General features: G+C 64.7%; 53 protein-coding genes, 1 tRNA gene and 2 pseudogenes (1 of these 56 only partly in view). 34 read left to right on the forward strand and 22 right to left on the reverse strand.

From position 1 onward, the window contains the following. Positions 1-333: 333 nt before the first annotated feature. Complete coding sequence (locus AB4Y31_RS00280) at positions 334-1,104, forward strand: hypothetical protein (protein WP_368672208.1); 771 nt, start codon at positions 334-336, stop codon at positions 1,102-1,104. A gap of 187 nt (positions 1,105-1,291) precedes the next feature. On the opposite strand, the gene AB4Y31_RS00285 is transcribed toward AB4Y31_RS00280, so the two are convergent. From AB4Y31_RS00285 to AB4Y31_RS00295, 3 genes are all read right to left on the reverse strand, one after another. Then, complete coding sequence (locus AB4Y31_RS00285; RefSeq protein ID WP_368672209.1) at positions 1,292-3,097, reverse strand: tyrosine-type recombinase/integrase; 1,806 nt, start codon at positions 3,095-3,097, stop codon at positions 1,292-1,294. 25 nt (positions 3,098-3,122) lie between these two features. Further along, positions 3,123-3,199, reverse strand: a tRNA-Pro gene (locus tag AB4Y31_RS00290). 148 nt (positions 3,200-3,347) lie between these two features. Then, entirely contained in the window at positions 3,348-4,340 is a 993-nt protein-coding gene (locus AB4Y31_RS00295) for a polyprenyl synthetase family protein (protein WP_368672210.1), read from the reverse strand. A 421-nt stretch (positions 4,341-4,761) separates the two neighbouring features. On the opposite strand from AB4Y31_RS00295, the gene rplU reads away from it, so the two are divergent. The 4 genes from rplU to proB all read left to right on the forward strand — a co-directional run bounded on the left by rplU (position 4,762) and on the right by proB (position 7,918). Beyond that, complete coding sequence (rplU, locus tag AB4Y31_RS00300) at positions 4,762-5,073, forward strand: 50S ribosomal protein L21 (RefSeq protein WP_018443583.1); 312 nt, start codon at positions 4,762-4,764, stop codon at positions 5,071-5,073. 24 nt (positions 5,074-5,097) lie between these two features. Continuing rightward, a complete protein-coding gene (gene rpmA / locus AB4Y31_RS00305; RefSeq protein ID WP_368672211.1) occupies positions 5,098-5,361 on the forward strand; it encodes a 50S ribosomal protein L27 in 264 nt (87 codons plus the stop codon). Between the two features lie 190 nt (positions 5,362-5,551). Then, complete coding sequence (gene cgtA, locus AB4Y31_RS00310) at positions 5,552-6,667, forward strand: Obg family GTPase CgtA (RefSeq protein WP_368672212.1); 1,116 nt, start codon at positions 5,552-5,554, stop codon at positions 6,665-6,667. A 132-nt stretch (positions 6,668-6,799) separates the two neighbouring features. Continuing rightward, positions 6,800-7,918 carry a glutamate 5-kinase gene (gene proB, locus AB4Y31_RS00315; protein WP_368672213.1) on the forward strand — a complete coding sequence of 373 codons (1,119 nt, stop codon included), beginning with the start codon at positions 6,800-6,802 and terminating at the stop codon, positions 7,916-7,918. 33 nt (positions 7,919-7,951) lie between these two features. Here proB and AB4Y31_RS00320 read toward each other — a convergent pair whose 3' ends face one another. After that, on the reverse strand, positions 7,952-8,530 hold the full coding sequence (locus AB4Y31_RS00320; RefSeq protein WP_368672214.1) for a CNP1-like family protein: 579 nt from the start codon (positions 8,528-8,530) through the stop codon (positions 7,952-7,954). Positions 8,531-8,615: 85 nt separating this feature from the next. Beyond that, positions 8,616-9,302: an RNA pyrophosphohydrolase gene (locus tag AB4Y31_RS00325; RefSeq protein WP_018439841.1), complete on the reverse strand. Its 687-nt coding sequence runs from the start codon at positions 9,300-9,302 to the stop codon at positions 8,616-8,618. Between the two features lie 258 nt (positions 9,303-9,560). Here AB4Y31_RS00325 and AB4Y31_RS00330 point away from each other — a divergent pair, with 258 nt between their 5' ends. Next, entirely contained in the window at positions 9,561-11,327 is a 1,767-nt protein-coding gene (locus tag AB4Y31_RS00330; RefSeq protein ID WP_368672215.1) for a proline--tRNA ligase, read from the forward strand. A 46-nt stretch (positions 11,328-11,373) separates the two neighbouring features. On the opposite strand, the gene AB4Y31_RS00335 is transcribed toward AB4Y31_RS00330, so the two are convergent. Further along, on the reverse strand, positions 11,374-11,925 hold the full coding sequence (locus tag AB4Y31_RS00335) for a hypoxanthine-guanine phosphoribosyltransferase (RefSeq protein WP_368672216.1): 552 nt from the start codon (positions 11,923-11,925) through the stop codon (positions 11,374-11,376). Positions 11,926-12,032: 107 nt separating this feature from the next. After that, positions 12,033-13,400: a signal recognition particle protein gene (gene ffh, locus AB4Y31_RS00340; RefSeq protein WP_368672217.1), complete on the reverse strand. Its 1,368-nt coding sequence runs from the start codon at positions 13,398-13,400 to the stop codon at positions 12,033-12,035. 85 nt (positions 13,401-13,485) lie between these two features. On the opposite strand from ffh, the gene AB4Y31_RS00345 reads away from it, so the two are divergent. From AB4Y31_RS00345 to AB4Y31_RS00375, 7 genes and pseudogenes are all read left to right on the forward strand, one after another. Next, positions 13,486-14,412 carry an inner membrane protein YpjD gene (locus tag AB4Y31_RS00345; RefSeq protein WP_368672218.1) on the forward strand — a complete coding sequence of 309 codons (927 nt, stop codon included), beginning with the start codon at positions 13,486-13,488 and terminating at the stop codon, positions 14,410-14,412. Between the two features lie 29 nt (positions 14,413-14,441). Then, entirely contained in the window at positions 14,442-14,750 is a 309-nt protein-coding gene (locus AB4Y31_RS00350) for a PP0621 family protein (RefSeq protein WP_368672219.1), read from the forward strand. Then, on the forward strand, positions 14,750-15,364 hold the full coding sequence (gene ampD / locus AB4Y31_RS00355; RefSeq protein WP_368672220.1) for a 1,6-anhydro-N-acetylmuramyl-L-alanine amidase AmpD: 615 nt from the start codon (positions 14,750-14,752) through the stop codon (positions 15,362-15,364). Before AB4Y31_RS00350 ends, ampD begins: the two co-directional genes overlap by 1 nt. Before the next feature lie 478 nt (positions 15,365-15,842). Next, a complete protein-coding gene (locus tag AB4Y31_RS00360; protein WP_368672221.1) occupies positions 15,843-18,836 on the forward strand; it encodes a ribonucleoside-diphosphate reductase subunit alpha in 2,994 nt (997 codons plus the stop codon). Positions 18,837-19,122: 286 nt separating this feature from the next. After that, positions 19,123-20,355, forward strand: a complete 1,233-nt coding sequence (locus AB4Y31_RS00365; RefSeq protein WP_368672222.1) for a ribonucleotide-diphosphate reductase subunit beta — start codon at positions 19,123-19,125, stop codon at positions 20,353-20,355. Positions 20,356-20,437: 82 nt separating this feature from the next. Continuing rightward, positions 20,438-20,774, forward strand: a pseudogene (locus AB4Y31_RS00370) (hypothetical protein). A 25-nt stretch (positions 20,775-20,799) separates the two neighbouring features. Then, complete coding sequence (locus tag AB4Y31_RS00375) at positions 20,800-21,378, forward strand: histone H1-like DNA-binding protein (RefSeq protein ID WP_083925552.1); 579 nt, start codon at positions 20,800-20,802, stop codon at positions 21,376-21,378. A 104-nt stretch (positions 21,379-21,482) separates the two neighbouring features. On the opposite strand, the gene AB4Y31_RS00380 is transcribed toward AB4Y31_RS00375, so the two are convergent. From AB4Y31_RS00380 to AB4Y31_RS00425, 10 genes are all read right to left on the reverse strand, one after another. After that, positions 21,483-21,959 (reverse strand): glycine zipper 2TM domain-containing protein, encoded by a 477-nt coding sequence (locus tag AB4Y31_RS00380; RefSeq protein ID WP_368672223.1) that lies wholly within the window; start codon positions 21,957-21,959, stop codon positions 21,483-21,485. Positions 21,960-21,998: 39 nt separating this feature from the next. After that, positions 21,999-22,937: a carbohydrate kinase family protein gene (locus AB4Y31_RS00385; RefSeq protein WP_368672224.1), complete on the reverse strand. Its 939-nt coding sequence runs from the start codon at positions 22,935-22,937 to the stop codon at positions 21,999-22,001. 88 nt (positions 22,938-23,025) lie between these two features. Next, the gene (tpx, locus tag AB4Y31_RS00390) at positions 23,026-23,526 is read right to left on the reverse strand and encodes a thiol peroxidase (RefSeq protein WP_368672225.1); all 501 of its coding nucleotides are present in this window, start codon (positions 23,524-23,526) and stop codon (positions 23,026-23,028) included. 85 nt (positions 23,527-23,611) lie between these two features. Further along, positions 23,612-25,024 (reverse strand): DUF3426 domain-containing protein, encoded by a 1,413-nt coding sequence (locus AB4Y31_RS00395; RefSeq protein ID WP_368672226.1) that lies wholly within the window; start codon positions 25,022-25,024, stop codon positions 23,612-23,614. A gap of 101 nt (positions 25,025-25,125) precedes the next feature. After that, on the reverse strand, positions 25,126-26,046 hold the full coding sequence (gene prmA, locus AB4Y31_RS00400; protein ID WP_368672227.1) for a 50S ribosomal protein L11 methyltransferase: 921 nt from the start codon (positions 26,044-26,046) through the stop codon (positions 25,126-25,128). A gap of 42 nt (positions 26,047-26,088) precedes the next feature. After that, the gene (accC, locus tag AB4Y31_RS00405) at positions 26,089-27,456 is read right to left on the reverse strand and encodes an acetyl-CoA carboxylase biotin carboxylase subunit (RefSeq protein WP_368672228.1); all 1,368 of its coding nucleotides are present in this window, start codon (positions 27,454-27,456) and stop codon (positions 26,089-26,091) included. A 123-nt stretch (positions 27,457-27,579) separates the two neighbouring features. Further along, the gene (accB, locus tag AB4Y31_RS00410) at positions 27,580-28,053 is read right to left on the reverse strand and encodes an acetyl-CoA carboxylase biotin carboxyl carrier protein (protein ID WP_368672229.1); all 474 of its coding nucleotides are present in this window, start codon (positions 28,051-28,053) and stop codon (positions 27,580-27,582) included. A 64-nt stretch (positions 28,054-28,117) separates the two neighbouring features. Further along, the gene (aroQ, locus tag AB4Y31_RS00415) at positions 28,118-28,570 is read right to left on the reverse strand and encodes a type II 3-dehydroquinate dehydratase (protein ID WP_368672230.1); all 453 of its coding nucleotides are present in this window, start codon (positions 28,568-28,570) and stop codon (positions 28,118-28,120) included. A 192-nt stretch (positions 28,571-28,762) separates the two neighbouring features. Beyond that, a complete protein-coding gene (locus AB4Y31_RS00420; RefSeq protein WP_368672231.1) occupies positions 28,763-29,365 on the reverse strand; it encodes a TlpA family protein disulfide reductase in 603 nt (200 codons plus the stop codon). 10 nt (positions 29,366-29,375) lie between these two features. Further along, entirely contained in the window at positions 29,376-30,029 is a 654-nt protein-coding gene (locus tag AB4Y31_RS00425; RefSeq protein ID WP_368672232.1) for a UDP-N-acetylmuramate--alanine ligase, read from the reverse strand. An 86-nt stretch (positions 30,030-30,115) separates the two neighbouring features. On the opposite strand from AB4Y31_RS00425, the gene mpl reads away from it, so the two are divergent. From mpl to mtgA, 5 genes are all read left to right on the forward strand, one after another. Next, positions 30,116-31,588 (forward strand): UDP-N-acetylmuramate:L-alanyl-gamma-D-glutamyl-meso-diaminopimelate ligase, encoded by a 1,473-nt coding sequence (mpl, locus tag AB4Y31_RS00430; protein ID WP_368672233.1) that lies wholly within the window; start codon positions 30,116-30,118, stop codon positions 31,586-31,588. After that, positions 31,585-32,229, forward strand: coding sequence for a YqiA/YcfP family alpha/beta fold hydrolase (locus AB4Y31_RS00435; protein WP_368672234.1), 645 nt, complete (start codon positions 31,585-31,587; stop codon positions 32,227-32,229). The genes mpl and AB4Y31_RS00435 overlap by 4 nt, the downstream gene beginning before the upstream one ends. Positions 32,230-32,314: 85 nt before the next feature. After that, entirely contained in the window at positions 32,315-34,492 is a 2,178-nt protein-coding gene (locus AB4Y31_RS00440; RefSeq protein ID WP_368672235.1) for a ribonuclease catalytic domain-containing protein, read from the forward strand. Positions 34,493-34,495: 3 nt separating this feature from the next. Then, positions 34,496-35,392 carry a shikimate dehydrogenase gene (gene aroE / locus AB4Y31_RS00445; protein ID WP_368672236.1) on the forward strand — a complete coding sequence of 299 codons (897 nt, stop codon included), beginning with the start codon at positions 34,496-34,498 and terminating at the stop codon, positions 35,390-35,392. Beyond that, positions 35,389-36,111, forward strand: a complete 723-nt coding sequence (gene mtgA, locus AB4Y31_RS00450) for a monofunctional biosynthetic peptidoglycan transglycosylase (RefSeq protein ID WP_368672237.1) — start codon at positions 35,389-35,391, stop codon at positions 36,109-36,111. The genes aroE and mtgA overlap by 4 nt, the downstream gene beginning before the upstream one ends. 72 nt (positions 36,112-36,183) lie before the next feature. Here the strand turns inward: mtgA and AB4Y31_RS00455 are convergent, their stop codons facing one another. Then, the gene (locus AB4Y31_RS00455; RefSeq protein WP_368672238.1) at positions 36,184-36,702 is read right to left on the reverse strand and encodes a cupin domain-containing protein; all 519 of its coding nucleotides are present in this window, start codon (positions 36,700-36,702) and stop codon (positions 36,184-36,186) included. 423 nt (positions 36,703-37,125) lie between these two features. Between AB4Y31_RS00455 and AB4Y31_RS00460 the strand changes: the two genes are divergently transcribed. The 11 genes from AB4Y31_RS00460 to pyrF all read left to right on the forward strand — a co-directional run bounded on the left by AB4Y31_RS00460 (position 37,126) and on the right by pyrF (position 48,357). Next, positions 37,126-38,052 carry an IclR family transcriptional regulator gene (locus AB4Y31_RS00460; RefSeq protein ID WP_368672239.1) on the forward strand — a complete coding sequence of 309 codons (927 nt, stop codon included), beginning with the start codon at positions 37,126-37,128 and terminating at the stop codon, positions 38,050-38,052. Further along, positions 38,049-39,044: a 2-dehydro-3-deoxygalactonokinase gene (locus AB4Y31_RS00465; protein ID WP_368672240.1), complete on the forward strand. Its 996-nt coding sequence runs from the start codon at positions 38,049-38,051 to the stop codon at positions 39,042-39,044. Before AB4Y31_RS00460 ends, AB4Y31_RS00465 begins: the two co-directional genes overlap by 4 nt. A gap of 54 nt (positions 39,045-39,098) precedes the next feature. After that, positions 39,099-39,791 (forward strand): 2-dehydro-3-deoxy-6-phosphogalactonate aldolase, encoded by a 693-nt coding sequence (locus AB4Y31_RS00470; protein WP_368672241.1) that lies wholly within the window; start codon positions 39,099-39,101, stop codon positions 39,789-39,791. Then, positions 39,791-40,570: an SDR family oxidoreductase gene (locus AB4Y31_RS00475; protein WP_368672242.1), complete on the forward strand. Its 780-nt coding sequence runs from the start codon at positions 39,791-39,793 to the stop codon at positions 40,568-40,570. The genes AB4Y31_RS00470 and AB4Y31_RS00475 overlap by 1 nt, the downstream gene beginning before the upstream one ends. A gap of 175 nt (positions 40,571-40,745) precedes the next feature. Continuing rightward, positions 40,746-41,747 (forward strand): arabinose ABC transporter substrate-binding protein, encoded by a 1,002-nt coding sequence (locus tag AB4Y31_RS00480; RefSeq protein WP_107150259.1) that lies wholly within the window; start codon positions 40,746-40,748, stop codon positions 41,745-41,747. Between the two features lie 103 nt (positions 41,748-41,850). Beyond that, positions 41,851-43,380: an L-arabinose ABC transporter ATP-binding protein AraG gene (araG, locus tag AB4Y31_RS00485; protein WP_368672243.1), complete on the forward strand. Its 1,530-nt coding sequence runs from the start codon at positions 41,851-41,853 to the stop codon at positions 43,378-43,380. Between the two features lie 99 nt (positions 43,381-43,479). Beyond that, the gene (gene araH, locus AB4Y31_RS00490) at positions 43,480-44,496 is read left to right on the forward strand and encodes an L-arabinose ABC transporter permease AraH (protein WP_018439878.1); all 1,017 of its coding nucleotides are present in this window, start codon (positions 43,480-43,482) and stop codon (positions 44,494-44,496) included. A 42-nt stretch (positions 44,497-44,538) separates the two neighbouring features. After that, positions 44,539-45,327, forward strand: a complete 789-nt coding sequence (locus AB4Y31_RS00495) for an SDR family NAD(P)-dependent oxidoreductase (protein ID WP_368672244.1) — start codon at positions 44,539-44,541, stop codon at positions 45,325-45,327. After that, positions 45,324-46,247 (forward strand): SMP-30/gluconolactonase/LRE family protein, encoded by a 924-nt coding sequence (locus AB4Y31_RS00500; protein ID WP_368672245.1) that lies wholly within the window; start codon positions 45,324-45,326, stop codon positions 46,245-46,247. Before AB4Y31_RS00495 ends, AB4Y31_RS00500 begins: the two co-directional genes overlap by 4 nt. 165 nt (positions 46,248-46,412) lie before the next feature. Then, the gene (locus AB4Y31_RS00505) at positions 46,413-47,486 is read left to right on the forward strand and encodes an aldose 1-epimerase (protein ID WP_368672246.1); all 1,074 of its coding nucleotides are present in this window, start codon (positions 46,413-46,415) and stop codon (positions 47,484-47,486) included. A gap of 46 nt (positions 47,487-47,532) precedes the next feature. After that, complete coding sequence (gene pyrF / locus AB4Y31_RS00510) at positions 47,533-48,357, forward strand: orotidine-5'-phosphate decarboxylase (RefSeq protein ID WP_368672247.1); 825 nt, start codon at positions 47,533-47,535, stop codon at positions 48,355-48,357. A gap of 38 nt (positions 48,358-48,395) precedes the next feature. On the opposite strand, the gene AB4Y31_RS00515 is transcribed toward pyrF, so the two are convergent. The 3 genes from AB4Y31_RS00515 to thiL form a co-directional block, all read right to left on the reverse strand. Next, positions 48,396-48,896, reverse strand: a complete 501-nt coding sequence (locus AB4Y31_RS00515) for a CinA family protein (RefSeq protein WP_368672248.1) — start codon at positions 48,894-48,896, stop codon at positions 48,396-48,398. 64 nt (positions 48,897-48,960) lie between these two features. Continuing rightward, positions 48,961-49,500 (reverse strand): phosphatidylglycerophosphatase A, encoded by a 540-nt coding sequence (locus AB4Y31_RS00520; protein ID WP_368672249.1) that lies wholly within the window; start codon positions 49,498-49,500, stop codon positions 48,961-48,963. Next, the gene (gene thiL / locus AB4Y31_RS00525; protein WP_368672250.1) at positions 49,490-50,524 is read right to left on the reverse strand and encodes a thiamine-phosphate kinase; all 1,035 of its coding nucleotides are present in this window, start codon (positions 50,522-50,524) and stop codon (positions 49,490-49,492) included. Before thiL ends, AB4Y31_RS00520 begins: the two co-directional genes overlap by 11 nt. Before the next feature lie 177 nt (positions 50,525-50,701). On the opposite strand from thiL, the gene AB4Y31_RS00530 reads away from it, so the two are divergent. The 5 genes and pseudogenes from AB4Y31_RS00530 (at position 50,702) to AB4Y31_RS00550 (ending at position 55,708) form a co-directional block, all read left to right on the forward strand. Continuing rightward, on the forward strand, positions 50,702-52,999 hold the full coding sequence (locus AB4Y31_RS00530) for an NADP-dependent malic enzyme (RefSeq protein WP_368672251.1): 2,298 nt from the start codon (positions 50,702-50,704) through the stop codon (positions 52,997-52,999). A 628-nt stretch (positions 53,000-53,627) separates the two neighbouring features. Next, positions 53,628-53,897 (forward strand): annotated as a pseudogene (locus tag AB4Y31_RS00535) (ribonuclease); the annotation flags it as partial. A 16-nt stretch (positions 53,898-53,913) separates the two neighbouring features. After that, complete coding sequence (locus AB4Y31_RS00540) at positions 53,914-54,474, forward strand: barstar family protein (RefSeq protein WP_368672252.1); 561 nt, start codon at positions 53,914-53,916, stop codon at positions 54,472-54,474. A 207-nt stretch (positions 54,475-54,681) separates the two neighbouring features. Further along, the gene (locus AB4Y31_RS00545) at positions 54,682-55,272 is read left to right on the forward strand and encodes a nucleotidyltransferase domain-containing protein (protein ID WP_368672253.1); all 591 of its coding nucleotides are present in this window, start codon (positions 54,682-54,684) and stop codon (positions 55,270-55,272) included. Beyond that, positions 55,166-55,708 carry a hypothetical protein gene (locus AB4Y31_RS00550; RefSeq protein WP_368673476.1) on the forward strand — a complete coding sequence of 181 codons (543 nt, stop codon included), beginning with the start codon at positions 55,166-55,168 and terminating at the stop codon, positions 55,706-55,708. Before AB4Y31_RS00545 ends, AB4Y31_RS00550 begins: the two co-directional genes overlap by 107 nt. A 12-nt stretch (positions 55,709-55,720) precedes the next feature. Here the strand turns inward: AB4Y31_RS00550 and AB4Y31_RS00555 are convergent, their stop codons facing one another. Beyond that, a protein-coding gene (locus AB4Y31_RS00555) for a 16S rRNA (uracil(1498)-N(3))-methyltransferase (protein WP_368672254.1) crosses the window boundary here: on the reverse strand, positions 55,721-55,859 show its 3' end. It continues 602 nt past the right edge of the window; only the last 139 of its 741 coding nucleotides appear in the window; its start codon lies beyond the right edge, outside the window; its stop codon occupies positions 55,721-55,723.

The raw sequence follows: 55,859 nt of genomic DNA on the forward strand, positions 1-55,859 counted from the left end.
ACTTGCCACAGACATCGACTGATCTGGACGGTGTCCCCAGGCGTCGCCGTGCCGCCGATTGACACGCTACGAATATCGTAGCAATCTATCCCGATAAGAGCTACAAATAACGCAATTTTCCGATGGGAATTTGCACCGGAAGAACAAAACAGCACCTCGGGGCTAAAGAAATTGAGAAGTCAAAGTCGAAATACCTCGCCGTGACGCACTGCTCACGCGCCTGACCCTGAATCGCGCGTCAGGCTCAAGCTCCCCATCCATTTGTTGTCATCCATGCCACGGGACAGGATGCTGTCCGCCGCTGCGCATCGTTTTTTATTTCGGGGATCAACAATGAAGAAGCTTCTGCTTGCCGCGTCGCTCACGGGCGTCATTGCGCTGTCGGGCTGCGCAGTCAATACGACACCTCTCACTCGGGAACAAGTCACCGCGAAGGTGGCGGTCAAGACGGGGTATCCCGGCTGCAACGGCTGCAACATGGTTCGGACGTATGCGGCACCACAGTTTTACCGACAGCAGTTCATCAATGATCCGGATTTCCACGGCTGGCTCGATCTGAATCTGCAATTGGCCTCGACGAACTACAACACGGCCGGGCATGCACAGGCGTACCGGATCGTCGCTGGCGTGATCGTGAACGGTGGTTTCGTGAATGCATGGCGCACGAACCATCCGGAAGAGCGCTGCCCGACCGACAACGAGGTCGAGCACGGCTATCACGGCTTCCATGCGGGCCAGGGCATTGAGTTCTGGCTGGTGACGGACGATGGCACCTACGAGTCGCTAGACCACGTGTCCGACATGAACGGTGAAACGATCAAAAACCTAGAATGCTTCACCAGCACCGGTAGCGGGGCCTCGTGGACCCAGATGATTGCGTTGCCCGTTCAGGAGGTCGAGGCAGCCTATAGCCAGAATCGCCCGATCCGGATTTTCGCGGGCCGTGCGCTGACGAAATACGAACCGACGAGCGACGGCTACAAGCCGGTGACGGTCGCGCACGAGGTCCGCAAGGGTTTGATATTCGAATTCAGCCAGGATTACGTGGGCGGTTTCGTCGACGGCCTGAAGCGCCTTGGCGCCGACACGGCTGTCGCTCGTTAAGACGGATTCGTCCGGTTTTTACAACCATTAAATGATGCCGGGTTCGGCCAACGCAGCGTGGCCGAACCATTTTTTCAAGGACGGCGATGCGAGCCGGCGTGTTGAGTGGCGCCGTATCGGCCGGGGCTGATGCACTGACACACGCCGACGCGGGCGCTTACGTGGTAAAGGGGTGCTCAGGCATGGGTTAAGGTCGAGGTGTTGCCGTGATCCTAGGCCATTCAAGACTGTCTAGTGCCTCGCGCATGGTCTTGGGGCTTGCTGCCTTGGTGTAGTCCACTCGACCGCTAGAGCCGTGCGCGGCGTGGCCCGTGATTGAGTCAGCCGTTTCGGTGCCGATTCCCTTGTCGGCCAGCGCCCCGCGTATCCAATGACGGAATTTGTGCGATCCGTGAAGGCGACCAGTCGGCAACCCGAGGGAGCGCCTAAGCTCCAGGAACCATCTACCCAAGGTGTCGCCCGGTGCGGTTGCTCGGCCCCTCAATGACGGGAACGCACCGCCCGTACTACCCGCGATCCTCTCATGCCACGCGGAGAACCATGGGTCCGCCAGCAGGTGAGAAGCTAGCGCGACGATACGCTCCGATTCGTCGGTCTTGACAGTCCCGGCCTCAGCGGTGATACGAACGGTTTTGATGCTGTGGCGAGTTTGGAAGTCCTCGCGACGTAATTGCGCTATCTCACCTATGCGAGCCCCGGTATGCAGAAGCAGCAGCACGGCTGCTCGACCATCTTCGGGGGTTACGTTTTCCCAGTGGTGTACCTGCTCCATTCGGTCGGAGAACAGGGGTGCCCCGAACAATACCTCCAGTTCGTTATCGGTCCATCCTTCGCGTTTCTTCGCGCCCTTGGTCTTATCGAACGAGACCGTGAACTGGTTGCGGTCGAGGATGCCGTCCTTTACCGCGGTGTTCACTAAAGCATTTACGGACGTGTAGTGATTGTGAGCGGTCTTGGCCCCGAAGCCCCGCGCCTTGCTGTCCAACAGGAACTTGACGAAGGCTGCTCCGGTCGCTCGCGTCAGATCGCTCAAGGGGACTGTGCCGCACGCTTCCTCGAATAACTCTAGCGCCTTCCGGGTGCGCTTTACAGGGTTGTCTGTCTCGGCATACCCGTTCCACTGCTGCCAGGATGGCACCATGTCCCGAACGGTTTTGGGTGCTTCCCGAGTCTTCTTTGCGGGTTCGTCGTCGGGAGTGAGTCCCTTGGGGATGACGGGGGCAGGCGGCGTATCTACGGGTTCACCATGGCTTCTTTGTGCCACTGCATCCATGGCCCTAACCAGAGTTCGCGTGATGCGCTGAAGTGCCAGCCGACCCTCGGGCGTGTCCCATTCCACGCGAATAGACAGGGGATCACAAACGAAGTCTACGTACTCACGGGTGGCCGAGAAGTCTCCCCGAGCTAATGCTGCCTTCCAAGCCCGGGCCTGTTCTTGGTCAAACCGTTGCGCTGCTACGGCCTGCTCCTGGGTCAGGAAATCCCCCGTTTGATCCCATGTCTCCACAGCGGTATTGGAGCGTTGGCCTCTGTAGGCGCCAACCAATAGCGGAGTGACACGGGTTTGTTCATCCAGCGCCAAGACCAGGTTTTGTACGGCCTGGGCGATGTAAGCCTCTAGCTCTTCTGACAGCGGGACGAATGGCGCGGGACGCGTACTGTCCTCCAGCGCCTGAAATCGGACTCGGTGTTCGGCTATCAGCCGGTGTGCGATGGTGATCGCTTCAGCGCGGTTGCGGGTCTTGAGGCTGGCTCTATAAGCATCGGTCGCCAGCTTGCCGCTACGCGTGCGAGGAAACAGGTGCCGAAGGTGCTTGGGGATGCCGATACGGAGTTGATAGATACCGCTTTGGGGATGCGGTTCCAGTCCTGGGGGCAGTGTCGGCATGTCGTCCATCCGCATATTTTGACACGCGAATTGACAAGGTAGATTGACGATGCCGGAAAAGACAAAGGCCCGTAAGTCATTGACTGATTTGGTTTCCCAATTCAATCAGCTACTTACGAGCCTTAAATTCTGGTCGGGGTGAGAGGATTCGAACCTCCGGCCTCTACGTCCCGAACGTAGCGCTCTACCAGGCTAAGCTACACCCCGAAATTTGACGCTCGAAGCGAACGTTCGGCGACAATGGAAGCCGCATATTCGTCGAGCAAGACCGCTATTCTAACAGCGTTTCCGCGTGAAGGGAATGACCGTATCGAGAAATCGCTGACGGCGGGCAAACCGGCACCGCTTCGCCAGCCTACGATTGCCGTGCCGTCGAATACGCGCACAGCTCCAGCAGGCTTTCCTTGTAGACGGATTCGGGGAACGAGACGATCGCCGCCGCAGCGGCCTGCGCCTCGCGTCGCGCGCACTCGAGCGTGTGATCGAGCGCGCCCGAGCGCGTAATTGCCTCGTAGATCGTTTCGAACCGATCCGTGCCGCCCTGCTCGATCGCTTGCCGGGCAAGCGCCGACTGCTCGGACGTGCCGCGCTCGATCAAATAGATGAGCGGCAGCGTCGGTTTGCCTTCGCGCAGGTCGTCGCCGGCGTTCTTCCCCATCGATTCGGCCGTGCCCGTGTAATCGAGCCAGTCGTCCATGATCTGGAACGCCGTGCCGATGCGTCGGCCGAACTCGGCCGCCGCCGCCTCCGTGGTCGCATCCGCGCCCGCCAGCACCGCGCCGAGCTGCGCCGCCGCCTCGAAGAGCTTCGCCGTCTTGTAGCGGATCACCTGCATATAGCGGCCTTCGTCCACATCGGCATCGTGCATGTTGAGCAGCTGGAGCACCTCCCCTTCGGAGATGATGTTCGTCGCCTCCGACAGAATCTCCATGATGCGCATCTTGCCGACGCTCACCATCATCTGGAACGAGCGCGAGTAGAGAAAATCGCCGACGAGCACGCTCGCCGCGTTGCCGAAGAGCGCGTTGGCCGTCTTGCGGCCGCGCCGCAGGTCCGACTCGTCGACGACATCGTCGTGCAGCAGCGTGGCCGTATGAATGAACTCGACGACGGCCGCGAGCTCGTGCCGATGGGCCGTGGTATCGCCGAGCGCGCGCGCCACGAGCAGAAGCAGCGCCGGCCGCAGCCGCTTGCCGCCCGCTCCGATGATGTATTCGGAGATCTGATTGATCAGCATCACCTCCGAGGCCAAACGTTGCCGAATGACGCGATTGACCTGCTCCATGTCCTCCGTGATGGGGGCGAGCAGGTTGGCGGCGCTGGGAGAAGAGGTGGCAGTCGACGACATGATGAAGAAATAGGGTAGTGCCGCGGATTATAAAGGCTTCTCACCGGGTCCGAGGGATCGCCGGATGATGCTGGCGCCGTGAAACCGGTGCCGGCCGAACTGCTCGCATTGGCTTCGGCACGAAGTCCATGCGGACAGCGCGGGGGCGAAACGGTGTGAAGAATCGCCGCGACGGAACATTGCTTCGAAATTCGGGGGCGTATCGACACTCGCCGCGTAGTCGACGGATAGCCAGCAAGTTTTTGACCGAGCAGCTAAGCCTATGTATAATCACGCGTTTCCCATGCACGGTGCATGGGGCGCCGCCCGTCGGGTGCAGCATCGTCTTCCGATCGGAGCATCAGGCTGCGGAGTCTGGAAGCGGATTCGCGAAGCTCGAGGAAGCGAAGATGCGGCGGCAGACAACAGAGTGAGGTTCTCAATGTACGCGGTCATAAAAACCGGTGGCAAGCAATACAAGGTTGCCGTCGGCGAAAAATTGAAAGTAGAACAGATACCGGCAGACATTGACGCTGAAATCACGCTCGACCAGGTTCTCGCAGTGGGCGAAGGCGAATCGATTCAATTCGGTACGCCGCTGGTCAGTGGGGCTTCCGTCAAAGCTACCGTCGTATCCCACGGTCGGCATCCCAAAGTGACGATCTTCAAGATGCGTCGCCGGAAGCACTACCAGAAGCACGCTGGCCACCGCCAGAACTACACCGAACTGCGCATCGACGCGATCAACGCGTAAGCGCACGGGTCAAGGAGCAATCAGATGGCACACAAAAAGGCAGGCGGGTCTTCCCGCAACGGCCGCGACTCCGAGTCGAAACGCCTCGGCGTGAAGGTCTACGGCGGCCAGGCGATCAACGCGGGCGGCATCATCGTGCGTCAGCGCGGCACGCGCATGCACGCCGGCGAGAACGTCGGCATGGGCAAGGACCATACGCTGTTCGCGCTCGTCGACGGTCACGTCAAGTTCACGACGAAAGGCGTCGACAAGAAGCACACGGTCGTAGTCATCCCCGCCGCGGCCTGAAGTCCGATTCGGCACGGGTGCGACAACCGAAAGAAGGGCCCCGCGTAGTTGGCGGGGCCTTTTTCATTGCCGGGGCCGCTGTGCTTTGCGCCGTGCGAAAGCGTACGCGGAAGCACGCGCGCCGAGGGCGTATCGTGGCGGTCATGCGCCGGGCGCGGCAAAATAGCGGAAATATGGGACGGAGCGACACATGAAGTTCATTGACGAAGCGCGGATCGAAGTAATCGCCGGCGACGGCGGCGACGGCAGCGCGTCGATGCGCCGCGAAAAGTTCGTTCCGTTCGGTGGGCCGGACGGCGGCGACGGCGGCCGTGGCGGCAGCGTCTATGCCGTTGCGGATCGCAACATCAATACGCTGATCGACTACCGCTATGCGAAAAAGCATCAGGCCCGCAACGGCGAAAACGGCCGCGGTTCCGATTGCTACGGCAAGGGCGGCGACGATATCGTCCTGCGCATGCCCGTCGGCACGGTGATCGCGGATCTCGACACGGGCGAACTGATCGCCGATCTGACGGAGCATGAGCAGACCGTGCTGCTCGCAAAGGGCGGCGCGGGTGGCCTTGGCAACCTGCATTTCAAATCGAGCACGAACCGCGCGCCGCGCCAGAAGACGGACGGCAAGCCCGGCGAGCGTCGCATGCTGCGTCTCGAATTGAAGGTGCTGGCCGATGTGGGCTTGCTCGGCATGCCGAACGCCGGCAAATCGACGTTCATTTCGTCGGTCTCGAATGCGAAGCCGAAAATCGCCGACTATCCGTTCACGACCCTCGCGCCGAACCTCGGCGTCGTGCGCGTCGGCCCCAGTAAAAGCTTCGTCATAGCCGATATTCCGGGCCTGATCGAAGGGGCGGCCGAAGGTGCCGGACTCGGGCATCAGTTCCTGCGGCACTTGCAGCGCACGGGCCTGCTGCTGCATCTCGTCGACCTTGCTCCGTTCGACGAGAGTGTCGATCCTGTCGCCGAAGCAAAGGCGATTGTCGGCGAGCTGCGCAAGTACGACGAGGCGCTTTACCGCAAGCCGCGCTGGCTCGTGCTGAACAAGCTCGACATGGTGTCTGAGGACGAGCGCGAGGCGCGCGTGGCCGACTTCGTCAAGCGCTTCGAATGGCACGGGCCCGTTTTCGAGATCTCGGCGCTGACTGGCCTTGGCTGCGAGAATCTTTGCTACGCCGTCTATGACTATCTTGCCGAGCATTCGGACGCGCATCGCGCCGAACAGGCGGAGGACCTGGCCGCCGACGTGCGCTTTCGCGAAGCCGCGGCGCCAGGTTCGCCAAGCGACGCGCCGCCGCCGCGGGCGTGATACGCCCTGCGCGGTCTCGCCTGCCGGAAGCGGCCGGCAAGAAAGCGGTCAGTTGCTACGTTGTCTTGCGCTCGCCGTTACAGCGCGGGGCGGCTCAAGCGCCAAAGGGTCAATCAAGGAGACTTTTGCACGATGCGCTCTGTCATCGCGGATTCGAAACGCCTGGTCGTGAAAGTGGGGTCCAGTCTCGTGACGAACGACGGCCGCGGGCTGGATCAAGCCGCGATCGGCCGCTGGGCGCTCCAGATCGCGAAGCTACGCGATGAGGGAAAGGAGGTCGTGCTCGTGAGCTCGGGCGCGATCGCCGAGGGAATGCAGCGGCTCGGCTGGGTCAAGCGTCCGCGCGAAATCGACGAGCTGCAAGCCGCGGCCGCCGTCGGGCAGATGGGGCTCGCGCAAGTCTATGAAAGCCGCTTCGCCGAGCATGGCATCCGCACCGCCCAGATCCTGCTCACGCATGCGGATCTGGCCGACCGCGAGCGCTATCTCAACGCTCGCTCGACGCTGCTGACTCTGCTGTCGCTGGGCGTGGTGCCGATCATCAACGAAAACGACACCGTCGTCACCGACGAAATCAAGTTCGGCGACAACGACACCCTCGGCGCGCTCGTCGCGAACCTCATCGAAGGCGACGCGCTCATCATTCTCACCGATCAGCAGGGGCTTTTTACGGGCGATCCGCGCAAGCATCCGGGCGCGGAACTCGTCCGGGAGGCCGATGCGGGTGCGCCCGAGCTCGAGGCGATGGCGGGCGGCGCAGGCACGAGCATCGGCCGCGGCGGCATGCTCACGAAGATCCTCGCGGCCAAGCGCGCGGCCGGCAGCGGCGCCAATACGGTGATCGCAAGCGGACGCGCGCCCGATGTGCTCGTGCGGCTCGCGGCGGGCGAGGCAATCGGCACGCAGCTCATCGCGCGTACGGCGCGGCTCGCGGCGCGCAAGCAGTGGATGGCCGATCATCTGCAGGTGCGCGGCCATGTCGTCATCGACGATGGCGCCGTGGAAAAGCTCACCGCCGGCGGCAAGAGCTTGCTGCCGATCGGCGTCGTCGATGTCCACGGGCAGTTCGCGCGCGGCGAGGTCATCGCCTGCCTGAGCGTCGCCGGCCGCGAGGTGGCCCGCGGGCTCACGAACTACAGCAGCGCCGAAGCGAAGCTGATTCATCGTAAGCCGAGCGGCGAGATCGAAGCGGTCCTCGGCTACATGCTCGAACCCGAGCTGATTCACCGCGACAATCTCGTCCTCGTCTGACGGGCGCCGCCGCGAGCGCGGCGGCAAGCCCGCTCAGTGAATCGCCGACGACAGCGTGCGGCCGAGGCGAAGGTTGTTGACGATCGTCTTGGTCGGCGCGGCCGGCATCTTGTTGTCGCAGAAATAATCTTGGTAAAGCGCGGCCTGATAGGCATTCAGGTTGCCGTTCTCGATCCGCGTCCAGCTCGTCGCGACGTCGCGATCCCAGCCGTCGTGATCGGCGTTCAGTCCGGCGTATTGCCGCCATTCGTAGGTATCGCAGCGGATGCCCTGGTAATTGACGTTGCGCGCGCCCGACGGGCTCGTCACGACGACCGTGTACCGCACGACGCCGTCCGAGCCGACATCGACCGATTTCGCATCGACGGCGAACTTGAGCGGCGTGTTCTGCGAGACGTCGAATGGGAGCAGATTCGATTGCTGCGGCAGCGGTGGCAGTTGATCGACCTTGTTTTCGGTCCAGTTGCCCTGGCGATCGAGCAGATAGGTGAAGACGCTGTCGTCCTTGTTCGCGTTCGGCGTGGGGTTGGCGGGCGTATGCGAGCAGCCGGCGAGGAGCGCGCCAGCGGCTGCGCAAACGAGGCTTGCCGCCGCGAGAGTCGTTGCTTTCAATTGATGTCCTCGAGAAACGGGCGCGATATTCGGAGAACCGAATGATAGCGTCCGTTCGCGGCGTTCAGTGATGATCGGCCCTTCGTCACTCGGGCAAGATGAGAATCGTCGACGTTTCCGAGCAGGGTGCCTCGGGCGGGCTGGCCCCTTCTTCCGCGACCGGGACGATCGTGCCCGCGGCCGATGCATGCTCCTCGCGCTCCGCCTCGGGCGGGCACGGTGCGCAGGGAGACCGACGGCCGTAACGCGAGCCGACGCCTTCACGGTGCCCGTGCCCGTTCTGTCCGTGGCGCGGCGCGGGGCGGCGCAGATACCTCGACAGCTCGGTCAGAGCCAATTGATAAACATCCCGCTTGAACTCGATCACACAATCGAGCGGCACCCAGTAATCGTTCCAACGCCAGGCATCGAACTCCGGGTGATCGGTGGCACGCAGGCAGATGTCGCAATCGCGACCCAGCATCCGCAGCAAGAACCAAATCTGTTTCTGGCCGCGATAGTGCCCACGTACTTCGCGCTTGATGAACTTGTCCGGCACCTCGTAACGCAGCCAGTCGCGCGTGCGACCGATGATCTTGACATGCTCGGGAAGCAAGCCGGTTTCCTCGTGTAACTCCCGATACATCGCTTGCAGAGGGGTCTCTCCGTACTTGATGCCCCCTTGCGGAAACTGCCAGGAATGTTCACGTAGCCGCTTGCCCCAAAACACCTCGTTGTGCGCGTTCAAGAGGATGATGCCGACGTTCGGGCGAAAGCCTTCGCGATCCAGCATACAACCACCTTCGAATCCTTTAAAATTGTCTTGATTATAAACAGATAACGAGCCTTTGGCACCGGCATCCGGAAGGACCGGTCGGCGTCGCCGCACGGCTCGCGCGTGGCGCGGCGGGCGGTTTGTCCGACGAATGGTTGCGGCACCTGAAGTACGGTGCGGCGCCTTCCTCGGGAAAAACCGCCGCGAACGCCCGAGTCCGCTCGTTCCCTCTTTCGGCCGCCCCTTCCGGGGCGGCTGCTTTTGGAAAATCCTTCAATGAAAGCGTCCCGTTTTTTTATCGGCACCCTCAAGGAAGCGCCCGCCGACGCCGAAGTCGTCAGTCACAAGCTAATGGTGCGCGCCGGCATGATCCGGCGCGTCGCCGGCGGCATCTACTCCTATTTGCCGGTCGGGTTGCGCTCGATACGCAAGGTCGAAGCCATCGTACGCGAAGAAATGAATCGGGCGGGGGCGCTCGAAGTTTTGATGCCGGCCGTGCAGCCGGCGGAGCTCTGGCAGGAGTCGGGACGCTGGACCCAGTACGGTCCCGAGCTGCTGCGCTTCAAGGACCGCAAGGAAAGCGACTTCGTGATGGGACCGACGCACGAGGAAGTCGTGACCGACATCGCGCGCAATCAGATCAAGAGCTACCGGCAACTGCCGGTGAACTTCTATCAGATTCAGACGAAGTTCCGCGACGAGATCCGTCCTCGGTTCGGCGTGATGCGCGGCCGCGAGTTCACGATGAAAGATGCGTACTCGTTCGACAAGGACCAGGCAGGCCTCGAAGAGTCGTACCGCAAGATGTTCGACGCCTACGTGCGCATCTTCACGCGAATCGGGCTCGAGTTTCGCGCCGTGACGGCCGATAGCGGCGCGATCGGGGGCAATCGCTCGCAAGAATTCCACGTCATCGCGGCGACGGGCGAGGACGATATCGCCTACTGCCCGAACTCGGATTTCGCCGCCAACGTCGAGGCTGCCGAGGCGTTGCCGCTCATCGCCGAGCGTGCGGCCCCGCGCGAGCCCATGAAGAAGACGGCGACGCCGGGCAAGGCCAAGTGCGAGGCCGTTGCGGAATACTTGAATATTCCGCTCGAGCGGACGATCAAGTCGATCGTGCTCGCGACCGATAACGAAGGCGCCGAGCCGACGATCTGGCTGCTGATGCTGCGCGGCGATCACGAGCTCAACGAGGTGAAGACGGGCAAGCTGCCGGGCCTCGCGAACTTCCGCTTCGCAACGGAACAGGAAATCGTCGAGTGGTTCGGCACGCCGCCCGGGTATCTCGGGCCGATCGGCACGAAAAAGCCTGTCCAGGTCATCGCCGACCGCACCGTTGCGCGCATGAGCGATTTTGTCGTCGGATCGAACGAGGTCGACTATCACACCACGGGCGTGAACTGGGGGCGCGATTTGCCCGAGCCGACCGTCGCCGATATCCGCAACGTGCGGCCGGGCGACCCATCGCCGGACGGCAAGGGCACGCTCGACATCTGCCGCGGCATCGAAGTCGGCCACGTTTTCCAGCTCGGCACGAAGTACTCCGATGCGATGGGCGCAACGTTCCTCGACGAAACGGGCAAGCCGCAGTCGATGATGATGGGCTGCTACGGCATCGGCATCACGCGCATTCTCGGCGCCGCGATCGAGCAAAACTACGATGAGCGCGGCATCATCTGGCCCGAAGCGATCGCGCCTTTCGAGATCGTCCTCTGCCCGATGGGCTACGATCGCAGCGACGCCGTACGCGAAGCAGCCGACAAACTCTATGCGCAACTCGTGGAAGCCGGCGTCGACGTGATCCTCGACGATCGCGGCGAGCGGCCCGGCGTCATGTTCGCCGACTGGGAGCTGATCGGCGTTCCGCATCGGCTCGTTATCGGCGATCGCGGCTTGAAGGATGGCAAGATCGAGTATCAGGGCCGCCGCGACACCGAGCCGACGCTCGTGCCGACCGGCGAAGCGGCCGCGTTCGCCCGTGCGCGGATTCAGGAAGGACTCGAGGGTGGAGTAGCGGCGAATCGGCCGGTCGAGGTCTAATCCCTCATCCAGCAGCAAGGCGTGCGCCCGCGCGGGGCGCTCGCCGTTACAGATCGTCCGTCAGCGCGCGGATCGCCGGCAGATTGCGCCAGTAACCCTTCGCATCCATGCCGCAGCCGAACACATAGCGATCGGGCACCTCGAAGCCCCTGAAGTCGGGATAGAGCGGCTTTTTCTTGTTGAGCTGTTTCTCGCAGAGCACCGCCGAGAGGAAGCGCTTCGCTCCCATCGCGAGGATCCGATCGCGGATGGCCGCCATCGTCTCGCCTTCATCGAGAATGTCGTCGAGCACGAGCACGATGCGGTCTTTGACCGATTCGGCCGGCGCCACGCGCCACTGCATTTCCTTGCTGCCTTGCGTGCTGTTGCGGTAGCGCGTCAGATGGATGTAGTCGAACTCGAGCGGGAAGTCGAGGCGCGGCAGCAGCATGCCCGTGAACACGGCCGCCCCGCCCATCACGGAGAGCAGGAGCGGGAAGGCTTCGCTCATCTCCGCGCGGATAGCTTGCGCCATACGCGAAATCGACGCCTCGACATCGGCGGCCGATACGATTTCTTCCGATTGGCGGAAGATCTGGAGGGCTTCTTCTCGATTCATGGTCATGAGCGGGCAGTGACAATATATATAGTGTGATAGCGCTGCGGCTGGCTCGGCGCAAGGAAAGAACGACAACTAAGCGCGGCGACGATCGCCGTGCACCGCGCTTAGCGCATCCCCGGCAACATGCCTTTCATGCCGCGCATCATCTTTTGCAGGTTCCCGCCCTTAAGCTTTTTCATCATCGTGCGCATCTGCTCGTATTGATTGAGCATCCGGTTGACCTCCTGCACCTGCACGCCCGCGCCCGCGGCGATGCGGCGCTTGCGTGTCGCCTTGATGAGCTCGGGCTTCGCGCGCTCGGCCGGCGTCATCGAGTTGATGATCCCTTCCATGCGACGCATCTGCTTTTCCGCCTGGCTCATGTCGGCGCCGGCCGCCGCTTGCTGAAACTGCGCGGGCAGCTTGTCCATGAGCGTCGAGAGACCGCCCATGTTCTTCATCTGCGAGAGCTGCGCGCGAAAGTCGTTGAGATCGAAGTCGCCGCCTTTCTTGACCTTCTCGGCGAGCTTTTGCGCGGCCTTTACGTCGACGTTGCGCTGCGCTTCCTCGACGAGCGCGAGGATGTCGCCCATGCCGAGGATCCGGTTTGCCATGCGGTCCGGATAGAAAATCTCGAGCCCGTCGAGTTTTTCTGCCACGCCGACGAACTTGATCGGCTTGCCCGTGACGTGCCGCACCGAGAGTGCTGCGCCGCCGCGCGAATCGCCGTCGAGCTTGGTCAGCACGACGCCAGTCAGCGGCAGCGTGTCATTGAACGCTTTCGCGGTGTTGACGGCGTCCTGGCCGAGCATCGCGTCGACGACGAAGAGTGTTTCGGCTGGCTTCAGCGCCGCGTGCAGCGCGGCGATTTCCTGCATCATCGCCTCGTCGATGCCGAGCCGCCCCGCCGTATCGACGATCAGCACGTCGTGATAGTGGCGCTTCGCCCAGTCGACCGCCGCGACGGCGATATCGACGGGTTTCTGATCCGGCTGCGACGGGAAAAAGTCGGCGCCGACCTGCTCGGTGACCGTCTTCAGCTGCGCGATGGCGGCCGGGCGATAGACGTCGCACGATACGGTCAGCACCTTCTTCTTGTACTTCTCGCGCAGCAGCTTCGCGAGCTTGCCGACCGTCGTCGTCTTGCCGGCGCCTTGCAGGCCCGCCATCAAGATGACCGCGGGCGGCGTGACCGCAAGATCGAGCTCCGCGGCGTGACCTTCATAGTCGCCGCCGATCACGGCGGTGAGCTCGCGCTGCACGACGCCGACGAGCGCTTGCCCCGGCGACAGGCTGCCGAGCACTTCCTCGCCGACCGCCTTTTCCTTGACCTTCGCGATGAAATCGCGGACGACGGGCAGGGCGACGTCGGCTTCGAGCAGGGCGAGGCGCACTTCGCGCAGCATTTCCTGCGTATTCGCTTCGGTGAGTCGGGCTTCGCCGCGCAGCGTCTTGACGACGCGCGCCATCCGTTGGGTAAGAGTGTCGAGCATGGGAAGCGGGCGAAAGAGAAAGAGAGCGTCGCGGGCGCGCTTGACCAGCCAGGCGCGCGCAAATGACTAGTGTAAACTCGGGAATATGGACATTGTACTGTATGCCCTTACCGCGCTCCTTTACGGCGGCCTCGCCGCGGCGGCGTGGCGCGCCTGCTGGGTGGCCGCGACGGGGGGGCTCGACGCGCAGCGGCACGGCATGTTCTCGAGCGTGCCGCCCGTGCCGGCGGCGCCCGCGCTTGCGGCGGCTTCGGGCATGACGGCACCGGGCCGCGTGTTGCTCTTCGTTGCGCTCCTCGCGCACGGCGTGCTGCTCCACATGACGATCTTCCCGCACGACGCGATGGTGTTCGGCTTCGCGTTCGCGCTCTCGGCCATGTTCTGGCTCGGTTCGGGCATCTACTGGATCGAAAGTTTCTTTCTGCCGCTCGACGGGCTGCGCCTGCTCGTGCTGCCGCTCGCCTGCGTCGCGTCGCTGCTGCCGCTCGCGTTCGGGGGCGTGCGCGTGCTTCCGTACGCGGCCGCGCCGCTCTTCAAACTGCATTTCATCATCGCGAACATGGCTTACGGGCTTTTCGCGATTGCCGCGCTGCACGCGGTGCTGATGCTCTTCGCGGAGCGACGTCTCCATGCGCTGCGCGGCGCGCTCGAGCGCAGGCCTGCCGCCGGCTGGATCGCGGGCTGGCTCGATACGTTGCCGCCGCTATTGACGCTCGAGAAACTGCTGTTCCGGATGATCGGCGCCGGGTTCGCGCTACTGACGCTGACGCTGCTTTCCGGCGCGCTTTTCAGCGAGCAATTGAAGGCGCGCGCGCTCACGTTCGATCACAAGACTGTCTTTGCGATCCTTTCGTGGCTCATGTTCGGCGCGCTGCTCACGGCGCGCAAGATCTCGGGTTGGCGAGGCCGCGCCGCGCTGCGCTGGGTGCTCGCGTCGTTCGTCGCGTTGCTGCTCGCGTACGTCGGCAGCCGCTTCGTCTTCGAGGTGCTGTTGCACCGCCCCGTCGTCTAATCTCACGGCAACGCGCTCGCGTTTCCCCTATGCGACAACTTCTCCTTCTCATCCTGCTCGTCTTCGTCGGACGTTGGCTCATGAAGACGATTCGCGCGGCCGAAGCCGCCAGGGCGTCGGGCGCAACCGGCGCTGGGTCCACGGGCGGGCCGCGGACTGATCGACGAGACCCGTTCCGCGCGCGGCCGGCGCAGGCCGCCCCCTCTCTCGCGGAGCCGGTCGTACGCTGCGCGGCCTGCGGCGTGCATGCGCCGAAGAGCGAGTCGCTCTTCGCCGAGGGGCAGTATTTCTGCTGCGCGGAGCACGCCCGCCGTCATGCGGCGCGCGCGGCGCGGTGATGAACGAAAGTCCCCATCGCCCACCGGTGCCGGCGCGAGAGTGGGTGGTCGGCGACGACGGCTGGGTGCGCGGTGCGCGTGCGCTGCCATCGCCGAACTACGAAGCGCGCCCCGAGGGCACCGTGCCGACGCTCATCGTCGTTCACAACATCAGTCTGCCGCCCGGCGAGTTCGGCGGCGAAGCGATCGGCGAGCTGTTTCAGAATCGCCTCGATTGCTCGGCGCACCCGTACTATGACGCCCATCTGCGCGATCTGCGCGTGTCGTCCCATTTCCTGATCCGCCGAGAAGGGGCGCTCGAGCAATTCGTTTCGTGCGACGCGCGCGCCTGGCACGCGGGCGCCTCGAGCTTTTTCGGCCTGGAACGGTGCAACGACTTCTCTATCGGCATCGAGCTCGAAGGTACCGACCACGTCCCGTTCGAGCCCGAGCAGTATGGAGCGCTCGCAGCGCTCGTGAGGATACTCGTCGCCCGCTATCCGATCGAAGCGCTCGCCGGACACTCGGACGTCGCGCCTGGCCGCAAGACGGACCCCGGTCCGTGTTTCGATTGGCCCCGGCTCGCGCGCGACGCCGGACTCGCCGATCGGTATTTCCCCTATCGACATCGTTGAGCAAACGTATGCGCGGTTTGCCCCGTGCCCGGAAAGCCGCGCCGCCTCTTGCGTTCGGGCGAAGTCCTTGTCCGGTCTCGACTGACGAAAAGTCAAGGGTTCGACCGCAAATAAACCTTTTGGCTAGGCCAATTGGGTCTACTATACTTGGTATCAGCGTTACACAAACTCACTAGATATTGTGTCGAGACGCCGGCAGCGCTCCGAATCGGGCGGGGCGCCGCGGTATTCGAAGGCGTCACGAAAGATGCGGGCCGAAGGCGTGGGCAACAGGTCCGACGCCTTGGCCTTCGGGGAAAAAGGACGCAGGAAACCTGCAAGAAGAAATGACGAAGGCCATCGTCCATCACGCATTGCCAGATCTGGCAGCCAAATTGCGTCTCTTCTTTCTCCGCACCTCATCGTTCGCGCTCGGGGTGGCGCGGCGGTTGTTCCAATCCGCGGGTTGTCCGCAAATCAGAGATCAGGAGCTTTGCATATGCAAACGACCGACAACATGACGAGCCAGCACGAGAGCGCGCCGGTAGGCCGCGCCGTCGGTGCCGCAGCCTCCGCGAATGCGCTTGCGCCACAGGCGACGTTCGCGGATTACAAGGTAATTCGCCGTAATGGCAGCGTCGTGTCGTTCGAGCCGTCCAAGGTCGCCATCGCGATGACGAAGGCGTTTCTCGCTGTGAACGGCGGGCAGGGTGCCGCGTCGGCGCGCGTGCGCGAGCTCGTCGAGCAACTCACGCAAAACGTCGTCCGTGCGCTCGTGCGCAGCCGGCCGAACGGCGGCACGTTTCATATCGAAGACATCCAGGATCAGGTCGAGCTCGCGCTGATGCGCGGCGGCGAGCACAACGTCGCCCGCGCCTACGTGCTGTACCGCGAGAAGCGCAATCAGGAACGGGCGCAGGCCCATGAAGAGGCGGGCCAGGCGCCGGGCTTGAACGTCGTCGACAACGGCGTGACGCGTCCGCTCGACATGCGGGCGCTCTCGGCGCTCATCGAATCGGCTTGCGAGCATCTCGGCGACGCCGTGAGCGCCGAGCCGATCGTCGCCGAGACCGTCAAGAACCTCTACGACGGCGTGCCGATGAGCCAGGTCTACGATTCGGCCATCCTCGCGGCGCGCACGATGATCGAGAAGGACCCGGCGTACAGCCAGGTGACGGCGCGCATCCTGCTGCACACGATCCGGCGCGAGATCCTCGGCGAAGAGGTGACGCAGCACGAAATGGCCGAGCGCTATGTCGAGTACTTCCCGCAGTTCGTGAAGCGCGGCGTCGAGGCCGAGCTGCTCGACGAGAAACTGCTGCAATTCGACCTGAAGCGCCTCGGCGCGGCGCTCGACGCGAGCCGCGACCTGCAGTTCGGCTACCTCGGCCTGCAGACACTCTACGATCGCTACTTCCTGCACGTCGAAGGCACCCGCATCGAAATGCCGCAGGCATTCTTCATGCGAGTGGCGATGGGCCTCGCGCTCGACGAAATCGACCGCGAGGCCCGGGCGATCGAGTTCTACAACGTCCTCTCGACGTTCGACTTCATGAGCTCGACGCCGACGCTCTTCAACTCGGGCACGCGCCGCTCTCAGCTCTCGTCGTGCTACCTGACGACGGTCGCCGACGATCTGGACGGCATCTACGAGGCCCTGAAGGAAAACGCGCTGCTCTCGAAGTTCGCGGGCGGCCTCGGCAACGACTGGACGCGCGTGCGTGCGCTCGGCTCGCACATCAAGGGCACCAACGGCAAGTCGCAGGGCGTCGTGCCGTTCCTGAAGGTCGTCAACGACACGGCCGTCGCGGTCAACCAGGGCGGCAAGCGCAAGGGCGCCGTCTGTGCCTACCTCGAGACGTGGCACCTCGACATCGAGGAGTTCCTCGAGCTGCGCAAGAACACGGGCGACGACCGCCGCCGCACGCACGACATGAATACGGCGAACTGGATTCCGGACCTCTTCATGAAGCGGGTCATGGAAGCCGGCGAGTGGACGCTCTTCTCGCCGTCGACGTGCCCCGATCTGCACGACAAGTTCGGCGCCGACTTCGAGGCGGCTTACACGGCCTACGAAGAGAAGGCGGCCCGTGGCGAGATCAAGCTGTTCAAGAAGATCCCGGCGCAGCAGCTCTGGCGCAAGATGCTCGGCATGCTGTTCGAGACGGGGCACCCCTGGATCACGTTCAAGGATCCATGCAACGTGCGCTCGCCGCAGCAGCACGTCGGCGTCGTCCATTCGTCGAACCTTTGCACGGAAATCACGCTGAACACGAGCGACACCGAGATCGCGGTCTGCAACCTCGGCTCGGTCAACCTCGTCGCGCATATGGTCAAAGCGGCCGACGGCAGCTACACGCTCGACCACGACAAGCTGAAGCGGACGATCAGCGTGGCGATGCGCATGCTCGACAACGTCATCGACATCAACTATTACGCCGTCTCGAAGGCGCGCAACTCGAACTTGAAGCACCGTCCCGTCGGCATGGGCATCATGGGCTTCCAGGACTGCCTGCACCTGCTTCGCACGCCGTACGCGTCGGATGCGGCCGTCGAGTTCGCCGACCGTTCGATGGAAGCGGTGTGCTACTACGCTTACTACGCGTCGACGGAGCTCGCCGAGGAGCGCGGCCGCTATTCGAGCTACCGCGGCTCGCTCTGGGACCGCGGCATCCTCCCGCAGGACACGCTGAAGCTCCTCGAGGAGGCGCGAGGCGGCTACGTGGAGGTCGACGCCAGCGAGGCGATGGACTGGGCGTCGTTGCGCGCGCGCATCGCCACGCACGGCATGCGCAACTCGAACTGCATCGCGATCGCGCCGACGGCGACGATCTCGAACATCATCGGCGTCTCCGCCTGCATCGAGCCCACGTTCCAGAACCTCTACGTGAAGTCGAATCTGTCGGGCGAATTCACGGTCGTGAACGACTACCTCGTGCGCGACTTGAAGGCGCGCGGGCTTTGGGACGAAGTGATGGTCGCCGACCTGAAGTACTTCGACGGCTCCCTCTCGCGCATCGATCGCGTGCCGGCGGACTTGCGCGCGATCTATGCGACGGCGTTCGAGGTCGATCCCAAGTGGCTCGTCGAGGCGGCCTCGCGTCGCCAGAAGTGGATCGATCAGGCCCAGTCGCTCAACATCTACATGGCGGGCGCATCGGGCAAGAAGCTCGACGAGGTCTACAAGCTTGCCTGGCTGCGCGGCCTCAAGACGACCTACTACCTGCGCACGATGGCGGCGACGCACGTTGAGAAATCGACGGTGGCGCATGGCGCGCTCAATGCGGTGCCGATGAATGAAGGCGGCGTTGGCGGCCAGGGTGGTGGCGCGGCCGGCGGCTTTGGCGCCGTAGGCGGCGCGGGTGGCGTGACGAGCGGCGCGGGCGGCTTCAACGCAGCGCCGGCCGCGGCCACCGCGCCGGAAGCAGACGGTCCCGTTTGCATGCTGCGTCCGGGCGACCCGGGCTTCGACGAATGCGAGGCCTGCCAGTAACGGCCGACGCGCGAGATGAAGTCGTGCGCCGTGCGCGATGCGCGGCGCATGACCGGAGCAATCGCGAGCCCTCGATGAGGGGTGGCTTCGAGGTCACTCGAGCGGATGAACGAGCATCATCGACTCGCATTGCTCGCACACTCGACAACGTCGATCGAACGAAGCTGCGATCAAAGTGTTGTATGCACGTTGCAGCGTCAATCGAAAAGAGCGATTTTCATGAGCGAACCCTTTTATCGCTCGTGAAAAGATGGTACAAACCGATCTAAATTGATGGTGAGAATTTATGCTCAACTGGGATGACGAGACGACTGCCGTAACTCCCTCGAGCGGTTCGCAATCGAATGCGTTGCGTAACCCCGCGGGGTCGGCTGTCGGAGCGCAAGCAGCGACGCACCGCGCGACGCATGCTCCGGTGGCGCAAGACATCTTCTCGGGCGACGTCGCCGTTGCCCCTTACGTGGAGCAGCCGGTGCGCGCGAGCGAGGCGCCCGCCTCCGAAGCGCGCGTGAACGTTGCCGACAAGCGGATCATCAACGGCCGCACCGACGTCAACCAACTCGTACCGTTCAAGTACAAGTGGGCATGGGAGAAGTACCTGGCCGGCTGCGCGAACCACTGGATGCCGCAGGAAATCAACATGTCCCGCGACATCGCGCTCTGGAAGGACCCGAACGGGCTCACGGAAGACGAGCGTCGCATCGTCAAGCGCAACCTCGGCTTCTTCGTGACGGCCGACTCGCTCGCCGCGAACAACATCGTGCTCGGCACCTACCGGCACATCACGGCGCCCGAGTGCCGGCAGTTCCTGCTGCGCCAGGCGTTCGAAGAGGCGATCCATACCCATGCCTACCAGTACATCGTCGAGTCGCTCGGTCTCGACGAAGGCGAGATCTTCAACGCCTATCACGAGGTCAAGTCGATCCGTGAGAAAGACGAATTCCTGATTCCGTTCATCCATACGCTGACCGATCCCGCCTTCAAGACCGGCACGCTCGAAGCGGACCAGAAGCTCCTGAAGTCGCTGATCGTATTCGCGTGCGTGATGGAGGGACTGTTCTTCTATGTCGGGTTTACGCAAATCCTCGCGCTCGGCCGGCAGAACAAGATGACGGGCGCGGCGGAACAGTACCAGTACATCCTGCGCGACGAGTCGATGCACTGCAATTTCGGCATCGACCTCATCAACCAGATCAAGCTCGAGAACCCGCATCTGTGGACGTCCGAATTCCGCGAGGATATCCGCGGACTGTTCCGCCACGCGGTCGATCTCGAGTATCGCTACGCGGAGGACACGATGCCGCGCGGCGTGCTGGGGCTCAATGCGTCGATGTTCAAAAGCTATCTGCGCTTCATCTGCAACCGCCGTTGCCAGCAGATCGGACTCGACCCGCTGTTCCCGAACGAAGAGAATCCGTTCCCGTGGATGAGTGAAATGATCGACTTGAAGAAGGAGCGCAACTTCTTCGAGACGCGAGTCATCGAGTATCAGACCGGCGGTGCGCTGTCCTGGGAATGACGACGGCGTGCATCGCGAACGAAATGGATGGGGTCGCCGCGGCACAGGCCGCGGCGCGCAGGACTAGGAGCACAAACGCCTGATGCAAAGCATGGCCGGCGGCAGGACCGCCCACAAACATGACAGGCACTTTGCGAACCCTTCAGTGGGATGGGCGAACTACCCCCCGAAAAAACCGGTGGCCGAGGCCTTGCCGCCATCGGCTCGGCTCAAGCGAATTCCGGCAGGCGCAAGCGCGATGCGCTTGGCTGCCGACTCGATCTGGCGTGCTGCACCCGACGGTGCCGCACGCCTTACCGCATTCATTAGCGTAAGCGCGTTGCATTCGCGTACGCCGATGAATAGCCCGCTTCGCAGCGCGCGCCCTGACCGGTGCGCAGCGGGAAGCGGGTTTTGAAGAAGGGTGTAGTTCAATCTGACTATCGAAACCTGAAGGAGAAAACAATGGCAACTGCCAAGAAGAAACCCGCCGCGAAGAAAGCCGCTCCGGCCAAGAAAACCGCGGCGAAGAAGGTTGCGGTGAAGAAGGTTGCAGCGAAGAAAGCCGCTCCGGCCAAGAAGGTTGCAGCGAAGAAGACCGCCGTGAAGAAGGTTGCGGCCAAGAAGACCGCCGTGAAGAAGGTTGCGGCGAAGAAGGCCGCCCCGGCCAAGAAGACCGCAGCGAAGAAGGTCGCGACGAAGAAGGTCGCCGCGAAGAAGGCAGCTCCGGCCAAGAAGGCAGCCGGTAAGAAGGTTGCGGCGAAGAAGGCTGCGCCCGCGAAGAAGGCTGCTGCCAAGAAGGCCGCGCCTGCGAAGAAGGCTGCCGCGAAGAAGGCTGCGCCCGCGAAGAAGGCTGCTGCCAAGAAGGCCGCCCCCGCGAAGAAGGCTGCCCCTGCGAAGAAGGCTGCCGCGAAGAAGGCTGCGCCTGCTGCCCCCGCTGCGCCTGCGGCTCCCGCGGCTCCGGCGGTTACCTCGAGCACGGCTCCCAAGTCGACGCTCAACCCCGCTGCGGCTTGGCCCTTCCCGACTGGCAGCCGTCCGTAAGCGCTGTCGTCGCGAGTGCGGCGCATTGCGCCCACTCGTTGATCGAAGCCCCGTCGCTGGTGTTATCGGCGGCGGGGTTTTTTCATCCGCAATGCATCAACGCGTCAATGCGTGACGCGCGTCACGCCGCCGCTGGATAGCAGACGAACGCGTTCGCCGGCCTGGAAGACCTCGCCTGTCGCCGCTTGCGTAATTGCGCGCAAGTCTCCGTTGTCGAGGCGCACCGTAATTTCGACGCCGTTCTTCTTCGCGACGCCGTTTTCGATCGCGTTACCCGCCACCGCGCCCGCGAGGCCGCCAACGATGGCCGTCAGGATCGAGCCCTTGCCGCCGCCGATCGTGCTGCCCGCGACCGCGCCAACGGCGCCGCCGCCGAGCGCGCCGAGACCGCTTGGCTGGCCGTTGTTAGAGACGATCGTCACCGCGCGCACGCTCTCGATCGTACCCATACGGACGGTCGCTTCGCGCTGCGACTGATCGGCGTTGTAGACGTCCGCGGAACTGCTGTTATAGGCGCACCCCGTTACCGCCAGCATGCCGGCGAGCATCGCGGCGAGCGCCAGACGAGCCGATGTCTTCATGTTCTTTTACTCCTACTCCAGTGGCACTGTGGTTGCCGTTCACCGCAGGCTATAGCCGAACGCCTCGGCGAACCGCGTGTCGATTTCATCGCGAGAGGGCGCATAGGTTTGCGGACCGGCGTGCTCGATTTTGAGCGAGCCCATGAGGCTTGCCAAGCGGCCCGTCGTGGCCCAATCCATGCCGTTTTCGATGCCGTGGAGCAGGCCGCCGCGAAAGGCGTCGCCGCAGCCCGTCGGGTCGACGACGCGCGCGGGCGCGACGGCCGGAATCTCCTCGCACCGGCCCGCGTGGTGAATATGGGCCCCGTTTTCGCCGTATGTGACCACGAGCGCGTCGACGTGGCTGGCGATTTCCTCGAGCGACCAGCCGGTCTTGTTGCTGACGAGCTTCGCTTCGTAGTCGTTGACCGCGACGTAATCGGCAAGTTCAATTGCGCGGCGCAGCGCTTCGCCGGTAAAGAGCGGCAGGCCTTGACCCGGATCGAAGATGAACGGCACGCCAGCCGCCGCGAGTTTTTCCGTGTGCTGGACCATGCCTTCGTAGCCGTCCGGCGCGACGATGGCAAGCGTAATGCCGGATGCTTCGTCCGCGCGGTTCAGATGCGACTGCATCATCGCGCCCGGGTGAAATGCCGTGATCTGGTTGTTGTCCAGATCGGTCGTGATCATCGCCTGCGCCGAATAGGTGTCGGGCACGACGAGGACGTGATCCTTCGCGAGGCCGAGATGGTCGAAGCGATCGAGATACGGTTTTGCATCCATCGAACCGAGCGTCGCCATGATTCGCGCGTCGCCGCCGAGCAGGTTCAGCGCGTATGCAATGTTGCCGGCGCATCCGCCGAACTCGCGGCGCATCGTCGGCACGAGAAAGCTGACGTTCAGGATGTGGACTTGCTCGGGCAGGATGTGGTCGCGAAACCGGCCCTTAAAGGTCATGATGTTGTCGTAGGCGAGCGAGCCGCAAATCAGCGTAGCCACGGCGAAGGTTCCTCTGGTCGGGATTGTTGGTAGCGGATGTAAAAGCGCCGCGCTCGTGGGCGCGGCGTCTTCGCGATGTGCGTGGCCGTTACTTGAGCGCAGCGAGCGCCGCGTCGTAGTTCGGCTCGTTCTTGATCTCGCTGACGAGTTCGGCGTGCAGCACCTTGTCGTCCTCGTCGAGCACGACGACGGCGCGCGCCGTCAGACCCGTGAGCGGGCCGCTCGTGACATCGACGCCGTACGCCTTCGCGAACTCGCGGCCGCGGAAGGTCGAGGCCGTGACGACGTTCTCGATGCCCTCGGTCGTGCAAAAGCGCGACGCGGCGAACGGCAGGTCGCCCGAGATCACGATGACGACCGTGTTCGTCAGGTTCGCTGCCGCTTGGTTGAACTTGCGCGTTGACGTCGCGCAAGTCGGGGTATCGAGGCTCGGCACGATGTTCAGCACTTTGCGCTTGCCGGCAAAGTCGGCGAGCGTCAACGGCTTGAGATCCTTGCCGACGAGCGAGAACTCGGGCGCGTTTTGGCCGGACGACGGAAAGGTGCCGCCGACTTCGATCGGATTGCCACCCAGCGTGACTTGACTCATGTTGTGCTCCGGAAATTCGTTTCGGGTTGTCGCGGATGCGAGGGAATGGGCGCGGCCAACCGGTGACGAGACGCGCCCGCGATTGCTACGGATAAAAGATCTGCACGCGAAAATTCGTGGCGACGGCATTGCCGCTATCGAGCCTCACGATCATCGTCTGCGTCGTGTGCGGCGGCAGGCCCGCCGCGATCGGCGTGCCCGGCGGCGCATAGTCTTGCGGCCAGAGCACACGGCGAATCGCGATCTCGTTCTTCTCGTCGAACAGCGTCAGCTCGATGGCAGGGTAGGCCAGTGCGATGTTATAGCGGTTGCGCAGCGGCACGCGCAGCTCGAGCCGATGTGGCCCGTCGATCTGGCGAAGATCGGACGCTTCCACTTGCAGGCCGTCGATGTCGCGCGGTGGCGAGATTTGGCAGCCGAGATACGTGCAGACTTCGGCGAAGAGCGACTGCGACGACGGCCAATAAACCATGACCGTTTCGCGGCGCCACCAGGTGAGTTGCGCGACGAGCAGCACGGCGAGCAGGATCGAAAGGAACGCGCCGACGGCCCGCAGCCACCCATAGCGCGGCGCACCGGCGCGGGGCTCTCGCGTCACCTCGAACGGACGCGAGCGCTCTTCAGCTTGTGCCGCCAATGGCGGCACACCGGCGGGGCGAGCGCTCGCGGGCGGGGGCATCAGCGGCTCCGCCGGCGGCACGGAAAAGCGCGGCTCTCGGGGTTCGCGCTCGGTACGCCACGTAGCGGCCGGCGCGTCGCCGAGCGAGAGCTTCGGTTCCTCGTCGCGTTCGTCGCCAGGTTTTGAATGCGAGTCAGACTCACTGGCTGCCGGTTCACGCTCGGCCGGAGCAGGCGACGCGGCCGGAGCAGGCGACGCGGCCGCAGCGGCTGAAACGGCCGCTGTGGGCGCAGCCGGGTTGGCTGCGGTGCCGGCCGTCGCCTGCATGCGCTCGGCATGGGCCGGCGTACCCATTGCGCTCGGGGCTCGTGCTTGATTCGGTTCCGTCGATACCGCCGGTTCCCTCGGGGTTCGCAAGGTTTGCGGCGCTTCCGGCCCGCTGGGTGCAGGCGGTGCTTTAGCCGTCGGCTCGGCCGCCAGCGGTGACGCGAGCGTCGGCTCGCGCAACTCGTCGGCCACGATGTCGGCGAACGTCGAGGGCGGTGGTTGGACCGTCGGCGCCGCTTGTTCGGCCGTAGCCTCGTCGCGAGCCTCGCGTTCGGCAGGCTGCGCCGTGAATGCGCGCGGCGCGCCGTTTATGCGATCGAGGGGCGCGGCCTGGGACGCCGTCGGTGCCGCGCTCGATGCCTGCTGCTGGCGGCCCTGATCGCGCGCGCCGAAGTCGATCGTCGACGCGGCGCTCGGGTCGAGCAGGTTCTGCAACGCATCGAACACTTGATTGCAGTTCCCGCAGCGGACGCGTCCGCGCGTACGGGCAAGCTGTGCGTCCTGTACGCGGAAGACTGTTTCGCAGTGAGGGCAGCGGGTGGCAAGGACCATAGTTGGCACGCGAACTGGCCGCGGTGGGCGCAGGATGGATCGATACGCTCTATTCTAAAGTTTTTCGCGGCAGCGCCCCGGTGCGCGGCCTGCGTGGCGCTCTACTGCTTCGGCTCGTCGCTTGCGGGACGTTTCGTTCCTGTCAGGCAGACCCAGCCGTCGAGTTCCCGCCAGATGCACATGGTAATCCACGGCGCATAGGCCGCCGCCACTTCGTCCGCTTGCCGAGCGAGCACGCCCGATAGCGCCAACCGCCCGCCCGGCTTCACCTTCGACGAGAGCATCGACGCCATGAGCTTCAGCGGATTCGACAGAATATTGGCAACGACGGTGTCGAACTCGGTTGCGGGGCAGGCTTCCGGTAGCGCATAGGTGACGTCGGCGCGATTGCGGGCGCTGTTGTGGCGCGCCGATTCGACGGCCTGCGGATCGATGTCGATGCCGAAGACGGGATCGGCGCCGCATTTCTTCGCGAGAATCGCGAGGATGCCCGATCCGCAGCCATAGTCGAGCACCGATTGCCCGGCCACCACCGATTGCTCGAGCCATTCCATGCAGAGGCGCGTGGTCGGGTGACTGCCCGTGCCGAAGGCAAGACCGGGGTCGAGCTCCAGAACGAGGGCGTCGGGATCCGGCGCATCGTGCCAAGAGGGCACGACCCAGACTCGCTTACCGATTGCAATGGGTTCGAACTGCGACTGCGTGAGGCGCACCCAATCGGCGTCGGCCACTTCGCGCACCTGGAACGGCGGCACCGCGGCCAAGCCCACCGCATTGGCAGCGGCGGCGGCGAGCACAGCCGGATCGTGCTCCTCGGCGACGAGCGCCAGCACGCGCGAGTGCTGCCAGGCCGTCCGCTCGGGGACGAGACCCGGTTCGCCGAAAAGCGGCTGCTCGTCGGGCGTATCGGCGTCGGCATCCTCGACCGACACCGACAGCGCACCCAGTTCGAGGAGCGCGTCGGAGAGTGCCTCGGCGCGGGCCCGATCGAGCTCGACGATCAGTTCCCGATAGCTACTCATCACGGCTCCCGTTGAATGTGGGCGTGGGGAGGTATTCCACCATCAGACTTCTTCCGGCGCCGCCTGCTGCTTCTCCGCGAGCCGGTTCTCGAGGTAGTGAATGCTCGTGCCGCCTTCCATGAAGCCGCCGTCGAGCATCAGCTCGCGGTGCAGGGGGATGTTCGTCTGAATGCCTTCGACGACCATCTCCGACAGCGCAATGCGCATGCGGCGAATCGCCTGCTCGCGCGTCGTGCCGTAAGCGATCAGCTTGCCGATCATCGAATCGTAGTTCGGCGGCACGAAATACCCATTGTACGCGTGCGAATCGACGCGGATGCCAGGCCCGCCCGGCACATGCCAGGAGGTGATGCGGCCCGGCGACGGCGTAAATTTGAACGGATCCTCCGCGTTGATCCGGCACTCGATCGCATGACCGCGGAAGACGATATCGCGCTGCCGGAAGCCGATTTTCTCGCCCGCGGCAATGCGGATCTGCTCCTGCACGATATCGACGCCCGTGATCAGTTCGGTCACCGGATGCTCGACCTGCACGCGCGTGTTCATTTCGATGAAGTAGAACTCGCCGTTCTCATACAGGAACTCGAACGTTCCCGCGCCGAGATAGCCCATCTTCTTGCAGGCGTCGGCGCATCGGTCGCCGATGCGATCGATGAGGCGGCGCGGGATGTTCGGCGCCGGCGCTTCTTCGATGATTTTCTGGTGGCGCCGCTGCATCGAGCAGTCGCGCTCGCCGAGCCAGACGGCGTTCTTGAACGAATCGGCGAGAACCTGGATCTCGACATGGCGCGGGTTCTCGAGGAACTTCTCCATGTAGACCTGCGGATTGCCGAACGCACGGCCCGCTTCCTCACGCGTCGTATTGACGGCATTGACGAGCGCCGCCTCGGTATGCACGACGCGCATGCCGCGCCCGCCGCCGCCGCCGGCCGCCTTGATGATGACGGGGTAGCCGATCGCGCGCGCGATCTTGATGATTTCTTTCGGATCGTCGGGCAGGGCGCCTTCCGAGCCGGGCACACAGGGCACGCCCGTCTTGATCATCGTCTGCTTGGCCGTGACCTTATCGCCCATCATGCGAATCGTCTCCGGGCGCGGGCCGATGAACGTGAAGCCCGATTGCTCGACGCGCTCGGCGAAATCGGCGTTTTCGGACAGAAAGCCGTAGCCCGGATGGATCGCTTCCGCGTCGGTGACTTCGGCCGCGCTGATGAGCGCCGGCATGTTCAGATAGCTCTGCGGCGACGGTGCCGGCCCGATGCAGACGGCCTCGTCGGCGAGCTTCACGTACTTCGCTTCCTTGTCGGCCACCGAATAGGCAACGACGGTCTTGATGCCGAGCTCGCGGCACGCGCGCTGAATGCGCAAGGCGATTTCGCCGCGATTGGCAATGAGTATTTTTTCAAACATGGCGATGATTCGTCTCTTCGTTGGGCGCCACGCGGCCCGCGCGGGATGCGGGCGGCAAGCGTTGCGGCGCGGGGCATTGAAGCCCGGTTGCCATGCGCGCCGAGCGCGAGGCTGGCTCGCGGATCAGCCGATGACGAACAGGGGCTGTCCGAATTCGACGGCCTGCCCATTGTCGACGAGGATTTCCTTGACGACGCCTGCCTTGTCCGACTCGATCTCGTTCAGCAGCTTCATTGCCTCGATGATGCAAAGCGTCTGGCCTTCCTTGACGGCGTCGCCGACTTGCACGAACGGATCGGCGCCGGGCGACGGCGCGCGATAGAAGGTTCCGACCATCGGCGAGGCGACGACGTGGCCTTGCGGAGCCGCCGGCGCGGCCGGTGCCGGTTGCGCGGCGCCCGCTTCGGCAGGGGCGGATGCCCCGGCTGGGGGAAGCGACCCCGACAGTTGAGGCGTGTAGGACGTGGACTGCTGTACGTAAACCGGCGGCGCATTCTTGACGATGCGGACTTTGCCCTCGCCCTCGGTGACTTCCAGCTCGGAGATGCCGGACTCGGAGACGAGGTCGATCAAAGTTTTCAGCTTACGTAGATCCATAGGGAATCCCCTTCAATGCGTGAGGCGACGGCCGCAGGGCCGTTGCCGAATTGGTGTTGTTGGTTCAGCTGCGCGGTTCGGACGCGAGCCTGTCGAGCGCGAACTCGAGCGCGTAGAGATAGCCCTTCCAGCCGAGGCCGCAGATGACGCCTTCGGCCACGTCGGAAAGGTAGGAGTGGTGCCTGAACGGCTCGCGGCGGTGCACGTTCGAGAGGTGGATTTCGACGAACGGAATGTCGACGCCCTTGAGCGCGTCGCGAATCGCAACGCTCGTATGCGTGTAGGCCGCCGGATTGATCACGATGAATGCGACGTTTTCCGCACGCGCGGCGTGAATGCGATCGACGAGCTGGCCTTCGTGGTTGCTCTGGAACGTCGCCAGTTCCACACCCGCCTGCTGCGCCCTGCGGCCAAGCGATTCGTCGATTTGCTGCAGCGTCACGTTCCCGTAAACACCAGGCTCGCGCGTGCCGAGCAGGTTCAAGTTGGGGCCGTGCAGTACGAGCAGTTTTGTCATGGTCGCTTGTGATTCTGTCGCTTCGGGTTGAGCGGAATTGCGCGCACTTTAGCGCCGTTTAACGAAATTTGTCCAGCAGAGGATGAAAAAACGACCGCCCATGTGCGTGCCTGCGGACCGGTTTCACCCACGGCATTCGCGAACCTCTCGCAACTTGATCTGATCATTGGCCCATCTTGCCCTAAGAGGCGCCTATGTCGCCGACTTCGGTCCAATGGCGTCGAGTGTATGCCGCAGATCCTCGGGTACGATTTCCCCTAATTTTGTCGACCGTACGGCGCCGTTCGCGTCAATTACCACGGTGAACGGTAGAGCACCCGCCGTATTGCCGAAGCTGCGCGCGAGGTCCGCGCCGCCGAATCCGCTGATGAATATCGGGTAATCGACGGGCACTTTGCGCAGGAACGACTCGACGTTCTGCTTGGAGTCGACGCCGATGCCGACAAACTGCACGCCCTTACCCGCGTACTGGCGGGACAAATCGGCGAGCGTCGGCATTTCCCGCACGCAAGGACCGCACCACGACGCCCAGAAGTTGACGACGAGGACGTGGCCCTTGTAGGCATCGAGCGCGCGCGGGTGGCCGGCGACATCGGTGAGCGGCGCCCGCCAAAGCGCCGCGACGGCGCCCGGCTGCGCCGGGGCGACGGCGGGCGTCGTCGCCGGTCCGTCGGAGGCCGGCGACGATGCGCCCGCGCTCGGCCCGCCGGCATGCAGCCAATAGGCCGCGCCGGCGCCAAGCGCGAGAACGGCGACGGCGGCAATGACCGAGGCGACGATCGAGGTCGGCTTCATGAGATGACGTTCAATTCGAGGGGGCGCGCACGTCGTCGGCATCGCCGACGGTGAGCAGCGCCTCCACCGTTTCGGTATTGGCGCGCTGCGTCCGGCCGCGCGCATCGGCACGAACGGCGCCGCGCAGGTCGTCGAGATCGTAAAGCGCGATATGCATACCGACCGGCTCCTCGTCGCGCGTCTCGCGCGATAGAAAACTGAGCGTTTCGACGGTGCCGCGGCCGCCGAAATGGCGCGTCTCGGACACGTCGTACTGCACATTCGCGTTGAGCAGATAGATGGCGACCTCCTTCGGATTGTCGCAAAACACCTGCAAGTGAATGTCCGAGTACTCGCCGGCCGTGCCGTTCAGCACGGCTCCCGTCAAATACGGGTTGAAGGCCGCGAGCCGCTTCATCCAGTCGAGCGCGATTTCGCGCAAACGGCGCAGCACGGCCGGCTGGCTGTCCGCCTGAAAAAGCGATTGGTACTCGCGGATTTCTTCCTCGATCTGGTCGTTGTCGGGCAGCCATTCGCCCGCCACGCGGCCTTGCCCCACGACCTGCCGTGCTGCTTTGCGCTTGGCGCTCGAGTAATCGAGCCCTTCTTCCGCGATCAGCCGGGCCGCGGCGATCGCGATTTCCTCCCGCACACGCTGCGGGTCGACGTGATATCTGCGAACCATCCACCAATCATACTAGATCGGCGACACCGGGCCTCGCGAGCGGAGACCCTCGGTTACAATAACCGCCTTTTCCGCAAGCAGCCCCTATGCACATCCACATCCTCGGTATCTGCGGCACGTTCATGGGCGGTCTTGCTGTGCTCGCGCGCGAGGCAGGACATACGGTGACGGGTTGCGACGCCGGCGTTTATCCGCCGATGAGCACGCAACTCGAAGCGCAGGGCATAGCGCTGATCGAGGGCTATGGCGCAGAACAGATCGACGCGCTCACACCCGATCTCTTCGTGATCGGCAATGTCGTCACGCGCGGCAATCCGCTGATGGAGGCGATCCTCGATCGCGGGCTGCCTTACGTGTCGGGCCCGCAGTGGCTCGGCGAGCACGTGCTCGCCGGCAAATGGGTGCTCGCGGTGGCCGGCACGCACGGCAAGACGACGACGAGCTCGATGCTCGCCTGGCTGCTCGAGGATGCGGGACTCGACCCCGGTTTCCTGATCGGCGGGGTGCCGCTGAACTTCGGCATCTCGGCGCGGCTCACCGATTCGAGTTTCTTCGTGATCGAAGCCGACGAATACGACACCGCGTTTTTCGACAAGCGTTCGAAATTCGTCCACTACCGGCCGCGCACGGCGATCCTCAACAATCTCGAGTACGACCACGCCGACATTTTTCCCGACCTGGCCGCGATCGAGACGCAGTTTCATCATCTCGTGCGCACGGTGCCGCGCGTCGGGCGCCTCGTCGTCAACGGTCGGGAGGCGGCGCTCGAGCGTGTGCTCGCGCGCGGCGTCTGGAGCGAGGTCGAGCGCTTCGGCGTCGACGGCGGTTGGCTCGCGGCGCCTGTCGCCGAGGGGCAGGCCGTGGACGAACAGTTCGCTCTTTACTGGCAGGGCGAGCGTGTCGGCGCGGTCGACTGGCAGGTGCAAGGCGAGCATAACCGCCTCAACGCATTGGCGGCGATCGCGGCGGCACGTCATGTCGGCGTGCCGGCCGCGCAGGCCGCGCGCTCGCTCACATCGTTTCGCAACGTCAAGCGGCGCATGGAAGTGCGCGGCAGCGTCGACGGGGTCACCGTCTATGACGACTTTGCCCACCATCCGACCGCCATCGAGACGACGATCGCGGGCTTGCGGACACGCATCGGCAAGCACGCGCGCATCGTCGCCGTCCTCGAGCCGCGCTCGAACACGATGAAACTCGGCGTTATGAAGGCGCAGTTGCCGGCGAGCCTCGCGGATGCCGATCTGGTGTTCGGTTATGGCGCGCCGAGCGGGCGCGACGCGCTGGGCTGGAATCTCGGCGAGGCGCTCGCGCCGCTCGGTGCGAAGGCGCGGGCATTCGACGATCTTGGCGCACTCGTCGCGGCCGTCGTCGCGGCGGCGCGCGCCGGCGATCATCTGCTCGTGATGAGCAACGGCGGATTCGGCGGCGTCCATCAGAAGCTGCTCGACGCGCTCGCGGCGCGCTCGGGAGCGAACGCCGATTCGGATGCCGCGGCAACAGGAAGCGCGGACGCCGGCGCGACGCGCGCGGCCCCGGGCGAACGAGGCGTCGCGTGATCGTCTATCTGCACGGTTTCCGCTCGTCGCCCAATTCGTTCAAGGCGCAGCTCGTCGCGGCGCGGCTGGCCGAGCTCGGCCTTGAGCAGGCGCTGTGCTGCCCGACTCTGCCCGTCTCGCCGCTCGCGGCAATCGCGCTCGTCGAGGCTGAAGTGGAGGCTGCGCTGCGAGTGAACGCGCCTGCCCACGCGGCGGCGAACGACGGCTACGCGCGCGTCGTGACCGTGATCGGCAGCTCGCTCGGCGGTTATCTCGCCACTTATCTCGCCGAGAAACACGGGTGGCGCGCGGTGTTGCTGAACCCGGCCGTGCTGCCGCAACGCGATCTTTCGGCTTATCTCGGCGAGCAGCCGCTTTGGCACGGCGGCGGCAGCATCGTCGTGACGCCGCGCCATCTCGACGAGTTGCGGATGCTCGGCGTCGCGTCGGTGACGCGGCCCGAACGCTATTATCTGATCGCCTGCACCGGCGACGAGGTGCTCGACTATCGCGAAATGCTCGCGCACTACCCCGGTGTCAAGACGAAGCTGATCGACGGTGGCGATCATGCGATCAGCGACTTCGCCGAGCATGTCGACGACGTGCTCGCCTTTTGCGGCGTGAGACGCCCGGGCGCGGCTGATCTGCCGCGCCGCGCTTAGCGAATACCCGATCTCCATCGGGCGCACGGATTGCGCGACACACGTCCGGAGCGGCGGGCGACAAGCTTTCTAGCGGGAATATCGAGTGAACGTATTTTTTGAGGAATCGGGCAGTTTGAAGGCGGGCAACGTATTGTCGCGGCAAGGCGAAGCGTTGCAGGTGGAGCTGCCGGGCGGCCGGCGGGCGAAGGTCCGCTCGAAGGACGTCCTGATCGAATTCGGCGAGCCCGGCGCGGCTGACCTCATGCAGCGGGCCGAGGCGGCCGCGCACGATATCGACCTCGACTTTTTGTGGGAGTGCGCGCCGCAGGAAGAGTTCGCGTTCGGCTCGCTCGCCGATGAGTACTTCGGCGCGACGGCGGGGCCTGTCGAGCGCGCGGCGCTGGTCTTGCGCATGCAGGGCGCGCCCGTCTACTTCCGGCGCAAGGGCCGCGGCCAATATCAGCGTGCGCCCGAAGAGCAGCTCAAGATGGCGCTCGCGGCGCTCGAGCGCAAGCGTCAGCAGGCGCTCGTTCAGGCCGGCTACGAAGAGGAGCTGAAGGCGGGGCGGCTGCCCGACGCATTCAAGGGCAAGGCGCTCGCGTTGCTCACGAAGCCGGACAAGAACTCGATCGAATACAAGGCGCTCGAAGCGGCCGCCGCCGCGCGCGGCGTTTCGCCGCCGCGGCTCATGCTCGACTGCGGCGGCATCCCCTCGGCGCGCGCGCTGCACGAAGCGCGCTTTTTATCCGAGTACTTCCCGCACGGCACCGCCTTTCCGAGCGTCACGCCGAACCCTTTGCCCGACGATTTGCCGAGCGCGCAGGTCGAAGCCTTCTCGATCGACGACATCACGACGACCGAGATCGACGACGCATTCTCGGTCGAGCTGCTCGCGGACTCCCGCGTGCGCGTCGGCGTGCACATCGCGGCGCCGGCGCTCGGCATCGAGCGCGGAGACGCCATCGATGCGATCGCGCGCGCGCGGCTCTCGACGGTCTACATGCCCGGCGACAAGATCACAATGCTGCCGGACGAGGTCGTCGAGGCGTTTACGTTGAAGGAGGGCGGCCTGCGGCCGGCGCTCTCGCTTTACATCATCGTCGACAGAGCGACGCAGGAGATCGTCGCGAGCGAAACGCGCGCCGAACGCGTCTTCGTCAAGAACAATCTTCGTCACAACACGCTCGACGCGCTCGTGACGGAAGAGGCGCTCGCCGCCGGCACGGGCGACTACCCGCACAAGGACGACATCGCGATACTGTGGCCGCTCGCGCGTGCGCTCTTCGAAAAGCGTCAGGCCGTGCGCGCGAGCTATGGCCTCAGGCGCGAGGTACCGGGCAACACGGACTTCAATTTCTACGTCGAAGGCGAGCATGTGACGATCACGCCGCGGCGGCGCGGCTCGCCGCTCGACCTGATCGTCGCCGAGCTGGCGATTCTCGCGAACTCGACGTGGGGCGCGTTGCTGCACGACCACGGCGTGCCGGGTGTCTACCGGACGCAGCGGACCTTCGCGGCCGCGGGGCCGAAGCGCACGCGAATGCAGACGACGGCCGCGCCCCACGAGGGGCTCGGCGTTGCGCAATACGCCTGGAGTACGTCGCCGTTGCGCCGATACGTCGACCTCGTGAACCAGTGGCAACTGCTCGCCTGCGTGCAGCACGGCGTCGCGGCCAAGCTCGTGGCCCCGTTCAAGCCGAAAGACGCCGATCTTTTCGCTGTGGTGCAGGGCTTCGACGATACGTACACCGCCTACGCCGACCACCAGCGGCGCATGGAGTACTTCTGGTGCCTGCGCTGGATCACGCAGGAAGGCAAGAAGGAAGTCGTCGCCTCCGTCGTGAAAGGCGATCTCGTGCGGCTGGAAGACGTGCCGTTGTTGCTGCACGTGCCGGGCTTGGGCGTCCATGCGCGCGGCACGCGCCTGCTGCTCGAAGTGATGTCCGTCGATGAGCTGACGGTCGAAGCATCCGTGCGGCCGATTCGCGTGCTGGATGCGCCCGGGATGCCGGTCGGTTTGCCGGCTGAAGAGGAAGACGAGGAAGTCGAGACGCTTGCCGAGGCCGCCGACGCCTCCGCCGAAAGCGAAGAAGAGGCGCGCGCCGAAACGAGCGGCGAGGCGGCCGCCGGTGATGGCGGCGATTCGCAATCGAGCGGCGAAACTTCGAGCGGCGAAACTTCGAGCGGCGAAACTTCGAGCGGCGAAACTTCGAGCGGCGATGCGCCCTCCGGTGGGCACCCGCTCGATGGAGCAAACCGAGCCGCACATATTACGGACTGAGCGATGGGACCGATTGACACTACGAGCGCGATTCCAGAAATAGCGCCGGCAACGGCTGGCCGCGACCTTTATGCGGTCGTCGGCAATCCGATTGCACACAGCAAGTCACCGTTCATTCACGCGCGCTTCGCGGAGCAAACGGGCGAGCCCGTCGAGTACCGCCATTTGCTTGCGCCGCGCGACCGTTTCGCGGAAACGGTGCGTCTGTTCGTCGCCGCGGGCGGACTCGGGCTCAACGTGACGGTACCGTTCAAGCTCGAAGCCCATGCGCTCGCGAACAGCCTCTCCGCGCGCGCGGCCGCGGCGGGAGCCGTCAACACGCTGCGCTTCGATGGCGAGCGCATTTACGGCGACAACACCGACGGCGTGGGTCTCGTGCGCGATATCGAGGCGAATCTCGGCATGCCGCTGGCCGATACTCGCATTCTGCTGCTCGGCGCGGGCGGGGCGGCACGCGGCGTCGTGCTGCCGATCCTGGAGCGCAAGCCGCGCTCGCTCACGATCGTCAACCGCACGGCGGAGAAGGCCGAGGCGCTCGTCGCACAGTTTGCCGCGCCGGCGCACGAAGCCGGCGCCGCGCTCACCGGGGGCGGGGCCGGTCTCGTTGGATCGAGCCCCTACGACCTGATCGTCAACGCGACGGCGGGCAGCCTCGACGCGGCGCTGCCCGAGTGCGACGCGCGCGCGTTCGGCCGCGGCACGCTGGCCTACGACATGATGTACGGCGCGCAGCCGACCGTCTTCATGCAGCATGCGAAATCGCTCGGCGCGCGCGCCGCGGACGGACTCGGCATGCTCGTCGAGCAGGCTGCCGAGTCGTTCTTCGTCTGGCGCGCGGTCAGACCGGCGAGCGCGCCGGTGCTTGCCGAACTGCGTACGATGCTCGCCAGGCAGTCATGACGGGCGCACGCCGCGCAAGCAGAGCCGGTCTCGCGAGATGGACCGCTTATGCGGTATCGGTCTGCGCGATCGCGTGGATCGCGACGCAGGCCTACTACTTTGCGCAGATCGCGATATGGACGATCGTGAATCCGCGATCGACGGCCTTCATGCGCGCCGACGCATGGCGGCTTGCGCAGGATCGCCCCGATCTGTCGATCCAACATCAATGGGTGCCCTACGAACGCATTTCGCGCAACCTGAAACGCGCGATCATCGCTTCCGAGGATGCCAACTTCGTCAACAACAACGGCTACGAGACCGACGCGATCCTGCAGGCGTGGGAGAAAAACAAATCGCGCGGCAAGATCGTCGCGGGCGGCTCGACGATCAGCCAGCAGCTCGCCCGCAATCTGTTTCTTTCGCGCGAAAAGAGCTACGTCCGCAAAGGGCAGGAGCTCATCATCACCTGGATGCTCGAAACGCTGATGGACAAGCAGCGCATCTTCGAGATCTATTTGAATTCGGTCGAATGGGGCAACGGCGTCTATGGCGCCGAAGCGGCGGCGCGGTACTACTATCGGGTGTCCGCGAACCAGCTTTCCGGCTGGCAGGCGGCGCGCCTCGCCGTCATGCTGCCGAGGCCGAAGTACTTCGACGAGCATCGGGGCTCGGGCTACCTCGCGCAGCGCGCGGCCGTCATCGCCAGGCGCATGGGCGCGGCGGAAGTGCCGCGCTAGCCTCCACCGGCCGCGTCGCTGGTCTGCTCTTCAGCTCTGCAGCGCCTTGGCAACTAGCACCTAGCACTTCAGTCAGTTCCCTTCCCAATACTCGATCGACGCGTCCTGGCGCGAGACGAAGCGAAAGGGCGTCGGCCGCTCTCCGGGCGCGCCCGGAAATTCAGCCAGCACCCCGAACTTGCCCGAATCCGGATACTCGGCGATTTCGGGCGTCATCTTCGTGCTCACCGCGAGGTACTTGAGCTCGACGGTCCCCGTGTTGACGATCTGATGCGCGAGTTCGGCGCCACCGGGCGGACACGCGATGACGTCGCCCGCGCGGATCGAGTACGTCTCGGTTCCGATGCGCACTTCCCCGGCACCTTCGAGCACGAAGAACATTTCCTCGTTGATCCGATGGTTGTGAAAGGGAAACGCCCGCCTGCCGGGCGGAACGGCCGTGACGTTGTAGCCGAGCTTTTGTGCGCCCACGCGCGGCCCGATCATGCCCATTCGTACGTCGCCGTAGCGGTCGTTCATCGATTCCGGCGGCGCGAACGCGGATGGGCGAGGCTGCAGTTCGACATCGGCAATATTGACGATTGGGTTCATCGTTTCTGGACTCCTGAAAGACGGCGGGAAAAAGGGGCCGCGATGCGGGACGTGCTGCGTGCCGAACCGACTCGTCCGAACCCGCAGCGGCGGCCCCATTTCATTCGGCATTGGCCCGCGGGGTTGCCGAACGGCTTTAAGCGCCACTTGCACTGACTATATAAGAGCTGCGGTTGCACGGACAGAAAATAAGACGAATGCCAACGAGGCCAACGCGCGTGCCTTCGCCCGTTGCGGCCTGATCCTGACCGTCGGCCCACTCACGTTGAAATCCCAAAATATGGGCGCGTCACTCATATGTTGAACAGCGGCCGAAAGAGCGCCTACAATCCAGCGAAACGGCAGTGGCTCAGCGCCATGCGATCCCTGCCACGACGACAGTGCGGAGCGCAAACGACGCTTGCACGCCAAGGAGACGCCTTCATGAACGCCACGGATCAAGCTGCCGACGCACCGGATGAGAGCGAGCCGTCGGTCGACGCCACGCTTGCGGCTGCTTTGCGTGCCGCGTCGGATGCGGCCGAGATCAATGTCTCGGGTACGCCGCTCGATATCGCCGGCCAGCAGGCGGGCACGCAGACCCTGCTGCGCGGCCTCGCGATTCTGGAAGCCGCGGCAGCCAACGCGCACGATATGCGGGCGTTCGCGGCGGTGCTCGGCACGACGCGCAGCACGACGCACCGGCTCGTCAACAGCCTCGTCCAGGCGCGCTATCTACGTCAGACGCCGAACGGCTATTTGCTCGGGCCGAAGCTGATCGAGCTGGGCACGATCGCGCTCGAGCAGATGCCGCTCACCAAGGTGGCGCGTCCGCACCTCGAGCGGCTCGCGCAAGCGACGCTCGATACGATCCATCTCGGCGTGCGCGATGGCGATGACGTGCTTTACATCGACAAGATTCCCGGCCAGCGCGGCCTCGAGATGCGCTCGCGCATCGGTCACCGGATGCCGCTCGCTTCGACGGGTATCGGCAAGGCAATGATGATCGACTTGAAGCCTGAAGAATGGGAGACGCTTTTCGACGCGTCGCGCCGTGCGCTGGCGGCTGTCACGTTCAAGCCTGATACGCGCCCCGACAAGCCTGTTTTCCTGCACCGGATGGTGCGCTATGCGGCCGGCGGATTCACCTTCGATCTCGAGGAGAACGAAGCGTCGATCCGTTGTGTGGCCGCGCCCGTGCGTGATGCGTCAGGGGCGATCGTCGCCGCCGTCTCGGTGGCGAGCACGATTCCTTATATGCCGCTCGAGCGGATGGAAGAACTCGTGCCCGTCGTCCAGCGCGAAGCGCGCGGTATTTCGGAGGAGCTTGGGTGGGCCACCCCACAAAACGGACGGCGGATCAAGCGATGAGCGTATCGGAGAAGCGATTGACCGAGCCGGCGCTGATCGGCCTCGACTGGGGGACGACATCGCTCAGAGCGTATCTCTTCGATGCGACGGGCCAAGTCCTCGCGACGCGCGCGTCCGGTGCCGGCATCATGAATCTGCCGCACCCCGGCGGCTTCGACGCCGCCTTCGACGCGGCTTGCGGCGATTGGCTCGACGAAGCGCCCGAGCTGCCCGCGATTGCCGCGGGCATGGTCGGCAGCGCGCAGGGTTGGCGCGAAGCGCCCTATGTCGATACGCCGGCCGCGGCTGACGCGCTCGTCGCCGGACTCGTGCGCGTGACGACGGCGCGCGGCACGGTGCTCAATATCGTGCCTGGCGTCATCGAGCGCGGCGAGCTGCCGAACGTGATGCGCGGCGAGGAAACGCAGATCGTCGGCGCCCTGGCCGGCGATCCGGCGCTCGGCGCGAACGGGCGGGCCGTGCTCGTCGGGCTGCCGGGCACGCACGCCAAGTGGGCCATCGTTCAGGGCGAGCGCATCGAGGCGTTCCATACGTTCATGACCGGCGAGCTTTTCGCGGCGCTACGTAACCACACGATTCTGGGCCGGACGATGGCCGAGCCGGCGCAGCCCGATACCGAAGCGTTCCTGCGCGGCGTGACGGTAGCGAAGAATGCCGATCGGGCGGGCCTGCTCGCGACGATTTTCAGCACGCGCACGCTGGGCCTCACGGCGCAGTTGCAGGCCGAGCAGCAGCCCGACTACCTGTCGGGGCTCCTGATCGGCCACGAGCTTTCCGGCGTACAGGCGCTGCTCGCCGAGCGTGGCGAGACGCTCGCGAGCGAGGCGCTAAGGCTCATCGGCGAACCGTCGTTGTGCGAGCGCTATCGCCTCGCGCTTGCCGAGTTCGGCTGCGCGAGCGCGACGATCGTCGAAGCGGCGGCCGAGCGCGGCCTTTGGCGCATCGCGATGCAGGCGCGGCTCGTCGCCGCAGCCACGACGCAAACAACGTAAGCAACTTGAGCACCGTAAGCAACGCAAGCGAAGACATCGATGGGATCCGCCAACATGGCCACGACTGATCGACAAACCGACATCGACCTCCCCGCGCCGTACCGGCCGCATCCCGGTTTCGTCGCCGCTTTTTCCGCATGCCCGCTGATCGCGATACTGCGCGGCGTGACGCCGGCTGAGGTCGCGGCGCACGGGCAGGCGCTTTACGACGCTGGTTTTCGCCTGATCGAAGTGCCGCTCAACTCGCCGCAGCCGTTTGCGAGCATCGCGGCGCTGCGCGGCGTCTTGCCCGATGACGTGATCGTCGGTGCCGGCACGGTGTTGCGGCCTGAGTTCGTCGACGATGTCGCGGGCGCGGGCGGCGAGCTCATCGTCATGCCTCATGCCGATGCCGCCGTCATTCGGGCCGCGAAAGCGCGCGGGCTTGCCTGCACGCCTGGCGTCGCGACGCCGACCGAAGCGTTCGCCGCGCTCGTTGCGGGCGCGGACGCGCTCAAGATGTTTCCGGCCGAGCAGCTCGGCACGCATGTCGTGAAGGCATGGCGCGCGGTGACGCCGAAGCGAGTGCCGCTCGTGCCCGTCGGGGGCATCACGCCTGACAACATGGCGCCGTTCCTCGCGGCTGGCGCCGACGGTTTCGGCCTTGGCTCGGCGCTCTATCGCCCGGGACAGGACGCCGACGTGACGGCGAAGAACGCGCGCGCGTTCATCGACGGCTTGCGCACGGCGCGCGCGGAGTCGACGTAATGGGCAGGCTGGCGGGCAAGGTCGCGTTGATTACGGGTGCCGGGCGCGGCATCGGGGCCGCGATCGCGCATGCGTTTGCCCGCGAGGGCGCGGCCGTCGTGCTGGCCGAGCTCGATGCCGAAACGGCCGGCCAGACGGCTGCCGCCATCGAGCGCGAGACGCCCGGCGCGCGAACGCTCGCCGTGCGGACCGATGTGACCGACGCGGCTTCAGTGCGCGAAGCCGTCGCCGCCGCCGAGCGCACCTTCGGCCCGCTCGACGTGCTCGTCAACAACGCCGGCATCAACGTCTTTTGCGATCCGCTGACGATGACCGACGAAGACTGGCGGCGCTGTTTCGCGGTGGATCTGGACGGTGTCTGGAACGGGTGTCGGGCCGTGCTGCCGGGCATGGTCGAACGCGGGCGCGGCAGCATCGTGAACATTGCCTCGACGCATTCTTTCAAGATCATCCCGGGCTGCTTTCCGTATCCGATCGCGAAGCACGGCGTGATCGGCCTCACTCGTGCGCTCGGGATCGAATATGCGGCGCGGCAGGTGCGCGTCAATGCGATCGCGCCCGGCTACATCGAAACGCAACTGACGCGGGATTGGTGGGATGCGCAGCCCGACGCGGAGGCGGCGCGCCGCGCGACGCTCGACCTGCAGCCGATGAAGCGGATCGGGCAGCCCGAGGAAGTGGCGATGACGGCGGTGTTCCTCGCGTCCGACGAGGCGCCGTTCATCAACGCGAGTTGCATCACCGTCGATGGAGGCCGCTCGGCGCTGTACCACGATTGAGAGTGGAGCGCCGCCGATGCTCGAACGATCGAGGAGCGATCGACAAACGAGCGAGGCAATCGGAAGACGACGAGCAAGACGACAAGAGTCTCAATTCGGATGACGCACTGGCCGCGTGAGCCATCCGACACAAACAAGATGCGGCCCACACCTTCAATTAGCAGGAGACATGCACATGAAGCGCAGAATGATCCTCACGCTGGCAGCCGTTGCGGCGGGTACGATGCTCGCGGGCGCACCGGCCGCGCAGGCGGCGGACCAGGTCAAGATCGGCTTCCTCGTCAAGCAGCCGGAAGAGCCCTGGTTCCAGGACGAGTGGAAGTTTGCCGAGCAGGCCGCCAAGAAGGACGGGTTCACGCTCGTCAAGATCGGCGCGCCCTCGGGCGAGAAAGTGATGAGCGCGATCGACAACCTGGCCGCCCAACAGGCGCAGGGCTTCATCATCTGCACGCCGGACGTGAAGCTCGGGCCCGGCATCGTCGCAAAGGCGAAGGCCGACAAGCTCAAGATGATGACCGTGGACGATCGTCTCGTCGACGGCTCGGGCAAGCCGATCGAATCGGTGCCGCATATGGGCATTTCGGCCTACAACATCGGCCAGCAAGTGGGTGATGCGATCGCCGCCGAGATCAAGAAGCGTGGCTGGGATATGAAGGATGTCGGCGCGATCGACGTCACATACGAACAGCTGCCGACGGCCCACGACCGTACGACGGGCGCCACCGACGCACTCCTGAAGGCGGGCTTCCCCGCGGCGAACATCATCAAGGCGCCGCAAGCCAAGACCGATACGGAGAACGCGTTCAACGCGGCCAACATCGCGCTGACGAAGAACCCGCAATTCAAGCATTGGGTGGCCTATGCGCTGAACGACGAAGGCGTGCTCGGCGCCGTGCGCGCGGCGGAAGGCCGTGGCTTCAAGGCCGACAACATGATCGGCGTCGGCATCGGCGGCTCGGATTCGGCTCTGAACGAGTTCAAGAAGCCGAATCCGACGGGCTTCTTCGGCACGGTGATCATCAGTCCGAAGCGTCACGGCGAAGAAACGTCCGACTTGATGTATGCATGGATTACCCAAGGCAAGGAGCCCCCGAAGCTCACGCTGACGACGGGCATGCTGGCCACGCGTGACAACGTCAATGAAGTGCGCGAGAAGATGGGTCTCGCTTCGAAGTAACAGGCGCGGCCGAACCGGGCCGGCCGCCGGCGCGCCTCATGAGAGAAAGAGGCGCGCCCGCGCAACCGGCGCGGACGTTTCATTCAGTGCAAGGTGAAGCAACATGTCAGCAACGCTGCGTTTTGACAACATCGGCAAGGTCTTTCCGGGCGTGCGCGCGCTCGACGGTGTTTCGTTCGACGTGAACGCCGGCGAAGTGCACGGCCTCATGGGCGAGAACGGCGCGGGCAAATCGACGCTGCTCAAGGTGCTCGGCGGCGAGTACCAGCCGGATTCGGGCCGCGTCATGATCGACGGCAAGGAAGTGCGGTTTTCGAGCGCCGCCGCTTCGATCGCGGCCGGCATTGCCGTCATCCATCAGGAACTGCAATACGTGCCCGATCTCACGGTGGCGGAGAATCTGCTGCTCGGTCGCCTGCCGAACGCGCTCGGCTGGGTCGACAAGCGCGGCGCGCAGCGCTTCGTGCGCGAGCGGCTCGCGGCGATGGGCGTCGACCTCGATCCGAACGCCAAGCTCGGGCGCCTTTCGATCGCGCAGAGGCAGATGGTGGAGATCTGCAAGGCGCTTTTGCGCAACGCGCGCGTCATCGCGCTCGACGAGCCAACGAGCTCGCTTTCGCATCGCGAGACCGAAGTGCTGTTCAAGCTCGTGCGCGATCTGAAGGTCGACGGCCGCGCGCTAATCTACATCTCGCACCGGATGGACGAGATTTACGAGCTCTGCGATTCGTGCACGATCTTTCGCGACGGCCGCAAGGTGGCGTCGCACCACTCGCTCCATGAGGTGCCGCGCGAAACGCTCGTCTCGGAGATGGTCGGGCGCGAGATCACGGATATCTACGACTATCGGCCGCGCGAACACGGCGCGGTTCGTCTGGCTGTCGACGGCATCGAGGGGCGCGGTCTGTCCGCGCCGGTGAGCTTCGAGGTTCACGCGGGCGAAATTCTCGGCTTTTTCGGGCTCGTCGGCGCCGGGCGCAGCGAGCTCATGCGCCTAGTCTACGGCGCGGAGAAAAAACGCGGTGGACGGCTTTCGCTCGACGGGCGGGCCATCAGCGTGAAGAGCCCCGGGCAGGCGATTCGCCAGGGCATCGTGCTGTGCCCCGAGGACCGCAAGGAGGAGGGCATCGTCGCGCTGGCGTCGGTGGCCGAGAACATCAACATCAGCTGCCGCCGTCACGATTTGCGCGCCGGACTCTTTCTCGATCGCGCGAAGGAGGCCGAGACGGCGGACCGTTTCATCAAGCTGCTCAAGATCAAGACGCCGCACCGCAAGCAGCGGATCCGTCTGCTCTCGGGCGGCAACCAGCAAAAGGCGATCCTGTCGCGCTGGCTCGCGGAACCGGACCTCAAGGTCGTGATTCTCGACGAGCCGACGCGCGGCATCGACGTCGGCGCCAAGCACGAGATCTACAACGTGATCTACGAGCTCGCCGAACGCGGCTGCGCCGTCGTGATGATCTCGTCGGAGCTGCCGGAAGTGCTCGGCGTATCGGACCGCATCGTCGTCATGCGCGAAGGCCGCATCTCGGGAGAAGTGGTGCGCGAGAAAGCGAGCGAAGCGGCGCTTTTGAGCCTCGCGCTGCCGCAAGGCACGCGCTCAGAACAAGAGGTGCCGCGCGAAGCCGCGTGACGAGCCGGCTCACGCGCGCCGCCGTGAAGGTGGCGCGCAGTGCGCAAGAGGGTGTGGACAGAATAGGAGCCCGTGAATACGGGTCGAAGGAGCGACGAAATGCAAGCAAGAGAAAACCTGGCGACCTCGGCGGCGAAGCACGCCGCCGACGCGCTGATTCCCCAGCCGAGCGATCGGCAGAAATGGTGGCAGCAGATCACCGAATACAGCCTCATCCTTATCTTCGCCGTGATGTTCATCACGACGTCGCTGACGGTCGATCACTTCTTCTCGATCGAGAACATGCTCGGCCTCGCGCTATCGATCTCGCAGATCGGCATGGTTGCCTGCACCATGATGTTCTGCCTGGCATCGCGCGACTTCGACCTCTCGGTCGGCTCGACGGTCGCGTTCGCGGGCGTGCTCTGCGCGATGGTCCTCAATGCGACGAATAACACGTTTCTCGCGATCGTCGCGGCCGTCGCCGCCGGCTCGGTGATCGGTTTCGTCAATGGCGCCGTCATCGCCTATCTGCGCATCAACGCGCTGATCACGACGCTGGCGACGATGGAGATCGTGCGCGGGCTCGGCTTCATCGTCTCGCACGGCCAGGCCGTCGGCGTCTCGTCCGACACGTTCATCGCAATGGGCGGGCTGACGCTCGCGGGCGTGTCGCTGCCGATCTGGGTCACGCTCGTCTGCTTCATCGTGTTCGGCGTGATGCTCAACCAGACCGTCTACGGTCGCAATACGCTCGCGATCGGCGGCAACCCGGAAGCCTCGCGGCTCGCCGGCATCAACGTCGAGCGCACGCGCGTCATCATCTTCCTCGTTCAGGGTGCCGTGACGGCGCTCGCGGGCGTGATCCTCGCATCGCGCATCACGTCGGGGCAGCCCAATGCGGCCGAGGGCTTCGAGCTCAATGTGATCTCGGCCTGCGTGCTGGGCGGCGTCTCGCTGCTCGGCGGCCGCGCGACCATTTCGGGTGTCGTGATCGGCGTGCTCATCATGGGCACCGTCGAGAACGTGATGAACCTGCTCAACATCGACGCGTTCTATCAATACCTCGTGCGCGGCGCGATCCTGCTCGCCGCCGTGTTGCTCGACCAGTTGAAGAACCGCGGCTCACGCGATTGAGCGTGAGCGCGGCCGTCTCAGTGTAGAAGGAGACTCTCGATCATGGCGCTACCCGATCATCCCGAGCCCGGGCCTTACGCGAGCTACCCGAGCCTCGTCGACCGTACGGTGTTCATCACCGGCGGCGCGACCGGCATCGGCGCCTCGTTCGTCGCGCATTTCGCGCAGCAGGGCGCCCGCGTCGCGTTTTGCGACATCGATACGTCGTCGGGCGAAGCGCTCGCCGACGCGCTCGGCGAGGCGCACGCGAAGCCGCTTTTCCTCTCGTGCGATATCACGGACATCGGCGCGTTGAAAGGCGCCATCGCCGATGCGAGAAGCGCGTTCGGCCCGATTGCCGTGCTCGTCAACAACGCGGCGAACGACCGGCGGCATTCGATCGCCGAGGTCACGCCCGAATCGTTCGATGCCGGCATTGCCGTCAATCTGCGCCATCAATTCTTTGCGGCGCAGGCCGTCGCCGACGACATGAAAGCGCGCGGCGGGGGTTCGATCATCAATCTCGGCTCGATCAGCTGGATGCTGAAACAAGGCGGCATGCCCGTCTATCTGACGGCGAAGGCGGCGGTCGCCGGACTGACGCACGCGCTTGCGCGTGACCTCGGCCCCTTCGGCATTCGCGTGAATACGCTCGTGCCCGGCTGGGTCATGACCGAAAAGCAGCGCCGGCTCTGGCTCGACGAAGCCGGGCTGAAAGCGCTGAAAGCGGGGCAATGCCTCGACGGCGAGCTGATGCCCGAGGACCTCGCGCGGATGGCGCTTTTCCTCGCGGCCGACGACAGCCGCATGGTGACGGCGCAGGATTTCATCGTCGATGGGGGCTGGGCATGACGGCGCGCGAGCAAGAACGCGGAAGCGCGCGTACTTTGCGCGCGACGCTCGCCGTCGACACGAAATGCGTGCTCGGCGAGGGCGCGACCTGGTGCGAGCGCAGCGGGCGGCTCTATTGGGTCGATATCGAAGGCGCGCAACTGTGGCGCTTCGATCCGGCGACGGGCGAGCGTTCTTCGTGGCGCATGCCCGAGCGGCTAGCCACATTCGCATTGACCGCCGATCCGCGGGTGCTGCTGCTCGGTCTTGCCTCGCAACTCGCTTTTTTCGATCTGACGACGGGCGAAATCACCCCAATCGCCAAGGTGGAACCCAATCTGAATACGCGCGTCAACGACGGGCGCTGTGACCGTCAGGGGCGCTTCGTGTTCGGCACGAAGGACGAAGCGGACAAGCCCCAACCGATCGGCGGTTTTTATCGGCTCAACCGCGATTTGTCTGTCGAAAGGCTGCCGTTGCCGGCGCCCGCGATCTCCAACAGCATCGCATTCAGTCCCGATGGCTCGAGGATGTACTTTTGCGATTCGCCTACGCGCGAGATCCTCTCCTGCGACTACGGCGCCGACGGCCATATCGGCCAGCCGCGCGTCTTCGTACGGCTCGCGGATGCCGACGGCGAGCCGGACGGATCGACCATCGATACCGAAGGCGGGCTCTGGAATGCGCAATGGGGAGCGGGGCGCGTGGTTCGCTACGACGCGCAGGGCAGTGAAACCGAGCGGGTGCTCGTGCCGGCTCGGCAGCCGAGCTGCGTCGCGCTCGGCGGTGCACGACTCGGCACGCTTTACGTGACGACGGCGCGCGTCGGGCTCGACGCGGCGACGCTCGCCACCGAGCGTTCGTCGGGCGGCGTGTTCGCGGCGACGGTCGCGCGCCGCGGGTTGCCGGAGCCGGTGTTCGTCGGCGTGCGCCGATCCTAGCGAGCGGTTACGTCGTCGCACTAATTCAGCAACGAGCGGAACCGACCAATAAATAAAGAGACAAAGGCGGGAAGCAGTGCCGCCTTTCGCAGACCAATCGGGGGTCGCCGGTAACGCGCCGAGGGCCTCCCGCCTCCATACGCAAACAGACCCTGGGAGCGAACGATGACCGCAGCGGATACCGACGGCACGACCGCCACGGCGCCAGCCGCATCGACTAGCGTACCCACCTCTGCGAGGGGCGCGACGCCTTCCGCCGCGCGCCGCGCCAAGCTGGCGGCGATCGCGCAGCCCGTGCGGCCGGGGCCCAGCACCTCGGCGATGGCGCGCGGTCTCGGCAAAGCGCGCGAGAGCGAGACGGTCACCCTCGCCACGCCGCAACTGCGGCTCGACATCGCCCCTTCGCTCGGCGGCGCGATCACGTGCTTCGATTGGCGCGGCAACGGCGATGCACCGACGCCGATATTCCGCCGCGCGGCGTCGGTCGAGGTCGGTGCCCATCCGAACACGCTCGCCTGCTATCCGCTCGTCCCCTATTCGAACCGAATCGGCGGCGCGCGATTTTCGTTCGGCGGCCGCTCGGTCGACGTGCCGCGCACCTGCCCCAACGAAGCGCTGCCGATCCATGGCGACGGCTGGCTGCAGGCGTGGGAGCTCGTCGAAAGCGATGCCGTGCGCGCGACGCTCGTCCTCGATCGCAGCCGCGCACGTCCCTATGCTTATCGCGCCACCCTCTCATACGCGCTCGATGAAGCGACGTTGAGGATCAGACTTGCCGTCGAGAACGCAGGGCGCGAACGGATGCCGTTCGGGCTCGGCCTGCATCCGTTTCTGTCGCGCGACGAGAAAACGCATCTGTCGGCGGCGGCAAGCGGGCTGTGGCTTTCGGACGACGACTGGCTGCCCGTGCGTCACGTGCAGGCGCCGCCGGCCTGGCAGTTCGGCGTTGCCTATCCGCTGCCCGACACGCTCGTCAACCATGCGTTCACGGACTGGAGCGGCCACGCGGCCGTCGTTTGGCCCACGCGGCGTCTCTCGCTCACCATTGCCGCGAACGCCGACTATTACGTGCTTTACACGCCGCCGGGCGAGAATTTCTTTTGCTTCGAACCCGTCGATCATCCGATCAACGCCGTGAACCTTCCGGGCGGCGCCGATGCGCACGGGATGACGGTGCTCGGGCCGGGCGAGCGGCTCACGCGCGAGTTTCGGTTCACCGTGGCGCGCGTGGGCGTTTAGAATACGCACCTTCTCCGACGACCACCGCCCGACCGGGCGTTTCCTCATGTCTCCCAATCCGTCCTTCGTCCGAACGCTCGACGAAGCGTGGCGCCGCACGGGCTCGCTGCTTTGCGTCGGGCTCGATCCCGAACCGTCGCGTTTTCCGGGCGCGTTCGCGAATCGCAGCGATGCAATATTCGATTTCTGTCGGGCAATCGTCGATGCGACGGCGCCCTATGCGAGCGCCTTCAAGCCGCAGATTGCCTATTTCGCGGCTCATCGCGCCGAAGACCAGCTCGAGCAACTGATCGCTCACGTCCACGAGAAGCACCCGGGTCTGCCCGTCATCCTCGACGCGAAACGCGGCGACATCGGCAGCACGGCGGAGCAGTATGCGCGCGAGGCGTTCGAGCGTTATCGGGCCGACGCCGTGACGGTCAATCCGTACATGGGCTTCGATTCGATCGAGCCGTATCTCGCGCACGAAGGCAAGGGCGTGATCGTTCTTTGCCGTACGTCGAACGCGGGCGGCTCCGACCTGCAGTTTCTCGATGTGGGCGGAAGACCGCTCTACCAAACGGTGGCGCAGCTGGCCGCCGAAAAATGGAATGCGGCGGGTGAACTCGCGCTCGTCGTCGGCGCCACGTTCCCGAACGAAATCGAGGTGGTGCGCGGCATCGTCGGCAATATGCCGCTGCTGATTCCGGGCATCGGCGCACAAGGCGGCGACGTCGAGGCGACGGTACGCGCCGGCCGCACGAAAGACGGCTTCGGGATGATGATCAACTCGTCGCGCGCGATCCTCTATGCCGGCAAAGGCGACGACTTCGCGCAGGCGGCCGCGCGCGCCGCTCAGGAAACGCGCGACAAGATCAACCTCTACCGCTGAGCCGCGTCAGCGCAGCGTACTTTCAACGCGTTCAACGTTCAACGCTCTTGCTCGTCGAGGAAGGAGAGCAGGCCGCGCAATGCATGAGCGGCGGCCTGCGTCCGGATCTGCTTGCGATCGCCTTTGAAGACGAGCGTCTCGACCGACGTATGAAGCCGGTTGCTCCAGGCGAACGAGACCATGCCGACAGGCTTCGTTTCCGTTCCGCCGCCGGGACCGGCCACCCCCGTGATCGCGAGCGACACCTGCGCGCGGCTGTTGCGCAGCGCGCCTTCGGCCATCGCGTGCGCGACGGGTTCGCTGACGGCGCCATGCTTGTCGATGAGCTCGGCCGGCACGCCGATCATCTCCGTTTTCGCCTGATTCGAATACGTGACGAAGCCGCGCTCGAACCAGCCGCTGCTGCCCGAAATGTCGGTGATCGCCGTGGCGACCATGCCGCCGGTGCACGATTCCGCGGTGACGAGCATGAGCCGCGTATCGCGTAGCTTGTTGCCGACGCGTACGGCAAGTTGGTGGACGACTGAATCGGTGGCCATGGCTCGGATTCCGGCTTGTATTCGGTTGAAGCGGGGCGACACGCGCGTGCGTGTTCTCGTACGATCAGATCGTCATGCGCCAGAGCGCGATGACGAACAGCGTCAGAAACGCCGCGACGAGATCGTCGATCATGATGCCGAAGCCGCCTGAGAAACGCCTGTCGAAGTAGCGGACCGGAGGCGGCTTGACCATGTCGAAGAAGCGAAAGATGACGAACGCCCAAAGCTGGCCGACGAACGGCTCGGGCGTGACGAAAAGCAGAACCAGCCAAAAGGCGACGATTTCATCCCAGACGACGGCCGACGGATCGCCGATGCCGAGCTTTTTGGCGGTGAATCCGCTGAGGCCGATGCCGGCGAAAAAGCCAATCGCGATGAGCGCCGCCCATTCCGTGACAGTCAGGCGCCCCGCGAGCGCCGCGAACGAGACCCAGGCGAAGAGCGTTCCGACCGTACCCGGGGCGATCGGCGACAGACCGCTGCCGAATCCGAGCGAAACGAGATGAAACGGATGCGAGAGCATGAAGCGCGCCGTCGCGCGCCGCGGCCCTTCCGGCGGCAGTTCGGTTTGGGCGCCGTCGCTAAGCGTCGGGTCAGTCTGCATTGAAGTGATCGAATCCGTGCAACGTCAGAGAGAGCGGCGCGCCGGCCGCGTCGTGCCAGGCGATCGACGGCGCGCCGGCCGCGTCGCGCAAGGCGGTTATTGTACCGATGCGTGTGACGGCGACGCCCGCGCGCTCGCCGGCCGCCGCGATCGCACGACGTGCGTCGGGCGGCGCCGTGAAACAGAGCTCGTAGTCGTCGCCTCCCGCGAGCGCGCAACGCAATTGCGTGTCGCGCGGCAGCTTTTGGAGCGCGCTCGAGCGCGGCACGGCGTCGACGTCGACGATCGCGCTGACGCGCGAGCGCTCGAGGATATGCATGAGATCACCCGCGAGACCGTCCGAGATGTCCAGCGCGGCATGGGCAAGTCCGCGCAGCGCGAGGCCCAGCGCGACCCGCGGCTCGGGGCGCTCGAGCGCGCGGCGCAGCAACGCCGCGTCATCGGGCTGAGCCGCATTCGCTTTGCCGTCGGGCGCGCCGCGCCATTCATCGCGCAGCAGCGCGAGGCCCGCGCGCGCATCGCCGAGCGTCCCCGATACCCATAGGTCGTCGCCCGCAAGCGCACCGTCGCGGCGCAATGCGGCGCCGGCCGGCACGTCGCCGAAGACAGTCAGGCAGAGATTGAGCGGTCCGCGCGTCGTGTCGCCGCCCACGAGCTCGCAGCCGAAACGCTCGGCCAACTCGAACATGCCGTCGGCGAAGGCCGCGAGCCAGGTCTCGCGCGGCGTCTCGAGCGCAAGCGCGAGCGTGAACGCGCGCGGCTTCGCGCCCATCGCGGCCAGATCCGACAGGTTCACGGCGAGCGCCTTGTGACCAAGCGCATGCGGATCGGTATCGGGCAAAAAATGCCGGCCCTCGACGAGCATATCCGTCGACACGGCGAGAAGCTCGCCGGGCCGCGGCGCGAGGAGCGCGCAATCGTCGCCGATGCCGAGCGTCGCCGCCGGGAAAGTCTCGGTCCCGGCGTGGGCACGGGCCCGGCGCGCGAAGAAACGGTCGATAAGGGAAAACTCTGAAAGCGGCATGTTTCGGGGTGATAGTCGCAAAAACGACGACGATCGTCGCGGATCGCGGTAGCGGCCGCGAAACGGCTGGCCGGATGGCCTGGGCCGTACCAAGCCCGCGCGGACGGGCTTGGGAATGGCGCTACAATGCGTCGACCTCCTATTCTAATCGGCCCCGACGCCTGGATTTTTCTTCTCATGTCTACGAATCCCGCGAAAACCAAACTGCGCGACGCCGCGCTCGACTATCACGAGTTTCCCGCTCCCGGCAAGATCGCGATCGCGCCGACCAAGCAGATGATCAACCAGCGCGACCTGGCGCTCGCGTATTCGCCGGGCGTCGCGTTCGCGTGCGAGGAGATCGTCGAGAACCCGCTCAACGCGGCGCGCTTCACGGCGCGCAGCAATCTGGTCGGCGTCGTGACGAACGGCTCCGCCGTGCTGGGGCTCGGCAACATCGGCCCGCTCGCGTCGAAACCGGTCATGGAAGGCAAGGCCGTGCTGTTCAAGAAGTTTGCCGGCATCGACGTTTTCGACATTGAAGTCAACGAGCCGGACCCGAATAAGCTCGTCGACGTCATCGCGGCACTCGAGCCGACGTTCGGCGGGATCAATCTCGAGGACATCAAGGCGCCGGACTGCTTCATCGTCGAGCGCGAATGCCGCAAGCGGATGAAGATTCCCGTCTTCCATGACGACCAGCACGGCACCGCGATCGTGGTGGCCGCCGCGGTTTTGAACGGGCTGAAGGTCGTCGGCAAGGAGATCGGCAAGGTCAAGCTCGTCGCTTCGGGCGCCGGCGCGGCGGCGCTCGCATGCCTCGACCTGCTCGTCGATCTCGGGCTGCCGCTCGAGAACATCTTCGTGACCGACCTGGCCGGGGTGGTCTACAAGGGGCGTACGGAGCTGATGGATCCGGACAAGGAGCGGTTCGCGCGCGAGACGTCCGCGCGCACGCTCGCGGAGGTGATCGAGGGCGCGGACATTTTCCTCGGCCTGTCGGCCGGCGGCGTGTTGAAGCCCGAGATGGTCAAGCATATGGCCGACAAGCCGCTGATCCTCGCGCTCGCCAATCCGACGCCCGAAATCCTCCCGGAGGTCGCCCTCGAAGTGCGGCCCGACGCCGTGCTCGCCACGGGACGCACCGACTATCCGAATCAGGTCAACAACGTTCTCTGCTTCCCGTTCATCTTCCGCGGCGCGCTCGACGCGGGCGCGACGACGGTCACGCGCGAGATGGAAATCGCGGCCGTCAATGCGATCGCCGAGCTTGCGCGCCAGGAACAGAGCGACATCGTGGCCACGGCGTACGGGATTCAGGACCTTTCGTTCGGACCTGACTACCTGATTCCGAAGCCGTTCGATCCGCGCCTCATCGTGAAGATCGCCCCCGCCGTGGCACAAGCCGCGATGGATTCGGGCGTGGCCACGCGGCCGATCGAGGACATGGAGGCCTATAAGCAGCACCTGCAGCAGTTCGTCTACCACAGCGGCACGACGATGAAGCCGGTGTTCCAGCAGGCGCGCGCCGTGGCGCCCGAGAAAAAGCGCGTGGTCTTCGCGGAGGGCGAGGAGGAGCGCGTGCTGCGCGCCGTGCAAATCCTCGTGGACGAGAAGATCGCCACGCCGATTCTGATCGGCCGGCCCGCCGTCATCGAAAACCGGATCGAACGCTACGGATTGCGGCTTGCGGCAGGGGTCGATTTCACGATCGTCAATACGGAACATGACGAGCGCTACCGCGATTTCTGGCAGACGTACGCGCACATGATGGCCCGCAAGGGCATCAGCCAGCAGATGGCGAAGCTCGAAATGCGTCGGCGCACGACACTGATCGGATCGATGCTGCTCGAGAAGGGCGAGGCCGACGGGATGATGTGCGGCACGATCAGCACGACGCATCGGCATTTGCACTTCATCGACCAGGTGATCGGCAAGCGGCCCGGCTGCAGCGTCTATGCCGCGATGAATGCGCTCGTGCTGCCGGGGCGGCAGATCTTCCTCGTGGATACGCACGTGAACGTCGATCCGACGCCCGAGCAGTTGGCGGAAATCACGATCATGGCGGCCGAGGAAGTGCGGCGTTTCGGTATCGAGCCGAAGATCGCGCTCGTGTCGCACTCGAATTTCGGTACGAGCAACGCACCGTCGGCGCAAAAAATGCGCGACACCCTCGCGCTGCTGAAGGAGCGGGCGCCCGATCTGCAGGTCGACGGGGAGATGCACGGCGATGTTGCGCTCGATTCGAATCTGCGGCGCGAGGTGCTGCCCGAATCGACACTGGAGGGCGACGCCAATCTGCTTGTGCTGCCGAACATCGATGCCGCCAACATCGCGTACAACCTGCTCAAGACCGCGGCCGGCAACAACGTCGCAATCGGCCCGATCCTGCTCGGCGCGGCCAAGCCCGTGCACGTGCTGACGGCTTCGGCCACCGTGCGGCGAATCGTCAACATGACGGCGCTGCTCGTGGCGGACGCCAACGCTGCGCGCTAACGCAAGTACCGCACCGCCGCGAGGAGCACACGGGCTCTCGAACGGAGATCCTCGAGCGGCCGGCGGAAAAACGACGAGCAAAAAAAACGGCGTGCCCGCGATGGGCACGCCGTGGGCGATAGAGAGGATTGCCGCCCAAAAGCGTGAAACGACGACTCCCAGGTTCGGAACCGGCGACGAGGAGGCAAAAACCCGTCGCGATCGGAGCCATCACTGTTAGCTTAACGTAAACTGGATAAAAATTCCTCGAAAAAGATAAAAAGATACGCGGGATCGGTGGGACGGACTGCCGGTCCAGGCACTCGGCGCGCGTAAACCTTTCATTTTCCACACAAAGATTGCTTCCGAGGACCGTTAGAGATACCCTTACGCTTTTCGTGGTCGTTCACGTCGAGAAACGAAAGCAGGGAAATCGGGCCGATCAATGAAGAAGAGCGCGCGGGGAGGCGCGGCAGCGGCGAGAAAGCGCGGCGGAATGTTCGTCGGCTTGCTGGTGGCGGCTGTGCTCGGTGGCTTCGGGAGCTTCGTTCCGGGCGCCGTGGAGCCGTTTGGGTGGCAGGCCGCCTTCGCGCGCGAGCCGGCTCACGGTTATGGCGAGTCAGGACGGGTCGGCCCAACCGTCGCGCGGGCGCAATTGCCGGGCGAGGCGGTAGACACATTGAACTTGATCGCGTCCGGCGGGCCCTATCCCTACGCGAAGGATGGCGTGGTGTTCGGCAACTTCGAACGGCTGTTGCCGGCGCGCCCGCGCGGCTATTACCACGAATATACGGTTCCTACGCCGCGCGCCAGAAATCGCGGCGCCCGCCGCATCGTCTGTGGCGGACCGCCGAGGCGGACCGACAACTGTTTTTATTCGGACGACCACTACAACAGTTTTAAACGCATTGTTGAATGATATCGGGATGAGCGGCATGAGCGACAACATCTACGCGCACGATTCGCAAGTCGCGACGGATCTGTTCGCGGCCGGCGACGGCAATCTTTTTCAGCGCGTCATGCAAATGCGCAAGGCCGAGCGCGGCCAGGGCGCGCAACCTGAGGACGAGCCCGGACGTTCATCGAAAGAGGAGCCTATGAGCTTATTCGCGACGGTGCGGCCGAACATTGTGCAGTCGATCCGGGCGTTCCGCGTGCAGGATCTCGCCGACGAGGCGGGCCGGCTGGGCCAGCATTTCCTCTACGCCTATTGTGGCGGCGCGGCGTCGAAGCAGGAAGTGCTCGAGACGATCGCGACGTCGTTCCTGTTTCCGAAGCATTTCGGCAAGAACTACGACGCGCTTTATGACTGTCTGACCGATTTGGTGGACAAGGCGGGTGCGCAGCCGGGATTCGTCATCGTGCTTGAAGCGCTGCCGATCGCGCAGAAGTTCGACAAGGAGGGACGCGAGACGCTGCTCGACGTGTTCCGCGAAGCGGCCGAGTTCTGGGCCGAGCGCAAAGTGGCGTTCCGCGTCTTCTACTCGTTCGCCTGAGCGGGATAAACGCGAGCTGCTCCGCCGCCAGATCGGCGATAGCCACCGCTCACATCACAAGGCCTGCCGCCGCGCAGGCCTTTCTTTCGTCTGGACCCCTGTCGAACGCTTTTACCGAAAAAGGGTAACTTCATACCTGATTGAGGTACGCACAGGCTGATGATGAGTTACCATATTTAGGTAACTTTTTACCTGAAAGAGGTACGAATGCTCGCTGATTTCCTGCTTACACCGAAGCAACAGCGCATCCTTGGCCCTCTGCTATTGAACCCTGATCGCAGCTTTTCGCTATCGGAATTATTCGAGCTTGCGGAAGGGGGGCGAAGCTCGACGCAAGCATTTCTGAGAACGCTGTGCGACGCGCGCGTGATAGACGTGGAAACTGACCGTAAGCAGCGTCGGTATCGCATCAATCCGGGTCATCCGCTCTACCCGGAACTCCGGCGGATCGCGGTGAAGAGTTTCGGCGTCAAGGAGCCTCTCGAGCGTGCGCTCGCGCCAATCCGCGACAAGATCGTGCAGGCCTTTATCTTCGGCTCCATAGCCAGCGGGGCAGCAACCGCGGCAAGTGACGTCGACGTCATGGTTGTCGGCGATGTACGGACTGGGCGTGTGCAACGAGAGCTCGATGTGGCGGGTGGCGAGCTCGGGCGCGAGATTCACGTGAGCGTTTATCCGAAAGAAGAATGGGATGCGAAGCGCGCAACGGACCCTGTATTACATTCGATCGATCAAGGTCCCAAGATACCGCTCGATGTTTCCACTCCCACTCACAGACAAGCTGACGAACATGCTTAACGCAAAGTACGTTCGGCCAACAATCTTCAAAGCTAGCAATGCAGCGCAGCTCCGGCGAAACGCCGCATCGTTTCTACAGTCAGCGAAAGATGCGAAGCAGCCCCCGATCGTCCGCTACGCGCTCGCCTATGAGGCGGTCCATGCTTTAGCGATTGGCTTCCTGTACCTGCACGCGCTCGCGCCAACGGGTGGTGACGGCCATCGCATACGCGCTATCGGGACGCTTTTGGACCACGTAGGCCTTGAACTGGATATCGACGATCGAATCGAAATCGAGCACGCTGCTCGTGAGCGCAATGACAAAATATACGAGTCACCAGCGCCGCCGCCTTCGGCGAGACAAGCGATCGACCTTATCGAGAGCGTCGTGCGCGTCGAGGTGCTCGTGAAGCGCCTGGTGCCGACCTGGTACAGCCTCGAGGTCGGCAACAGCTAGCAGGCCCAGGTGCTACCAGCCACCCCAGCGCGCCGCAAGCGCGGCTAGCACCGCAATCCCGGCGGTCTCGGTGCGCAACACACGCGGGCCGAGCGAGAGTGCCGTGAAACCGCGCGCAGCGGCGGCGTCTTCCTCCTCCGGTGAAAGCCCC

Origin of the sequence: Trinickia sp. EG282A (assembly GCF_040965455.1) — a bacterium.
Classification (GTDB): domain Bacteria; phylum Pseudomonadota; class Gammaproteobacteria; order Burkholderiales; family Burkholderiaceae; genus Trinickia; species Trinickia symbiotica.

What these genes read in the sequence shown, in the direction of transcription:
- mpl (WP_368672233.1), top strand. Translation starts at nt 30,116, where the DNA reads ATGCACATCCACATCCTCGGTATCTGCGGCACGTTCATGGGCGGTCTT.
- AB4Y31_RS00335 (WP_368672216.1), bottom strand. Translation starts at nt 11,925, where the DNA reads ATGAATCGAGAAGAAGCCCTCCAGATCTTCCGCCAATCGGAAGAAATC.
- AB4Y31_RS00365 (WP_368672222.1), top strand. Translation starts at nt 19,123, where the DNA reads ATGCTCAACTGGGATGACGAGACGACTGCCGTAACTCCCTCGAGCGGT.
- AB4Y31_RS00380 (WP_368672223.1), bottom strand. Translation starts at nt 21,959, where the DNA reads ATGAAGACATCGGCTCGTCTGGCGCTCGCCGCGATGCTCGCCGGCATG.
- araG (WP_368672243.1), top strand. Translation starts at nt 41,851, where the DNA reads ATGTCAGCAACGCTGCGTTTTGACAACATCGGCAAGGTCTTTCCGGGC.
- AB4Y31_RS00480 (WP_107150259.1), top strand. Translation starts at nt 40,746, where the DNA reads ATGAAGCGCAGAATGATCCTCACGCTGGCAGCCGTTGCGGCGGGTACG.
- aroE (WP_368672236.1), top strand. Translation starts at nt 34,496, where the DNA reads ATGGGACCGATTGACACTACGAGCGCGATTCCAGAAATAGCGCCGGCA.
- AB4Y31_RS00470 (WP_368672241.1), top strand. Translation starts at nt 39,099, where the DNA reads ATGGCCACGACTGATCGACAAACCGACATCGACCTCCCCGCGCCGTAC.
- accB (WP_368672229.1), bottom strand. Translation starts at nt 28,053, where the DNA reads ATGGATCTACGTAAGCTGAAAACTTTGATCGACCTCGTCTCCGAGTCC.
- AB4Y31_RS00465 (WP_368672240.1), top strand. Translation starts at nt 38,049, where the DNA reads ATGAGCGTATCGGAGAAGCGATTGACCGAGCCGGCGCTGATCGGCCTC.
- AB4Y31_RS00350 (WP_368672219.1), top strand. Translation starts at nt 14,442, where the DNA reads ATGCGACAACTTCTCCTTCTCATCCTGCTCGTCTTCGTCGGACGTTGG.
- AB4Y31_RS00550 (WP_368673476.1), top strand. Translation starts at nt 55,166, where the DNA reads ATGCGAAGCGCGCAACGGACCCTGTATTACATTCGATCGATCAAGGTC.
- AB4Y31_RS00495 (WP_368672244.1), top strand. Translation starts at nt 44,539, where the DNA reads ATGGCGCTACCCGATCATCCCGAGCCCGGGCCTTACGCGAGCTACCCG.
- rpmA (WP_368672211.1), top strand. Translation starts at nt 5,098, where the DNA reads ATGGCACACAAAAAGGCAGGCGGGTCTTCCCGCAACGGCCGCGACTCC.
- pyrF (WP_368672247.1), top strand. Translation starts at nt 47,533, where the DNA reads ATGTCTCCCAATCCGTCCTTCGTCCGAACGCTCGACGAAGCGTGGCGC.
- rplU (WP_018443583.1), top strand. Translation starts at nt 4,762, where the DNA reads ATGTACGCGGTCATAAAAACCGGTGGCAAGCAATACAAGGTTGCCGTC.
- thiL (WP_368672250.1), bottom strand. Translation starts at nt 50,524, where the DNA reads ATGCCGCTTTCAGAGTTTTCCCTTATCGACCGTTTCTTCGCGCGCCGG.
- araH (WP_018439878.1), top strand. Translation starts at nt 43,480, where the DNA reads ATGCAAGCAAGAGAAAACCTGGCGACCTCGGCGGCGAAGCACGCCGCC.
- ffh (WP_368672217.1), bottom strand. Translation starts at nt 13,400, where the DNA reads ATGCTCGACACTCTTACCCAACGGATGGCGCGCGTCGTCAAGACGCTG.
- AB4Y31_RS00545 (WP_368672253.1), top strand. Translation starts at nt 54,682, where the DNA reads ATGCTCGCTGATTTCCTGCTTACACCGAAGCAACAGCGCATCCTTGGC.
- AB4Y31_RS00460 (WP_368672239.1), top strand. Translation starts at nt 37,126, where the DNA reads ATGAACGCCACGGATCAAGCTGCCGACGCACCGGATGAGAGCGAGCCG.
- AB4Y31_RS00345 (WP_368672218.1), top strand. Translation starts at nt 13,486, where the DNA reads ATGGACATTGTACTGTATGCCCTTACCGCGCTCCTTTACGGCGGCCTC.
- AB4Y31_RS00420 (WP_368672231.1), bottom strand. Translation starts at nt 29,365, where the DNA reads ATGAAGCCGACCTCGATCGTCGCCTCGGTCATTGCCGCCGTCGCCGTT.
- AB4Y31_RS00325 (WP_018439841.1), bottom strand. Translation starts at nt 9,302, where the DNA reads ATGCTGGATCGCGAAGGCTTTCGCCCGAACGTCGGCATCATCCTCTTG.
- proB (WP_368672213.1), top strand. Translation starts at nt 6,800, where the DNA reads ATGCGCTCTGTCATCGCGGATTCGAAACGCCTGGTCGTGAAAGTGGGG.
- AB4Y31_RS00520 (WP_368672249.1), bottom strand. Translation starts at nt 49,500, where the DNA reads ATGCAGACTGACCCGACGCTTAGCGACGGCGCCCAAACCGAACTGCCG.
- accC (WP_368672228.1), bottom strand. Translation starts at nt 27,456, where the DNA reads ATGTTTGAAAAAATACTCATTGCCAATCGCGGCGAAATCGCCTTGCGC.
- AB4Y31_RS00295 (WP_368672210.1), bottom strand. Translation starts at nt 4,340, where the DNA reads ATGTCGTCGACTGCCACCTCTTCTCCCAGCGCCGCCAACCTGCTCGCC.
- AB4Y31_RS00330 (WP_368672215.1), top strand. Translation starts at nt 9,561, where the DNA reads ATGAAAGCGTCCCGTTTTTTTATCGGCACCCTCAAGGAAGCGCCCGCC.
- AB4Y31_RS00505 (WP_368672246.1), top strand. Translation starts at nt 46,413, where the DNA reads ATGACCGCAGCGGATACCGACGGCACGACCGCCACGGCGCCAGCCGCA.
- AB4Y31_RS00280 (WP_368672208.1), top strand. Translation starts at nt 334, where the DNA reads ATGAAGAAGCTTCTGCTTGCCGCGTCGCTCACGGGCGTCATTGCGCTG.
- AB4Y31_RS00475 (WP_368672242.1), top strand. Translation starts at nt 39,791, where the DNA reads ATGGGCAGGCTGGCGGGCAAGGTCGCGTTGATTACGGGTGCCGGGCGC.
- AB4Y31_RS00500 (WP_368672245.1), top strand. Translation starts at nt 45,324, where the DNA reads ATGACGGCGCGCGAGCAAGAACGCGGAAGCGCGCGTACTTTGCGCGCG.
- AB4Y31_RS00360 (WP_368672221.1), top strand. Translation starts at nt 15,843, where the DNA reads ATGCAAACGACCGACAACATGACGAGCCAGCACGAGAGCGCGCCGGTA.
- AB4Y31_RS00395 (WP_368672226.1), bottom strand. Translation starts at nt 25,024, where the DNA reads ATGGTCCTTGCCACCCGCTGCCCTCACTGCGAAACAGTCTTCCGCGTA.
- AB4Y31_RS00515 (WP_368672248.1), bottom strand. Translation starts at nt 48,896, where the DNA reads ATGGCCACCGATTCAGTCGTCCACCAACTTGCCGTACGCGTCGGCAAC.
- AB4Y31_RS00375 (WP_083925552.1), top strand. Translation starts at nt 20,800, where the DNA reads ATGGCAACTGCCAAGAAGAAACCCGCCGCGAAGAAAGCCGCTCCGGCC.
- mtgA (WP_368672237.1), top strand. Translation starts at nt 35,389, where the DNA reads ATGACGGGCGCACGCCGCGCAAGCAGAGCCGGTCTCGCGAGATGGACC.
- AB4Y31_RS00540 (WP_368672252.1), top strand. Translation starts at nt 53,914, where the DNA reads ATGAGCGACAACATCTACGCGCACGATTCGCAAGTCGCGACGGATCTG.
- cgtA (WP_368672212.1), top strand. Translation starts at nt 5,552, where the DNA reads ATGAAGTTCATTGACGAAGCGCGGATCGAAGTAATCGCCGGCGACGGC.
- aroQ (WP_368672230.1), bottom strand. Translation starts at nt 28,570, where the DNA reads ATGACAAAACTGCTCGTACTGCACGGCCCCAACTTGAACCTGCTCGGC.
- tpx (WP_368672225.1), bottom strand. Translation starts at nt 23,526, where the DNA reads ATGAGTCAAGTCACGCTGGGTGGCAATCCGATCGAAGTCGGCGGCACC.
- prmA (WP_368672227.1), bottom strand. Translation starts at nt 26,046, where the DNA reads ATGAGTAGCTATCGGGAACTGATCGTCGAGCTCGATCGGGCCCGCGCC.
- AB4Y31_RS00455 (WP_368672238.1), bottom strand. Translation starts at nt 36,702, where the DNA reads ATGAACCCAATCGTCAATATTGCCGATGTCGAACTGCAGCCTCGCCCA.
- ampD (WP_368672220.1), top strand. Translation starts at nt 14,750, where the DNA reads ATGAACGAAAGTCCCCATCGCCCACCGGTGCCGGCGCGAGAGTGGGTG.
- AB4Y31_RS00425 (WP_368672232.1), bottom strand. Translation starts at nt 30,029, where the DNA reads ATGGTTCGCAGATATCACGTCGACCCGCAGCGTGTGCGGGAGGAAATC.
- AB4Y31_RS00530 (WP_368672251.1), top strand. Translation starts at nt 50,702, where the DNA reads ATGTCTACGAATCCCGCGAAAACCAAACTGCGCGACGCCGCGCTCGAC.